The following is a 54,544-nucleotide window of genomic DNA, read 5'->3' on the forward strand; positions in this document are numbered from 1 at the left end:
ATGGCCCCCTTCGAGGCGGCATAGTCGAGATACTGGTTACCCGATCCGATCCGTGCCGCGACCGACGAGATGTTGACGATCCCGCCGCCCGCGCCGCGCCGCCGCATCAGCCCGACGGCCCCGCGTGCGGCGAGGATGGCCGAGATGACGTTGACGTTGAACATGCGGGTCAGCCGTTCGGGGGTCATGTCGGTGATCGTGCCCTTGCTGTCGACCACGCCCGCGTTGTTGACGAAGTCGAGCGGCAGGGCGGGATCGGTCATCGCCGCCGCCTCGGCGATCATCGGCGCCACCCGGTCGGGATAGGCGAGGTCGGTCTGCAGCAGATGCGCCGTGGCCCCCCGGTCGCGCGCCTCGGCGGCGACCGCTTCGGCCCCGCTCAGGTTGCCGCTGAAGTGGACGAGGACGGTGAGGCCGGGCCGGGCCGCCTGTCGGACGACGGCGGCCCCGATGCCCGAGCTTGCGCCGGTGACGAACAGCGTACGCGGGTCAGCCATTTAGGATCCTCGTGACCATCTCGGTGGTGTCGCGGCTCAGCCCGTCGGAGGCGAGGATGCGGCGCAGTTCCTCCGCCGCGAGGTCCTGCCGGTCGGCATCGTAGCGGCGCCATGTCTGGAAGGCGGTCGACATGCGCGCGGTCGTCTGCGGGTTCAGCCGGTCGAGCGCGATCAGCGCATCCGCCATCGCCCGGTAGCCCGCGCCGCTGGCATGGTTGAACCCGGCCTGGTTCATCGCAAGCGCGCCATAGACCGCGCGGAACCGGTTGGGGTTCTTCATGGTGAAATCGGGATGTGCCGCCAGTTTCGCCACGATCTCGGCGGTCTCCGCCGGTTCCGCATGGGCGACCTGCAGGGCGAACCACTTGTCCATGACCAGCCGGTCGCCGCGCCACTGGGTTTCGAACGCCTTCAGCGCCACGTCGCCCGCACCGGCGGTCAGCAGGGCCGAAAGCCCGGCCAGTTGCTGGGTCATGTTGTCCGCCGCCGCGAACTGCTGCTGCGCCAGCTTGCCGCCGTCCCGGCGCGAGATCAGCATCAGCGCCGTGTTGGCCAGCGACCGCGCCGCGGCATGGCCCGCGTCCGGCTGGAACGTGCCGGGGATCTGGTTGACCTCGTAGGCATGGCGCAGCGACTGTTCCAGCGCCGCGGCCATTGCGTCCAGCAACCGCTCGCGCGTGTCGTGGATGGCCTGTGGATCGGGCACCCGGCCCGCATCCACCTGTGCCTGCGCGATGTCGTCTTCGGACGGCAAGGCCAGCACCAGCGCCACGAAGGCCGGGTCGAGGCTCTCGTCCGCGAGCAGCGCTTCCAGCGCGCCGAGGTAGGCCGGGTCCGGCGCCGCGCCGTCGAGCATCCGTACCAGCACGTCCCGAGCCAGCGCGCGGCCCGCTTCCCACTTGCAGAACGGATCTGTGTCGTTCGCCAGCAGGAAGGCGCGCTCGGCATTGTCGGTTTCGCGGTCGAGGATCACGGGCGCGGAGAAGCCGCGCAGGATCGACGGCACGGGGCGCGCGGACAGGCCGGTGAAGGTGAAGGTCTGCTCCGCCTCTTTCAGTTCCAGAACCGTTGTGGCCTGCACCTCGTCCCCGTTGGGACCCAGCAGGCCGACCGCCACCGGGATCACCCGCGCGGGCTTGTCCGGCTGGCCGGGGGTGGGGGGCGTGGCCTGGCGGAGGGTCAGCGAATAGGTGCCGTCGTCCCACGCCTCGCTCACCTTGACGCGGGGGGTGCCCGCGTCGGTGTACCAGCGCTTGAACTGGGTCAGGTCGCGGCTGGTGGCGTCCTCGAACACCTTCAGCCAGTCCTCGATCGTGCAGGCCTGACCGTCGTGGCGTTCGAAGTAGAGGTCCAGCGCCCGCTCGTAGCCGCCTTCACCGACCAGCGTCCTGAGCATGCCGATCACCTCGGCGCCCTTTTCATACACCGTGGCGGTGTAGAAATTGTTGATCTCGACGAAGTGGTCGGGGCGCGGGGGATGGGCGAGGGGGCCGTTGTCCTCGCGGAACTGGCGTCCGCGCAGGTCGATCACGTCGGTGATCCGTTTGACGGCGGGCGACCGCATGTCGGCGGTGAACTGGGCGTCGCGGAAGACCGTCAGCCCTTCCTTGAGGCACAGCTGGAACCAGTCGCGGCAGGTGATCCGGTTGCCGGTCCAGTTGTGGAAATACTCGTGCGCGATGATCGCCTCGATCCGCTCGAAATTCGCGTCGGTCGAGGTCTCCGGGCTGGCCAACACGGCGGCGGAGTTGAAGATGTTCAGCCCCTTGTTCTCCATCGCGCCCATGTTGAAATCGTCGACAGCCACGATGTTGAAGATGTCGAGATCGTATTCACGACCGTACACATCTTCGTCCCATTTCATGGATTTCTTCAGGCTCTCCATCGCGAAGGCGCACTTGCCCTCGTCGCCGGGCCGCACCCATACGTTGAGTTCGACCTTGCGGCCCGAGCGTGTGGTGAAGCTGCCGGTATGGGCGATCAGGTCGCCCGCGACCAGCGCGAACAGGTAGGCGGGCTTGGGCCACGGGTCGTGCCATTCGGCAAAGCCCTTGCCGCTGGATTTGGGGTTGCCGTTCGACAGCAGGACCGGCAGGTCCGACTCGATCCGCACCCGGAACGGCGCCATCACGTCGGGGCGATCGGGGTAGTAGGTGATCTTGCGGAAGCCTTCGGCCTCGCACTGTGTGCAATACATGCCGTTCGACATGTAAAGCCCTTCCAGTGCTGTGTTTTCCGCCGGTGCGATTTCCACCTCGGACTCCCACAGGAAGGCGGTGTCGGGCACCGTGCAGGTCAGGCCCTCGGGCGTCACCTCGGGGGTGACCGGCGTGCCGTCGATGCTGGCCGAGATCAGTTTCAGCTCTTCCCCGTGCAGAAAGAAATGCCGGTCGGTCGTGTCGGGGTTGGGACGGAACCGGACCGAGGATCTGACCCGCGTGGCCGTCGGGGACAGCACGAACGTCAGGCTCACGCTCGTCACCAGCCAGGCCGGGGGGGTGTAATCGTCTAGGTAGATCGTCCTGTCCGGTGCGGCCGTCATATGGGTCCTCCTGCTGCGCTGGCGCATTGCTGGGGCAGGCAGGGCGGAAATGCAAGTGCTCCGGCCCGTGGAACCGGGCCGGACGGCAGACGTTGTCAGGTCATAAGAGACAAGGAGAAAAACATGTCCGCACCCGACACGAACATCGAGCGCCAGAAGAAACACCACGCCATTCCGATCTGGGGCATTGTCCTCGCCATCGTGTTCGGCGTGATCTTCGGGGGTCTGCTGACCACCGGCGCCGCGCTCTACAACGGATCCACCCCGGACGGGGCCGCCGTGCAGATCGACGGCCGGACCGGGACGGAGGAAGCTGCCGACTGATCGGACGCTCACACGACGATGCTTTGCGGACGCCACAGGCGTCCGCTTTCGTTTTCGGCGGGATCACAGGGTGCGCGCGGTTTCCGCCAGTTTCGACAGGGTCTCGTACCCTTTTTCCAGCGCACCGAACTTGCGGGCATCCGCTGTCTTCATGTCGACCATCGTCATGTGAAGCGTGACCCGCGTGCCGCCGTTTTCCGGCGCGAAGGTCACCACAACGTCTGCATGGTGACGCATGTCGTCGAACCCCGACAGCCTGTAGGTCAGCCGCTTTTCGGGGACCATCTCGCCGAATTCGTGCAGGTTCGGGAACCGCTGGCCGTCCCCGACCATGGTAAACCGCCAGCGCCCGCCGGGCCGCAGGTCGATTTCTTCGGTTTCGCAGTGATAACCTGCCGGCCCCCACCACGACTGCAGCAGCTCCGGGTCCGTCCAGGCTTGCCACACCTGTGCGGGGGTCGCGTCCATCTGCCGGGTGACGACCATCTCGTGTTCGGGCTTCGGGCCCTGCTGCGCCACGGCGAACGCGCCAAGCTGATCTGCCACGGTGCCCCAGCCGTCGAAGAAGCCCATGTCCTTGTGGCGCTCTGCGGCCTCCGCATTCCGGTGGCGGACGGTCACGGTGTATTCGGTCCCGTCCTCATGGTCGGCCAGGTCGATGATCGCGGTCATGAAGGGCTCTGGGTTGGGTTTCCAGCCTGGTTCATAGGTGTCGGTGAAGACGAACCGCCGGGCCGGCACCGCTTCCAGCACGACGCCGGGGTTCTTCATCACGTTGCCGTTCACTTCCATCTCGACGATGAAGGCACCGCCGGGTCGCAGGTCGATCTCGGCCGAAAGGGCGCGGTGCGGTTTCGGCATGAACCACTCGGTCACCAGTTTCGGATCGGTCCAGCAGGCCCAGACGAGGTCGCGGGGCGCGGGCAGGATGCGGGTGAAAGTCAGGTCGGTCGACATGGCGTGCCTTTCCGGGGATGCCTTGGTGGGTGTTTCAGTCTTTGTCCTTGGCGGCCAGCATCCGGACGAGGGCGTCCAGCCGGTCCAGCCGTCCGCTCCACATCGCGCGCTGTTCCTCCAGCCAGTCGAAGGCCGGGGTGAACGCCGCCGGATTCAGCGTGCAGGACCGCACGCGGCCGGTCTTTTCCGTTTCGATCAGACCTGCGGCCTCCAGCTTTCTCAGGTGACCCATGAACGAGGGCAGGGCCATGCCCGAGGGGGCCGCGAGGTCCGACACCGTCGCCGGGCCCGAAGCGAGGCGGGCGAGGATCGCGCGCCGGGTCGGGTCGCCAAGCGCCGAGAAGATGTGGTCGAGGGACGGATCATGCTTAGCCATATGCCTAAGTAATTCCGCCGGGGCGGGGCCGTCAATCGGAAACTTAGTTGATGGGCTAAGTTTTGCCCGCCTTGCCGTGCGGGCGGTGCAGGGCTACCGTCCTCCGGATATTTTTCACGGGAGTGTGACCATGACGGACCGAGTCGAACTTCACGGCCTGAAGGTGGCCGCCATCCTTCATGACTTCGTGAACGACAAGGTTCTGCCCGGCACCGGCGTGACGCCCGATGCCTTCTGGTCCGGCTTTGCCGCGATGCTGGCCGATCTGACCCCGCAGAACCGCGCGCTGCTCAAGACCCGCGACGTGATGCAGCAGAAGATCGACTCGTGGCACCTGTCGCGCAGGGGCGAGGCGCATGATCCCGCCGCCTATCGCGCCTATCTGGAGGAGATCGGCTATCTCGTGGCCGAGGGCGAGGATTTCCGGATCGACACCGGCGACATCGACCCCGAGATCGCGCGCATCGCCGGGCCGCAGCTGGTCGTGCCGGTGACCAACGCGCGCTACGCGCTGAACGCCGCGAACGCCCGCTGGGGGTCGCTCTACGATGCGCTCTACGGCACCGATGCGCTTGGCGACCTGCCGTCGGGCTCGGGCTACGACGCCGAACGCGGCGCGCGGGTCATCGCGCGGGCCAAGGCGCATCTGGATGCCGCCGTCCCGCTGAAGGGCGCAAGCTGGGCCGACGCCAAGGGGCTGACGGTGCAGGAGGACGGGACGTTTGTCGTCGCGACCGACGCGGGGCCGACGGGCCTGGCCGACAGCGCGCAATACGTGGGCGCACGGGCCGACGCGCAGTCGCCGCTGAGCGTGCTGCTCAGGAAGAACGGGCTGCTGATCGAGGTGGTCGTGGATCACGACACGGCGGTCGGCAAGACTGATCCGGCCGGCATTTCGGACGTGCGGATCGAAAGCGCGGTCTCGGCCATCATGGATTGCGAGGACAGCGTCGCGGCGGTGGATGCCGAGGAGAAGGTCGGCGCCTACAGGAACTGGCTGGGCCTGATGAAGGGCGATCTGACCGAGGTCATCGAGAAGGACGGCCGCAGCTTCACCCGCCGCCTGAACCGCGACACGGAATACACCCTGCCGGACGGAGAGCTGCTGCGCGTCAAGGGCCGGGCGCTGATGCTGGTCCGCAATGTCGGGCACCTGATGACCAACCCGGCCATCCTCGACGCCGAGGGCAAGGAGGTCTACGAGGGACTGATGGATGCCGCGATCACCGTGGCCTGCGCGATGCACGACATCGCCAAGTCCGGCGGCGACCGCAATTCCGAGGTCGGCGCGGTCTATGTCGTGAAGCCCAAGATGCACGGCCCGGACGAGGTGGCCTTCGCGGACGAGATCTTTACCCGCGTGGAGGAAATGCTCGGGCTGAAGCCGAACACCGTCAAGATCGGCATCATGGACGAGGAGCGGCGCACCAGCGTCAATCTCAAGGAATGCATCCGCGCCGCGAAGAACCGGGTGGCGTTCATCAACACCGGCTTCCTCGACCGGACGGGGGACGAGATCCACACGAGCATGGAGGCCGGGCCGTTCCTGCCCAAGGGCGAGATGAAGACCACGGCGTGGATCCAGTCCTACGAGGACCGCAATGTCGACATCGGGCTGGCCTGCGGGCTGAAGGGCCGTGCGCAGATCGGCAAGGGAATGTGGGCGATGCCGGACCGGATGGCCGACATGCTGGAGCAGAAGATCGGCCACCCGAAGGCCGGCGCGAACTGCGCATGGGTGCCGTCGCCGACGGCGGCCACGCTGCACGCGCTGCACTACCACCTTGTCGACGTCGCCGACCGGCAGGCCGAGATCGCCGCGGGCGGGCCGCGCGGGACGCTGGACGACCTGCTGACGATCCCGGTGCTGCATGGGCGGAACCTGAGCGCCGAAGAGGTTGTGCGCGAGGTCGAGAACAACGCGCAGGGGATCCTCGGCTATGTGGTCCGCTGGGTCGACCAGGGCGTCGGCTGTTCCAAGGTGCCGGACATCAACGACGTCGGCCTGATGGAGGACCGCGCGACCTGCCGGATCTCCTCGCAGGCGCTGGCGAACTGGCTGCATCACGGGGTGATCGACGACCAGCAGGTGATGGAGGCGATGCGCAAGATGGCCGCGGTGGTGGACCGCCAGAACGAAGGCGATCCGGACTATCAGCCGATGGCGCCGGGGTTCGACGGCTTCGCGTTCCAGGCCGCCTGCGATCTGGTGTTCAAGGGGCGGGTCACGCCGTCGGGTTACACCGAGCCGGTGCTGCACCGGCGGCGGCTGGAGATGAAGGCGGCGGGGTAGGCGCCTTGTGGTGAGGGAGGAGGGGGGCGCTGCCCCCCATCGGCCCCTTGGGCCGAGTCCCCCCGAGGTATTTGGAACCAGAAGAAGCAGGGGAGGATTGCTTTGGCCGAGATCACTTTGAGAAAGGCGCGCACGATCGTGCGCAAGGCGCTCGAGACGGGGCGCGAGCTGGAGCTGAAGCCGCTGGCGGTGGTGGTGCTGGACGCGGGCGGGCACGTGAAGGCCTTCGAGCGCGAGGACGGGGCCTCGCCGGGGCGGTTCGGGATCGCGCACGGCAAGGCCTATGGCGCCGTCATGCTGCACATGGGCGGCGAGGCGCTGGCGGCGCGGGTCGAGACCGGCGCGCTTGGCGCGGCTTTCGTCGGGGCGGCGAACGGCGTCTTCGGCGGTGCGATGGTGCCGGTGCCGGGCGGCGTGCTGGTGCGCGACGCCAAGGGCGTGGTGCTGGGCGCGGTCGGGGTCTCGGGCGACGCCTCGGACAACGACGCGAAGGCGGCGGTCGCGGGGATCGAGGCGGCGGGCTACACGCCCGAGCCGTGAGCGCTCACGCTGCACAATCCGCGGGCAGGGGGGCTGGTCGTGCATGGGTGCACATGTTTCGCGGTTCATTCCCGGCCCGGTGCAGGCTATTGTAACGGCAGGATGAACTGAGCAGGACTCATCATGACGCGCCCCCGTGTCGGCATCATCACCAACCTTCACGTCATCAACGACACCTACCGCACGCATGCCGGCGGGATCATGACGACCGAGGCCGTGGCCGAGGTTTCGGGCGGGCTGCCGCTGCTGATCCCCGCCGACCCGCGCTACGTGACGGTGAACGACCTGCTGGAGATGTTCGACGGCTTCGTCCTGACCGGCGGACGCCCGAACGTGCACCCCGAGGAATACGGCGAGGAAGCGACCGAGGCGCATGGCACCTTCGACCGGGCGCGCGACGCGATCGCCCTGCCGCTGGTGCGCGCCTGTGTCGAGCGCGGGCAGCCGTTCCTGGGCATTTGCCGGGGCTTCCAGGAGGTGGCGGTCGCCATGGGCTCGACCCTGCATCCCGAGATCCGGGATATTCCGGGCCGGATGAACCACCGGATGCCGCCTGACGGCACGCTGGAGGAAAAGTTTGCCCTGCGCCACAAGGTGTCCTTCACCGAGGGGGGGCCGTTCCACAAGCTCATGGGCGCGCCCGAGGTGATGACCAACACGCTGCACGGGCAGGGCGTGGTCAAGGCCGGGCGGCGCTTCGTCATCGACGGGACCGCGCCGGACGGCACGCCCGAAGCGGCCTATATCGAGGGCGCGGCGGGCTTTACCATGGCCGTCCAGTGGCACCCGGAATACAACGCGGCCGCCGATCCGGTGTCGCGGCCGCTGTTCGAGGGATTCGGCGAAGCGGCGCGGGCCTGGGCCGAGGGCAAGCGCCCGGAACGGGCCCTCAAGAGCGCCTGAGGTCAGGTCACCGCCGGGCGGCGGTGACAGGCGGATCCTCCCACAACCTGCAGGTCATGATCCCGGCCGGCCGGGCGACGGCAGCGCAGGATGTCCGGCGCGCCGAAGTCCGCTCAGACCGGTCCGCCGATGATCTCGACCTCGGTGCCATTCACCGACTGGCAGACCGGGTTGCAGATCCACAGCGCCGCCGCGCCGATCTCTTCCGGTGCGATCAGTCGCTTGTGGCGGTTCACGTCGACCATGACCTGCCGGGCGGCGTCGGAATCCATGCCGGTGCGCTGCGCGATGGCATCGGTGTTCCGGCTGACGATCGGCGTGTCGACATAGCCGGGGCAGATCGAGTTGAACGTGTAGGGCTGGCCGAGGAAATCCTCGGCAAAGCTGCGCATCATCCCGAGTACCCCGTGTTTGGACGCCGAGTAGGCCCCTGCGCCCGGCTGGCCCTTGAGGCCGGCAATGGACGAGATCGCGATGACCCGGCCCCAGTCGGTGGTCAGCATGGAATTCAGGCTCTCGCGCACGGTGTAGAAGCAGCCGTCGAGGTTGGTCGCCATGACCTTGCGCCAGAACTCCCCGCTGGTCTTGTGAAGCTTGCGGCCCTCCGCGATGCCGGCATTGGCCACGCAGATCTGGATGGGCCCGCGCGCCTCGACCGCGGCGGCGGTCACGTCGGCGACCATGCGTTCGTCGGTCACGTCCATGACCATCGGATGCATCCCCGGCTCGGCCACCTCTTTCAGCACGTCGATCCGGCGGCCGGTGATGGTGACCTCGGCGCCCTCGGACACCAGTGCCCGCGCGATGGCGAGGCCGATGCCCGTGCCGCCGCCGGTGACGATCGCGTGTTTGCCCTGCAGATACATCCGTTCTCTCCCTGTTGCCGGGGTCAGCTAACCCGGCGCCCGCACCGGGTGCAAGCCATTGACTGCCCGCCAAAACGGCAGGGGTGCGGCATCGGCGAAACCTGTCGCGCGGGCGATGGCGTCCCGGCGCGACGCAGGGTAACGTGGCGGTGATGAAGAGATGGATCGACATGCCGCCCGTCTGGCTTGCCGGATGCCTCGCCCTTGCCTGGGCGCAGGCGACATGGTTTCCCATGGGCCTGACCTTCGGCACGACCTGGGCGCGGTTCCTCGGCGGGCTGCTGGTCGGCGGCGGTCTGGTGCTGATCGCGCTCGCGGCCTACGAGATGCGGCGTCAGCGCACGACGATCATCCCGCACCGCGAGGCGGACCGGCTGGTGACCAGCGGAATATTCTCGCGCTCGCGCAACCCGATCTACGTCGGGGACGTGCTGATCCTGTCGGGGATGATCCTTTACTGGGGTGCGGTCTTGACGCTGCCCCTGATACCCATTTTCGTATGGGTGATCGAAAAACGCTTCGTGATACCGGAGGAGAACGGGCTGCGGCGCAAATTCAGAGTGGATTTCGCGCGCTACAGCCAGAAGGTGCGCAGATGGGTTTGACACTCTGCGCAAGAACGTGCAATTCCGGCGCTAAGGCTGCGCAACAATATTGCGCGCAATGGAATTCTGGGCTGTTCCGGGTGATCCGGCGCGGCCCTGACCTTTGTTCAGAAAGGGGACGAACCAAGTGAAGATCGGAACGCCAAAAGAGGTGCTCGAGGGCGAAAACCGGGTCGCGATGACTCCGGACAGCGCCCGGCAGCTTCAGAAGCTCGGGCACGAGTGCATGATCGAGACCGGGGCAGGCGTGAAGGCCGGATTCGCCGACGCGCTGTACGAAGAGGCGGGCGTGACCGTCGTGCCTTCGGCGGACGCGCTGTGGACCGGGGCGGACATCATCGCCAAGGTGCGGATCCCGACCGATGCCGAGCTTGACCGGCTGACCCCCGAAAAGACGCTGATCACCTTCTTCAACCCCGGCGGCAACGCCGAGGGGCTTGAAAAGGCGAAGGAAAAGGGCGCCACCGTCATTGCGATGGAAATGGTGCCCCGTATTTCCCGCGCCCAGAAGATGGACGCGCTGTCGTCGATGGCCAACATCGCGGGCTACCGCGCGGTGATCGAGGCGGGCAACAACTTCGGCCGCTTCTTCACCGGTCAGGTCACGGCGGCGGGCAAGGTGCCCCCGGCCAAGGTCCTGGTCGTCGGCGCGGGCGTCGCGGGTCTGGCCGCCATCGGCACCTCGACCTCGCTCGGCGCGATCACCTACGCCTTCGACGTGCGGCCCGAAGTGGCCGAGCAGGTCGAATCGATGGGTGCGGAATTCGTCTATCTCGACTTCGAGGAAGCGCAGCAGGACGGTGCCGCGACCGGCGGCTATGCCTCTGTTTCCTCGCCGGAATTCCGTGAAGCGCAGCTCAAGAAGTTCCGCGAGCTGGCGCCCGAGATGGACATCGTGATCACCACCGCGCTGATCCCGAACCGCGAGGCGCCGAAGCTGTGGCTCGAGGATATGATCAAGGCGATGAAGCCGGGGTCGGTCATCGTGGACCTCGCCGCCGAAAAGGGCGGCAACGCCGAGGGCACGGTGATGGACCAGAAGGTCGTCACCGACAACGGCGTGACGATCATCGGCTACACCGACTTCCCCAGCCGGATGGCCACCCAGTCGTCGACCCTCTACGCGACCAACATCCGCCACATGATGACGGACCTGACGCCCGAGAAGGACGGCGTCGTCAACCACAACATGGAAGACGACGTGATCCGTGGCGCCACGGTCACCCACAAGGGCGAGATCACCTGGCCGCCGCCGCCGCCCAAGGTCGCGGCCATCGCGGCGCAGAAGCCCAAGGAAAAGGCCAAGGAACTCACGGTCGAGGAGAAGCGCGCGGCCGAGGTCGCGGCGTTCAAGAAGCAGACCCGCAACCAGGTCACGCTGCTGGCTGTCGGCGGCGCGCTGCTGCTTGGCGTGGGCCTCGTGGCACCCGCCAGCTTCATGCAGCACTTCATCGTCTTCGTGCTGTCGGTCTTCGTCGGCTTCCAGGTCATCTGGAACGTGTCGCATTCGCTGCACACCCCGCTGATGGCCGTGACGAACGCGATCTCGTCGATCATCATCCTCGGCGCACTGATGCAGATCGGATCGGGGAGTTTCCTCGTGATCCTGCTGGCGGCGCTGTCGGTGTTTATGGCCGGGATCAACATCTTCGGCGGCTTCCTCGTCACCCGGCGCATGCTCGCCATGTTCCAGAAATCGTAAGGGGGAGGTCGAGACATGGATTTCGGATTCACCACCGCGGCCTACGTGGTCGCAGCCGTTCTCTTCATCCTCTCGCTGGGGGGGCTTTCCGGGCAGGAAAGCGCCAAGCGGGCTGTCTGGTACGGCATCGTCGGCATGGCGCTGGCGGTCTTTGCAACGCTGATCGGGCCGGGCTCCGGCCTGTGGATCCTGTCAGTCATCCTGATCGCGGGCGGCGGTATCCTCGGCTACATGGTGGCCACCAAGGTCCAGATGACCGAGATGCCGCAGCTTGTCGCCGCGATGCACTCGCTGGTCGGTCTGGCGGCGGTCTTCGTGGGCTACAATGCTCATTTCGAGGTCAGCCGCGTCCTCGGCATGGACCCGGCCACCCATGACACCCTGCGCGGCTTTGCCGCCGTCGTGGCGCACAAGGCGCCGGTGGAGATCAACATCCTCCGGGTCGAGCTGTTCCTCGGCGTGTTCATCGGTGCCGTGACCTTCACCGGCTCGGTCATCGCCTATGGCAAGCTGGCGGGCAAGGTCACCTCGGCGGCCACCAAGCTGCCCGGCGGGCACATCCTGAACGCGGCGGCGGCCGGGCTCTCGGTGCTCTGCCTGGTCTGGTACTTCAACACCGGTGGCTTCCTGCCGCTGTTCCTGATGACGATCTTCTCGCTCTTCATCGGGTATCACCTGATCATGGGCATCGGCGGCGCGGACATGCCCGTCGTGGTGTCGATGCTGAACAGCTATTCCGGCTGGGCGGCGGCGGCGATCGGCTTCTCGCTCGGGAACGACCTGCTGATCGTGGTCGGCGCGCTGGTCGGTTCCTCCGGTGCGATCCTGTCTTACATCATGTGCAAGGCAATGAACCGGTCCTTCGTCTCGGTCATCCTCGGCGGCTTCGGCGGCACGAGCGGCCCGGCGATGGAGGTCGAGGGCGAACAGGTCGCCATCGACGTCGACGGCGTGGCGAGCGCACTGGAAGAGGCCGACAGCGTGATCATCGTGCCGGGCTACGGCATGGCGGTGGCGCAGGCGCAGCAGAACGTGGCCGAACTGACCCGCAAGCTGCGCGGGCAGGGCAAGGAAGTGCGTTTCGCCATCCACCCCGTCGCGGGTCGTCTGCCGGGGCACATGAACGTGCTGCTGGCCGAGGCCAAGGTGCCCTACGACATCGTGCTGGAGATGGACGAGATCAACGAGGACTTCCCCGATACGGACGTCGTCATCGTCATCGGCTCGAACGACATCGTGAACCCGGCGGCGCAGGACGATCCGAACTCTCCGATCGCCGGCATGCCGGTGCTGGAAGTGTGGAAGGCGAAGCAGGTCTTCGTGTCCAAGCGCGGGCAGGGCACCGGCTATTCGGGCATCGAGAACCCGCTGTTCTACAAGGACAACACGCGGATGTACTACGGCGACGCCAAGGACTCGATCGGCGCGCTGCTGAACAAGCTGGGCTGAGGTCCGGGGTCTGAAGAAACGGAAAGGGCGGTCCTTGTGGCCGCCCTTCTGCTTTTGGGGGCTCTGCCCCCGCCGCGGCTTTGCCGCGCCTCCCCCGAAGTATTTGGAACCAGAAGAAGCAGGGGGCCGGCGCCTGCGGTTGGCGTCAGCCCTTGTGAATCCAGCCGCCGCCGAGGATGCGGGTGCTGTCGGGGTCGTAGAAGACGCAGGCCTGTCCGGGCGAGACGCCTTCCTCGGGCGTCAGCAGTTCGACCGTGGCCGTCGTGGCCGACAGCGGACGGATCACCGCCTCGCGCGGGGGGCGGGTGGAGCGGACCTTGACCGTGACGTGGCGCTCGGCCGTGCCGTCGAAACGACCGTCGCCGAGCCAGTTGATCTCGCGCACCGGGACGTGGCGGGTGGCGAGCATCTCTTTCGGGCCGACGATCACACGGCGGGTATCGACGTCGAGTTTCACCACGTAGAGCGGGTCGGCGAGGCCGCCGATCCCGAGGCCGCGGCGCTGGCCGATCGTGTAGTGGATCACCCCGTTGTGCGTGCCGAGGACGCGGCCCTCGGTATCCGTGATCTCGCCCGGTTCCGCCGCGCCGGGGCGCAGTTTCTCGATCACAGAGGCGTAGTTGCCGTTCGGCACGAAGCAGATGTCCTGGCTGTCGGGCTTGTCCGCCACCGCCAGCCCGTATTTCGCGGCGAGCGCGCGGGTCTCGGCCTTGGACGGCAGGTGCCCGAGCGGGAAGCGCAGGAAGTCGAGCTGTTCCGGGGTGGTCGAGAACAGGAAGTAGCTCTGATCGCGGTTCGGGTCGGCGGCGGAGTGCAGCTCAGGGCCGTGCGCGCCGGTCTTGCGCTGGATGTAATGGCCGGTCGCCATGCAGTCGGCGTCGAGGTCGCGGGCGGTTTCCAGCAGGTCCTTGAACTTGACCCGTTCGTTGCAGCGGATGCAGGGCACGGGGGTGGCCCCGGCCAGATAGCTGTCGGCGAATTCGTCGATCACCGCGTCGCGAAAGATGTTCTCGTAGTCCAGCACGTAGTGCGGGAATCCCATCTCCTCGGCCACCCGGCGCGCGTCGTGAATGTCGAGCCCGGCACAGCAGGCGCCCTTTTTCGCCAGCGCCGCGCCGTGGTCGTAAAGCTGCAGCGTGACGCCCACGACGTCATAACCTTCCTCGGCCAGCATCGCGGCCACGACCGAACTGTCGACGCCGCCGGACATGGCGACGACCACCCGCGTTTCCGAGGGCGGTTTGGCGAAACCGAGCGAATTCAGCGTGTTGGTTTTGTCGAGTGCCATGAGCCTAGCCTGTTGCCGGAACGGAGGTCCGTCAGAAGATGCGGGAAATATAGGAAAATGCGAGGCAGATACAGCCCCCCGTTTCATGCCGCATTAAATCCCCGCCGCAATTCTGTCCGGCAGGAGAACTGCGGGGATGGGCCGCCATGTATCTTAAGAAGGTTTCCGGGCCAAGGGCCGTGACGCTTGCAGACGGCAGCGTGATGACACGGTCAGACCTGCCGCCACCCGATACGGGTCGGTGGGTGGTGTCGCGCAAGCTGGCCGTGGTGCGGGGGGTGGTCTATGGCCTGCTGACCCGCGAGGAGGCGCTGGAACGCTACGGGCTGAGCCAAGAGGAGTTCATGGGGTGGGTCGCAGCGGTATCGGATCATGGCGAGGAGGCGCTGAAAGCCACCGCCGTGCAAAAATTCCGGTCCCAATCGTGAATGGTATACTGTATTTTATGAATAGCATTATGCGATCGGGGAATATGGTAACGGGAGATTAACCAATTCCGTTCACGATCCTGAATGAAAGCTTTGCGAGGAACGGAGATTTGGTATGCGCGTACTGCTGGTAGAAGACGATCCGACGACGGCGAAAAGCATCGAGCTGATGCTGACCCATGCCAATCTCAACGTCTATTCGACCGACCTCGGCGAAGAGGGGATCGACCTGGCCAAGCTCTACGACTACGACCTGATCCTGCTGGACCTGGGCCTGCCGGACATGAACGGGCACGAGGTGCTGCGCCAGCTGAGGCTGGCCAAGATCGAAACGCCGATCCTCATCCTGTCGGGTGCCGACGATACGGAAAACAAGATCAAGGGTTTCGGGTTCGGCGCCGACGATTACCTGACCAAGCCGTTCCACCGCGAGGAACTGGTCGCCCGGATCCACGCGATCATCCGCAGGTCCAAGGGGCATTCGCAATCCATCATCCGGACCGGCAAGGCTTCGGTGAACCTGGATGCCAAGACGGTCGAGGTTTCGGGCAAACCGGTGCATCTGACGGGCAAGGAATACCAGATGCTGGAACTGCTCAGCCTGCGCAAGGGCACGACCCTGACCAAGGAGATGTTCCTGAACCATCTCTACGGAGGCATGGACGAACCGGAACTCAAGATCATCGACGTGTTCATCTGCAAGCTGCGCAAGAAGCTGTCGACCGCGACCGGGGGTGACAACTACATCGAAACGGTGTGGGGGCGCGGCTATGTCCTGCGCGATCCGGCGCCGGAAGAGATGGACGACCAGCGCATCGCGCTCGGGGCCTGAGCGGGGCGCTGCACGGGGTGCGCCGCGCCTCTGGACCTGAGCGGCAGGGCTGCCTATCACTTGCTGCGGGCGGACCTGCGTCGGCCCGGTGCAGAAGGGGCGGACAGCGTGAGTGCAGCGGATACCGGCGGAATCGCGGCAGAGGACCTGACCGAGGCTCAGGCCGCGCGGGAACTCGAACGGCTTGCGGCTGTGCTCAATGCGGCGAACCGGGCCTATCACACTGACGATGCGCCGGAAATTTCCGACGCGGAATACGACGCGCTGAAAATTCGGAACGCGGCGATCGAGGCGCGGTTTCCGCACCTGAAGCGGGCCGACAGTCCCTCGGACCAGGTCGGCGCGGCACCGGACGACGGCTTTGCCAAGGTCCGCCATGCGGTGCGGATGCTGTCGCTGTCCAACGCCTTCGAAGCCGAAGAGGTGCGGGACTTCGATGCGCGGATACGGCGGTATCTGAACCTCGACGGGGGAGCGCCGCTTGCATTCACTGCGGAGCCCAAGATCGATGGGCTCAGCCTTTCGCTGCGGTACGAGGACGGTGTGCTGGTGCAGGCCGCCACGCGGGGGGATGGCGAAACGGGCGAGAACGTGACCGCAAACGCGCGGACGATCTCCGACATTCCGGCCCGGCTGGACGGTGCGCCTCAGGTGCTCGAAGTGCGGGGCGAGGTCTACATGAGCCACGCCGATTTCGCCGCGCTGAACGAACGGCAGGCTGCGTCAGGCGGCAAGACCTTTGCCAACCCGCGCAATGCGGCAGCCGGATCGTTGCGGCAGCTTGACTCCGCCATCACCGCGGCGCGCCCGTTAAGGTTCTTCGCCTATGCATGGGGCGAGGTGTCGGAGGCACTGGCCGAAACCCAGATGGGGGCGATCGACCGGCTGGCCGCGCTCGGGTTCCAGACCAATCCGCTGACCGCGCTTTGCGATGGCCCGGAGGAGATGCTGGCCCATTATGCCGCGATCGAGGCGCAGCGTGCGACGCTGGGCTACGACATCGACGGGGTGGTCTACAAGGTCGACGACCTCGCCCTGCAACAGCGCCTCGGCTTTCGCGCTACGACGCCCCGCTGGGCGATGGCGCACAAGTTCCCGGCGGAGCTCGCCTGGACCTGGCTCGAGGCCATCGACATCCAGGTCGGCCGCACCGGCGCGCTGTCACCGGTGGCACGGCTGACACCGGTGACGGTCGGCGGCGTGGTCGTGTCGAATGCGACGCTGCACAACGAGGATTACATCGCGGGCCGCGACTCCAAGGGCGGAGAGATCCGCGGTGGCAAGGACATCCGCGTGGGTGACTGGGTGCAGGTCTATCGCGCGGGCGACGTGATCCCCAAGGTTGCCGATGTCGACCTGTCGAAGCGGCCCGAAGGCGCTGAAGCCTACCGTTTTCCGACGGTCTGTCCCGAATGCGGGTCGGATGCGATCAGGGAAGAGGGCGATGCCGTCCGGCGTTGCACGGGTGGCTTGATCTGTCCGGCACAGGCCGTTGAAAAGCTGAAACATTTCGTGTCCCGCGCAGCCTTCGACATCGAGGGTCTCGGCGCGAAACAGGTCGAGCAGTTCTATCGTGACGACTGGATCAGGGAGCCGGCCGACATCTTCCGGCTGGAAGAGCGGTATGGCACGGGCCTGCAGCAGCTGAAGAACCGCGAGGGCTGGGGCGAGAAGAGCGCGCAGAACCTGTTCGACGCGATCCGCGAGCGGCGGCGCATCGCGCTGCGCCGCGTGATCTTCGCGCTCGGCATCCGGCATGTGGGCGAGGTCGTGGCCGCCGATCTGGCGAAACACTATCGCACATGGCCGGCCTTCGAGGCCGCCGTCACCGCCGCGGCCCCCGCCGCCGCGCGCCACGTTGCGGCGGACGAGGCCGAGGCGCGCGAACGTGCCGCCGCAGCCGAGGAGGACAGGCGCCCCCGGATCGCCCCGGCCCGGCAGGCCGCGTGGGAGGCGGAGCCTGTGGCGGAGGGTGCGAAGGCGGCGTGGGACGAACTGGTGGGCATCGACGGCATCGGCGCGATCGTGGCGGTGTCGCTCGTCTCCACCTTCGCGCAGCCCGCCGAACGGGCGTCCATCGACGCGCTGGCCGCGTTGCTGGAGGTGGAGGAGGAGGACCTTCCCGACACCGCCGGCAGCCCGGTCGCGGGCAAGACGGTGGTCTTCACCGGCACGCTCGAGAAAATGACCCGCGCCGAGGCCAAGGCGCGGGCCGAGGCGCTCGGTGCCAAGGTGGCCGGGTCCGTTTCGGCCAAGACCGACCTGCTGGTCGCCGGGCCGGGGGCCGGTTCCAAGGCCAAGAAGGCCGCGGATCTGGGGATTGAAACCATCGACGAAGACGGCTGGCTGGCCCTGATCGGCGAGGGATGAGCCGCCGTCCGGAAATCCTGTTCCCGCTCTTCGCGGAGATGGAGACGCTGCCCGGCGTCGGGCCCAAGACCGCCCAGCATCTGGCGCAGATCGGACTGGAGCGGCCGCGCGACCTGCTGCTCCACCTGCCGCATTCGGTGGTTGACCGCCGCCGTCGGGCGACGATCCGGGGGATGGAGCTGCCCGCCGTCGCGACGGTCGAGGTCACGGTCGGCACGCACCGTCCGTCGCGGACCAAGGCCGGGGCCTATCGGGTGCATGTGTCTGATGCCGAGACCGAATTCCAGCTGGTCTTCTTCCACGCTCGCGGCGACTACCTGAAGCGTCTGCTGCCCGAAGGGTCGCGCCGCCTTGTGTCCGGCCGGGTGGAGTTCTTTGACGGGATGGCACAGATGCCCCATCCCGACCACGTGCAGCTGCCCGGCGAGGCCGACGAGGTGCCGGAGTTCGAGCCCGTCTATCCGCTGACGCACGGTGTCACGCTCAAGGCGATGACCAAGGCCGTCGAGGCTGCGCTGGACCGCGCGCCCGATCTGGCGGAGTGGATCGACACCGCGCAGGTCCGGTCCAGGCACTGGCCGACGTGGCGCGAGGCTCTGGCTGCCGCTCATGCGCCGGAAGGCGCGATTTCCGAGGTCGACCCGGCGCGGGAGCGACTGGCCTATGACGAGCTCTTTGCGCACCAGCTGACGCTGGCGCTGGCGCGGCGGTCGGTCAAGCGCGGCAAGGGGCTGGAGACGCGGGGCGACGGGCGGCTCAGGCGGCGGGTGCTCGGGGCGTTGGACTATGCGCCGACCGGGGCGCAGAGCCGCGCGGTGATCGAGATCGAGCGGGACATGGCCGGGCCGGAACGGATGTCGCGGCTGCTGCAGGGCGATGTCGGCGCGGGCAAGACGCTGGTCGCCTTCATGGCGCTGCTGATCGCGGTCGAGGCGGGCGGGCAGGGGGTGCTGATGGCACCGACCGAGATTCTCGCCCGGCAGCATCTGGAAAGCCTCGGTCCGCTGGCCGAGGCCGCGGGCGTCCGCGTCGAATGTCTGACCGGCCGTGACAAGGGCGCGGAGCGGCGCGGGCGGCTGGAACGTCTGGCGCGGGGCGAGATCGACATCCTCGTCGGCACCCATGCGGTATTCCAGGCGAATGTAGAGTTCCACGACTTGCGGCTGGCGGTGATCGACGAACAGCACCGGTTCGGCGTGCGTCAGCGGATGGACCTGATGCGGAAGGGGCGCGCGCCGGATGTGCTGGTAATGACCGCGACGCCGATCCCCCGCTCGCTGGCGCTGGCGACGCATGGGGACATGGACGTCTCGGTGCTGGACGAGAAGCCGCCGGGGCGCAAGCCGGTGACGACCGCGCTGATCTCGCTCGGGCGGCTGGACGAGGTGGTCGATCACCTGCGCCGCGCCGTGGCCGAGGGGCGGCAGGCCTACTGGGTCTGCCCGCTGGTCGAGGAAAGCGAGATAAGTGACCTGACCGCCGCGGAAGACCGGTTCAAACGGCTGCGCGCGGCGTTAGGCGAGGGGGTCGTGGGGCTGGTGCACGGCCAGATGCCCGTGGCCGAGAAGGACGCCGCGATGGCGGAGTTCGTGGCCGGGCGGACCAAGGTGCTGGTGGCGACGACGGTGATCGAGGTGGGGGTCAACGTGCCGAATGCCTCGATCATGGTGATCGAGCGGGCGGAGATTTTCGGCCTCGCGCAACTGCACCAGCTGCGGGGGCGTGTCGGAAGGGGAGCTGCAGCCTCGACGTGTCTGCTGCTGTACAGGGCGCCGCTTGGCGAGGCGGCGGAGCGGCGGCTGTCGTTGCTGCGCGAGACGGAGGACGGGTTCCGCATCGCCGAGGTGGACCTGGAGATGCGCGGCGCGGGCGATCTGATCGGGACAGCGCAATCCGGGCTGCCGCGATTCCGTGTCGCAGACCTGGAACGGCACGCAAGTCTGATGGCCGTGGCGCAGAGCGACGCGCGGGCCCTTTTGACGCAGGACGAGACGCTTGAAGGGCCGCGCGGGCAGGCGGCGCGGGTGCTGCTTTGGCTGATGGGGCAGGACGAGGCGATCCGTTTGATTTCCGTGGGTTAGCGGCGTTTCAACCATTTTGTTCCGTTTTGTTCTCAAAAAGTTCTTGCACGACGCGCGCTGATATGAGAACAAATGAGCAACAGAGAGTTAAACGACACAGCGACGGAGCAGGAAGATGATTGACCAGATCAAGATGACCGCAAAACGCGCCCAAGGCACCCTGCTACAGGATGCGATCGGGGCCGCCGCGCTGATGACGATGTTGCTGGGCATGCTCTATCTGCCCGCCCTGACCTGAGAGTTTCTGCCTGCGGTTTTCGTGTTTCCGGACCCCGCGCCGTCCCCCCGTGTTCCCCAAGCGCGGTAGGTGCGCCCCCCTGGATCGCCTGTCCTGGATTGCCGGATTGCCTCATTCCCCGGCCGGGTCCGAAGTCCCCCACGGAAAACGCTTCTCCTGACCGCCGCCTTCCGATCGGAAGTGCGGCGGTTTTTTTATGGGGTTCGCGCTTTGGGTGATGTCGCGCCTGTGCGGCGGTCAGGGCCGACGAGGGGGCTTTGCCCCCTCGCGCTCCCCCAAAGTATTTGTGACCAGAAGAAGCAGGGGGGCTGTGCGCCTGATGGGGGTCAGGCGCAGTTGCTGCGGGCGGCGATGTCGTCCAGTGCTTCGACCGTCGCGTCGAGGGCCAGGAGGATCGAGGCGTGACGGTTGCGATAGTCGCGGGCGGGGCGCAGCACTTCGAGGTCGGCAAAGGGGGCGGGCGGCGTGGGGCCGTCTTCCTTGAGCATCCTGGCCAGCGCGTCGCGGGCGGCGCGAATCTCGTCCGGGGTGGCGCCGACGACATGGGCTCCGACGATGCTGGCCGAGGCCTGACCGAGGGCGCAGGCGCGGACCTCCTGCCCGTAATCGGCGACCCGGCCGTCTTCCAGCTTCACGTCGACCGTTACGGTGGAGCCGCAGAGCGGTGCGCGTTTCTTGACCGTGGCGTCGGCATCGCTGAGCCGGTCCTGCCGCGGAATGTCCGCCGCGAGCGCGAGGATGCGCGAGGAATACAGCTTGATCAGGTCGCTTTCACCGGACATCGGGATTTCCTTTCGGGTCTGGCTCTTAGATAATGTGCCTTCCACGGGATGCAAAAGGTTTCGCAGATGGCATTCGATCCGCGCACGCTGAAATACGACGCGAACGGGCTGATCCCCGCCATCGCCCAGGATGCGGGCAGTGGCGAGGTGCTGATGATGGCGTGGATGTCGGCCGAGTCGGTGGCCGAAACGCTGGCGACGGGGCAGGTGACCTACTGGTCGCGCTCCCGGCAGGAGCTGTGGCGCAAGGGCGAGACCAGCGGGCACCGGCAACGGCTGGTGGAACTGCGGGTCGACTGCGACCGGGACTGCCTGCTGATGCAGGTGGAACAGGAGGGGCCGGCCTGTCACACGAACCGGCGGTCGTGTTTCTATACAACGGTGGATGACGGCGGCGAGACGGTGGTGATGGAGCCGATGGTCTGAGGGACTAGAGGCCGACCATCCGGCGGATGTCGGCCGGGCGCGCGCCTTCGGCCCGGTATTTCGCGATGGCGCGGGCGTCGTCGCGTTTGGCAAGGCGTTTGCCGGTCTCGTCGCGGATCAGGCGGTGGTGGTGGTAGGCCGGGACCGGCAGGTCGAGCAGCCTGGCGATCAGGACATGCAGCGGGGTCGCCTCGTATAGGTCGTGGCCACGTGTGACCAGCGTGATGCCCTGCGCGGCGTCGTCCACGACCACGGCGAGGTGGTAGGCGGTGCCCCAGCCCCGGCGGGCGAGAACGGCGTCGCCTATGGTGGCGGTCAGGGTGTCGGGGGTCACGGTGATATCACCCGTTTCGCCGTCCGGTCCTGCACCGGTTTCAGTGAAACCTACCGGACCGGTGAGGGCGGCGGCGCGGGCCATGTCGAGCCGGAGTGCGACGTCGCGCGGACGCGGGCCCGAGGGGGCGGCATCGGGACGGCAGGTGCCGGGATAGACGATGCCGTCCGGTCCGGTCATCGGCGCGCCCTCCTGCGGGGCGGAGGCGGCGGCGAGGATGTCGCGGCGGTTGCAGGTGCAGGGGTAGAGCAGGCCCATGGCCCAGAGGCGGTCGAGCGCCGCGTCGTAGGCGGGCTGGCGGTCGGACTGGCGCATCACCGGTTCGGGCCAGCTCAGGCCGAGCCAGCGGAGGTCGTCGTAGATCTGCGCCTCCCACTCCGGTCGGGAGCGGTCGCGGTCGATGTCCTCGATCCTTAGCAGGAAGGTGCCGCCCGCCTCCCGCGCCATGTCGTGGGCGAGTATCGCCGAATAGGCATGGCCCAGGTGCAGCGGGCCGGTCGGCGAGGGCGCGAAGCGGGTTGCGAGCTCAGCTCCGCTTGGAGAGCCAGCGGGTCTGGCGCTCATGGATCACGAGCCATGCGAGCAGGATGAAGACCGGATGCCCCAGGCCCCCGGACAGCAGGATCGCGGGCAGCCAGACGAAGAAGATCACGATCCCCAGGATCGGGCGCCCGGCGAGGAGGATGGCGAGCGGGGGAAGCAGGAGGGCGAGCAGGTACAGCATGAGACGTGAACTCCGCAACATCGGGTCGGGTTCCCGATATGGGAAGCGGTCGCGTCTCAGGCAAGCGCCGCCTCGTCCGTCGCCGCGAGCCAGTCCTGCCAGGCCGCCTTGGCGCGGTCGGTGTAACCCTTGTAGCGGTCCTTGCGGCCCCGCCGTCCGCCGCGTACGTCCTCGAGCGGGCGGAACAGGCCGAAGTTCACGTTCATCGGCTGGAAGGTCTTGGCCTCGGCCCCGCCGGTGATGTGATGGATCAGCGCGCCCATGGCGGTGTCCTGCGGCACGGGCGGCAGCGGGCGGCCGAGGATTTCGGCGGCGGCAAAGCGTCCGGCGATCAGGCCCATGGCGGAGCTTTCCACATATCCTTCAACACCAGTCACTTGCCCGGCGAACCTCACGTTCGGGCGCGAGCGAAGGCGCATCTGGTCGTCGAGCAGGGTCGGCGAGTTGATGAAGGTGTTGCGATGGATCCCGCCGAGACGGGCGAAGCTGGCGTTCTCCAGCCCCGGAATCATCCGGAAAACATCGGTTTGCGCACCGTACTTCATCTTGGTCTGGAAGCCGACGATGTTGAACAGCGTGCCGAGTGCGTTGTCGCGGCGCAGCTGGACGACGGCGTAGGGCTTGTACTCGGGCCTGTGCGCGTTGGTCAGGCCGACGGGCTTCATCGGGCCGTGGCGCAGCGTCTCGCGGCCGCGTTCGGCCATCACCTCGATCGGCAGGCAGCCGTCGAAATAGCCCGCCGTCTCGCCCTCGTGGAACTCCGTCTTGTCGGCGGCGAGGAGGGCGTCGATGAAGGCCTCGTATTGCGGCTTGGTCATCGGGCAGTTGAGGTAGGCTTTCTGCTCCGCCTCCGTTTCGCCCTTGTCGTAGCGGCTCTGCGCCCAGACGACGTCCATGTCGATGCTCTCGGCATAGACGATCGGCGCGATGGCGTCGAAGAAGGCCAGCCGTTCGGCGCCGGTTTCCGCCTGGATCGCCTGCCCGAGCGCGGGCGAGGTCAGGGGACCGGTGGCGAAGATCCAGTGACCGTCGGTCGGCAGATCGGTGATCTCGCCTGCCTCGACGCGGACGTTGGGCAGGGCGGTCAGGCGTGCGGTGACGTCTTCGGAGAACGGGTCGCGGTCGACGGCCAGTGCGCCGCCCGCGGGCAGGCGATGGCGGTCGGCGGTCTGCATGATCAGCCCGCCCGCCGCGCGCATTTCCCAGTGCAGCAGGCCGACGGCGTTCTGTTCGTCGTCGTCCGAGCGGAACGAGTTGGAGCAGACCATCTCGGCCAGGTTGCCGGTCTTGTGGGCGAAGGTGGCGACCTGCGGGCGCATCTCGTGGATGACGACATCCACGCCCATGCGGGCGGCCTGCCATGCGGCCTCGGAACCGGCCATTCCGCCGCCGACGATATGAAGCGTTTTCGACATGCCCCGCGATCTAGGCGAAAGCGGGCGGTTTGGGAAGGGTCAGCGTTCGACCGGGAGGCCCGACGGCACGGTTTCCGGCACCCCGAGCCGCCCGTCGAGCGAGGCGGGATCGGTCAGCGCGCCGAGAAAGGCGATCAGGTCGGCGATCTGCGCGTCGGTCAGGCTGACCGGCGCGATCTCGATGGATTCGGCGATGCGCATAAGTTCGTCGAAATCGTCCATCGCGCGCCAGTCGTCCGCCGTGCCGGGGGCAGAGGCCAGCCGCACCTGCGCGCGGTCATAGGCCGACAGGGACGCCATCGGGTCGAGGTGATGGCGCACGATGCCCTCCAGCGTGGCATAGGCGCCGTTGTGGCCGTAGGGGGCGGTCTCGGCCACGTTGCGCAGGGACGGGGTGCGAAACCGGTAGCGATCCGTTTCCTCGCCCGAGACATAGGCGCGGCCGATGTCGGAATACCCGTCGGTGTCCTTGCCGGGCCCGAACTGCGGCAGGCCGAGCGCGTGAAAGCCGTGATCGGTCTGGAACGGGCCGGAATGGCAGCTGCTGCATGCGGCGTCGCCATAGAACAGGTCCATCCCGCGGCGCTGCGCCGGATCCAGCGCGTCCTTGTCCCCGGCAAGATAGGCGTCGAATGGACTGTCCGTGGCGCGGAACTCGTGGGTTTCGAACTCGGCCAGTGCGCGGGCGATGTCGCTGATATGCATGGCGCGTCCGTCGAGGAACGGGGCGAACCGCGCTGCATAGACGGGGTTGGCGGCGACACGGGCCGTGATCATCGCCCAGGCCCCGTCGGGGCCGCCGATCCGCCCCTCGGCCACGGCATCGGCGATCGCGTTTTCGCCCGGTTGGCCGGCCATTTCATCCGGCGACTGCACCGGCATCAACGCCTGCGCCGCGAGCACGGTCGGCATCGGCCGTTCCAGGTCCCGTCCGGCGGGCATGCGTATGCCGAAGGGCGCGGCGGCGTCGCGCGCGGCCCGTCCGTCGTGAAACAGCACCGTGAACTCGTAGGCGCCGAGGTTGAACAGCGCCGAGGCATTCCGCGGCACCCGCGCCTGCGGCCTGTTCCGCACGGTCACACGCCGGTCAGGGCCGAGCGCGGTGCCGCCTTCGCCGATCGACAGCGACATGGCATCGCCGGTGGCAAGGCTGGGATGGTGGCAGGTGGCGCAGGAGATGTTGAGATTGCCCGACAGCAGCGGATCGAAGAACAGGTCACGGCCCAGCAGGGCCAGTTCCAGGTCTGTCGGGGGGAAGTCCGAGTGGGTCACCGCATTCGGTAGCTGTTCGGCCTGAGAGAGAGTGGCCTGGAGGGTAAGAATGCCGGCGGTGACCCACGCTCGTGTCATTCAGCAATGTCCTGCATTACTAGCGCCTTTTTCCTAACAAAATCAAATGAGGCGAAAAAGGGTCAGAAGTGTAAAGAATTCGAACGAAAACGGAAACAATCGTGTAAGCAATTGAACTTGCTTTGGAACATTGCGACTATTTCGTGAAGGTTAATAGTCGAACCTGAAAAACGGACCTCAAAGCTAAGCGGATTATTGCCGCCAGTCGGGCTTTCTCTTGGCGAGGAAGGCCTCAATTCCCTCATTGGTGTCCGTATCGAGCATATTCCGCACCATCACCTCACCGGTGAAGGCATAGGCGTCGTCCACTGTCATCTCGGCCTGGGCGTAGAACGCCGATTTCCCGATTCGCACCGCGCTGCCCAGTTTGCCCGCAATCGTTTCGGCCAGTTTCAGCGTCTCGGCCTCCAGATCCTCCGGCGGCGCGGTCCGGTTGATGAGCCCGAGGTCATAGGCGCGGGCGGTGTCGATGAATTCGCCGGTGGTCAGCATCTCGAAGGCCCGTTTGCGCGGGATGTTGCGGGACAGGGCGACCATGGGGGTGGAGCAGAACAGCCCGATGTTGACGCCGTTGACCCCGAAGCGCGTGCCCTCGGCCGCGACCGCCATGTCACAGGTGGCAACCAGCTGGCAGCCGGCGGCGGTGGCGATGCCGTGCGGCCGTGCGATGACCGGCTGGGGCAGGGTGCGGATGGTGCGCATGACGCGCGCGCAGCGGGCGAAGAGATCGGCGAAGTAAGCCGCACCGCTATCCTCGGCCTGACGTCCGGCCTGCATCTCCTTCAGGTCGTGCCCTGCGCAGAACGCCTTGCCTGCGCCGGACAGGATCACCACGCGGATGTCCCGGTCCTGCGCCAGGTCGTCCAGCCCGGACTGCAGCGCCGCCAGCATCGCGTCGGACAATGCGTTCAGCCGTTCCGGCGCATTCATCGTCAGATGCGCGATTGCGCCGGTGTCGTGACGTTCCAGAATTGCCATCTTGTGCCTCCCTCCGCTTTCACGGAACTCTATGCCGGCTAACGAGGGAGGGAAAGCATGACGGTTCAGATGGATGCCGTGGCGCTCGAGGCGTTCATGGCGCGGGAGTTTCCGCAGGCTCAGCAGTATGTCGTGGACTCGGTGACCGAGCAGGGGATCGTCATGCGGCTGCCTGTGACCGACCGCCATCTGCGGCCCGGCGGCACCGTGTCGGGCCCGACGATGTTCGGTCTGGCGGATGTGGCCGTCTACCTGGCGATCCTTGCGCAGATCGGGCCCAAGGCGCTGGCGGTGACGACGAATTGCTCCATCGACTTCATGCGCAAGCCTGCGGCGGGTGTGGATCTGATCGCGGAATGCCGGCTGTTGAAGCTCGGGCGGGTTCTGGCGGTCGGTGACGTGCTGATCCGGTCCGAGGGAACGGAAACCCCGGTCGCACGTGCCACGCTGACCTATTCGATCCCGCCCGAGCGGTCCTGACGCCGCCGGAGGCGATCCGCCGCGCCACCCTCGACCGGGGCGCGGCGGCGTTACGTTCAGTGGATCAGAAGTCGATCCCGAGGGTGAAGGTGACCGTTTCCGGCCCGCCGTAGTCGTTGTCCTCGTAGAGGATCTTGCCATAGAAGCCGTTCGAGAAGGTGTAGACCGCCGAGGCTTCCCAGTAGACGCCGGTGCCGTCATCGCCGACCAGCGCGGCGAGTTCGAAGTTCTCGACCGGGGTCACGGCAAAACCGGCGGACACGTCGAACGTCTCGTAGTCGAAGTTGTAGGCCACCGCGCCACCGACGCTGAGCATCTCGTTGACGGCGAAGGCGAGGGCCAGTTCGGCATCCGTCGAATCGTAGGTGTCATCGTAGATGTAGGTGGTGACGGTCGCGGCGACGTCGACCTGGCCCATGGTCAGGCCGTAGCCTGCATAGAGGTCGAATTCGACGTCGAACGGCCCGCCGTCGTCCAGGGTCGATGCCCAGACACCGGCGAAGAAGCCGTTGTAGCTGCCTTCGACATAGGCTTCGATCGTGTATTCCTCGCCGCCGCTGTAGACGGCGATGTTCCCGGCTGCCCCGTAGGAAAACTCGACACTTTGCGCATTTGCAGGAGCGGCGAAGAGCGCCGCGCCCGCAACGGAAAGAGCGATCAGTTTGTTCATTGTGGTTGTCCCCTGTCACTTGAGTGCCAGTCGATATTGATCCGGCGGCGGAGAGAGGGAAGATCTTTCCTGACGGAAAGAGTGCGAAAGCCTGTTTTCTGGACATAATTTCGATGTATCGGCTGAATTATGATGCGGTTGCAGAAAGACGTGCTGCGCTGCGGAAAGGCCTTTGGGAGCGGCGCCCCCGCCAGTGTATGGCGGTTCGCATTGGGGTATTTTGATACCTATTTTTTAAGTCATTGAAAATGCATGACTAATCCGGGGTCAATGCCCTTGACGGCGCAACTGAAATGCTTAGAACACCGCAATCCGAATTCCACGTCTCAGGAAGCGTCATGAAAACCTTTACCGCTACCCCGGCAGACATCGACAAGAAATGGATCATCATCGACGCCGAAGGCGTGGTGCTGGGCCGTCTCGCCTCGATCGTCGCCATGCGGCTGCGCGGCAAGCACAAGCCGTCCTTCACCCCCCACATGGACATGGGTGACAACGTCATCGTCATCAACGCCGACAAGGTGCAGATGACGGGCAAGAAGCGCACCGACAAGAAATACTACTGGCACACCGGCCATCCGGGCGGCATCAAGCACCGCACGGCCGAGCAGATCCTCGAGGGTGCATACCCCGAGCGCGTCGTGACCGCAGCGGTCAAGCGCATGCTGCCGGGCAACCGCCTGAGCCGCAAGCAGATGACCAACCTGCGCGTCTATGCCGGCACCGAGCATCCGCACGAGGCGCAGAGCCCCGAAGTGCTGGATGTGAAATCCATGAACGCCAAGAACACGCGGAGCGCATGATGGCCGATCAGATCAATTCTCTGGAAGAGCTGAAGGGCGCCGTGTCCGAGAACATCGGTGGCGTCTCCGCACTGGCCGAGGCCGATGTCTCGCGCGAGCCGGTTCGCGACGAACTGGGCCGCTCCTATGCCACCGGCAAGCGGAAGGATGCGGTCGCCCGCGTCTGGATCAAGCCGGGCTCCGGCAAGGTCACCGTGAACGGCAAGGAGATGGACACCTACTTCGCGCGTCCCGTGCTGCAGATGATCCTGCGCCAGCCCTTCACCGTCGCCGGTGTCGAGGGTGAGTTCGACGTCTATGCGACCGTTGCGGGCGGTGGCCTGTCCGGTCAGGCCGGCGCGGTCAAGCACGGCATCTCCAAGGCGCTGCAGCTCTACGATCCGTCGCTGCGCGGCGCGCTCAAGGCAGCCGGGTTCCTGACCCGCGACAGCCGCGTCGTGGAACGCAAGAAGTACGGCAAGGCGAAGGCCCGCCGCAGCTTCCAGTTCTCCAAGCGCTGATACGGGGACCTGTTCCCGGAAATCGAAAGGGCCGCTCTTGCGGCCCTTTTTCATGTCCACGAGGCAGAGGTGCGGATCAGGCGGACCCAGGGCGACTGTGCGGACCAATGCGCGACTGGAACGCTGTGTCGATCCTCCTTGCGTTCTATACCGGGCGAATGCATCCGGGCCCCGGCAGCCGCAGTCCGGCACGAACCAACAAATGGAACAAAAGGTTCCTTTCGAACCCCACCCCGAGGATAGACGATGCAGGGCTCAGGCGCTTTTCGCGACTGGTGGCGCAACGGGGGCTTTCATGCCCCAATCCCTGTCCTCATCCGGGGCTATTCCGGTATCGAACATTTGGTCCGTACCCGGTGCGCCGGACATGCGGAACCGGCCGATCAAGGTCGTGAGGTGTCTGGCATTGTCGGTCAGCGCGGTGTTCGCGGCCATCGTTTCCTCGAACATCGCGGCATTCTGCTGTGTGACGTGATCGAGGTCCGAAATGCCGGAATTCACATCCGCCAGTTCACGCGACTGCCGCTGCGTGGCCTCGGCGATGGTTTGCATACCCTGCGCGATATCTTCGACCGCGCCCTTGATCTCGCCCAGTGCGATGCCGGTGCGTTTGACCAGTTGCACGCCTTCGGTGATCTGCTGGCCGCTGGCATTGATCAGCCCGTCGATTTCCCGTGCCGCATCGGAGGAGCGCGAGGCCAGTGCCCGGACCTCGGTCGCCACGACTGCAAAGCCACGACCCGCATCACCGGCGCGTGCCGCTTCGACACCCGCGTTCAGGGCCAGCAGGTTGGTCTGAAAGGCAATGTCCTCGATCACGCTGATGATCTTGCGCACCTCGGAGGATGACGCCTCGATCGCGTCCATCGCCTGTACGGCACGGGTCATCACGTCTCCGCCCTGATGCGCCTTGTCTCGTGCGGCCAGCGTCTGGGTTCGCGCCTCGTTCGCATCGCTGGCCACTTTGGTCACGAGGTCCGTCAGGCTGCTCAGGGTGGTCGACAGGGCGGAAAGGGTGGCCGCCTGCCGTTCCGTCCGCTGGGACAGATCGCCCGCGGCCTGCGTGATCTCGCCCGACTGAGCCTGGATCGACTGGGTTTCCTGTGTAACCTGTCGCATCGTATCCGAAATCCGGTCCAGCGCGGCGTTGAACGCTTCGGCCCCGGCATTGTAGGCATCGGGCAGCGCCTCGGTGAAGCGGACGGACAGGTTGCCGCGTGACATCTGTTCGAGGTTCGCGATCATGCTCGAGACCGCATGCGCTGCCTCGTCCATGTGGCGGGCGCGTTCCTCCGCCGCCGTTTCCTCGGCCATGCGCGCGGCATGTGCGTTGTCTTCGGCACGGCGGAGCGCCGCTTCGGCCTCGTCCCGCGCGCGGGCGGCGGCGGCGATTGCCGCCTCGGCTTCCGCCAGGGCGGATTCGGCGCGCGCCTTTTCCGTTTCCGCGGTCTCGAGCGCGGCGGCGGTTCGTTCGGCCGCCGCCTGCATGTCCCGGTGCTGGGTCTGCGCGCGCTGTTCCAGGGCCAGACGCATGTGGATCGTCAGGCCGAGTGCGATCGTTTCCATTACGACGACCAACGCATGGAGCCCGGTGCGGCCGATGTTGAGCATCAGGTCGGTCGAGGGATAGACCAGCGCGGGCAGGGCGAAGGTCAGTATCAGGTGATGCACCGCTATGGTGCCAGCCGCCACCAGCAGGGCACGGATTCCGGACATCAGCATCAGCATGGCCAGCACGGCGAAATAGACCATGTGGATGTCGATCTGCATCGGATGGCCCATCATCGCTGCATTCAGTGTGATGCACTGGCCGGTGATCGCCTGCGCCGCGACGATGCGGCCCGTACGCCCCCGCATCCGAAGCGCCATGGCCCCGACCGCCGCAAAGACCAGTGCGCCGGTCAGCGCGACCGCGGGTGCCGTGCCCACGTACCAGCCCGTTCCTGCGACGACGGGCGCGCTGAGGATCGTCAGCAGGCAGATGATCCGCATTCCGAGGGCGCGCGATGCCTCGAAATCCGTGGTTTCCGATCTATCCATTGGTCCGAACCCCGCATATCGCCGCGATCCGCCCGGCACCGATCACCGCCCAGACCCCGGTCAGGGCCTTGGCCGAACCGGGCGCCCCGGCTGCCAGAACCGCGAACGGCGCCTGCACCGGTCCGACCGGGCGCATTCCGGCGGCCGCAAGGATCGCTGCGGAGTCCCGCCAGGGTGGCACGACGACCAGAACGACCCCATCATCCGGCGCCGGGCCGGAGAGCAGGGTCAGCGGCCCGATGGCCAGCGCGATCATGGTTGCGGCAGTGATGAGTGCATGCGTCATCGCGGCTCCTTTCCGGGCCTCTATGACGCAGTCAGGTTTCGATTTGGTTTCCGGCCGTCACACCGTGTCGTCGGGCGGCAGCAGGCCAAGCCCGCGCAGGTAGACGCCGATCCCGGATTCCAGCAGCTCTTCGGCGGGGAAGGGCGACTGGCTGCCGGGCGAATTGCGGGCGAACAGTTCCACGACCCCGTGGCTGAGCGCCCAGATATGGGCCGAGAACATGGAGGCCGGCGGGCGCTTTTCCGGCGGTATGTGGCGCGACAGGTCCGCGGCCGCCCTTTCCAGCGCGTCCCAGGCCCGGCGCGACACGGCGGCGAGCTCGGGCGTGCGGTTGACCGAGATGCCGCTTTCGAACATCGCGATGTAATGGCCGGGATACTTGCGGGCAAAGGCGAGATAGGCGCGGCCCGTCGCCTCGAACGCCGCCAGCGCCGAGGGCTGGCCCTTGGCATAGGCGTATTCGATGACATCCGCGAAGATTTCATAGCCCTGCCGCGCGGCCTCGGCGATCAGGTCCTCGCGGCCTTCGAAATGACGGTAGACGGCGGCGGGGGTGACGCCCGCCAGCTTCGCCGCCTCGGAGAGGGTGAAGCCGGTCGGGCCCTTCTCCTCGATCAGGCTCAGCGCCGCCTCGACGAGGGCCTGCCGCAGGTTGCCGTGGTGATAGCCGCGTTTCTTATGCATCCCAGATGTCCGGCCCGCCGACGATCTTGGGATCGGGCTGACCGACGGCCTTCGTGTCCTTGCGGGCATAATCGACCGAGGCGAGCACATGCCGGATCGCCCCGATTCGCGCCCGACGCTTGTCGTCCGACCGGATGATCGTCCACGGCGCGACGTCGGTGTGGGTGCGGCGCAGGGTTTCCTGGATCGCCTCGGAATAGGCGTCCCATTTCTTCAGCCCCTCGACGTCGATCCACGACAGTTTCCACTGCTTCAGCGGATCGCGTTCGCGGTCGATGAACCGGCGGAGCTGTTCGGCGCGGTCGACGTTCAGCCAGAACTTGAAGAGCAGGATGCCTTCGTCCGCCAGCATCTTCTCGAACTCGGGGACCTGGTGAAAGAAGTGTTCGCGCTGGTTCGGCGTGCAGAAGCCGAAAACATGCTCGACCACGCCCCGGTTGTACCATGAGCGGTCGAAGAACACGATCTCGCCGCCCGAGGGCAGGTGGTCGACGTAGCGCTGAAAATACCATTGCGTCGCCTCGGTTTCCGAGGGCTTGGGAAGCGCCACGACCCGCGCGCCACGTGGATTAAGGTTCTCGCGGAAGCGTTTGATCGTACCGCCTTTTCCGGCGGCGTCGCGGCCTTCGAACACCATGGCGATCCGGGCGCCCGTTTCCTTGGCCCAGTACTGCAGCTTGACCAGTTCGATCTGCAGCGCCTCGAGCTCGCGGTCATAGGACTTGCCCTTCATCCGCTCGGAATAGGGATAGCCCGTGCCGATGATGTCGTCCTTCTCTGCGCGCTTGATGGCGTTGCGGATGTCCTTGGGCGCCTCGTCTTCGAAGAACGTGGTGATCGCGCCGTCAAAGGGCAGGTCCATAAGGATTTCCTCTTTTTCCACAATATGGAGGCGCGGAGGGGTCAGCGCAATCCGGCCCGTTCGGCGGCCCTGCGGATTGCGGCGAGGACCGCGTCCTGCGCGACATGGTGCGGCATGTGGCCGATGCCGGGCAGGCGGGTCAGGCGGGCGTCAGGCGCGTCGCGCTCCAGCGCCTCGGAGTGGATCTCCAGCCCGACGATGTCGTCGGCGGTGCCGTGCAGGATCTCGATCGGCATGTCGACGCCCGGATAGTCATGCGACAGGGCGCGGAGTTCGGGGCGCAGGTCGGTCCGCTGCTGCGCATTGGCGCGGAGCGTCTCGGGGCGGATGATCAGGCCGAGGCCGATGGCGTCGTCATAGCCCGCGGGGGCATCCTGCGGGGTGAAGACCCCGTCGACCTGTCCGCGGATGTAGGACATGGGCACCCACGCGGCGATCAGGTGGGTCAGGATCGGGCCGATCACCGGGCGGGAGAGGATGACGTAGAGCCGGTCCAGTTCCCCCGGCCAGGGATAGGTCGCGCCGGCCAGCAGGACCACCGAGGCCGCACGGTCCGGAAACCGGGTGGCCCATGCCATCGCGACCGCGCCGCCGAAGCTCTGGCCGACGACGACGGGGCGGTCGAGGTCGAGCGCCTGCGCCGCGCCCGACAGCAGGCGCGCCTGATCGGTGACGGTCACGCCCGAGGCGGCCATGCGCGGCGTATAGCCCATGCCGGGCCGGTCGAAGGCGGTGACGCGGAAGTCGCCCGCAAGCCGGTCGACCAGCGAAAACGTCATGTCCCGCGTGTTGCCGGACGCGCCGTGGATCAGCACCACGTCCGGGCCCTGACCCTTCTGCACGTAATGCACGCGCTGGCCGTCCACCTCGACAAAGCTGCCCTCGGGCGGATGCGCCGCCTCGGCCGCCGCGCGCCGGGACGACACGCGCCACAGCGTCAGCGCCGCGATGACGGCGACGATCAGGACCAGCGCGGTCACGATCCTAAGTGCCGATAGAAGCCAGATCATAGGGCGTCGTCTGGTAAATCTGGTTGATCCAGTTGCCGTAGAGCAGGTGCGCATGGCTGCGCCAGCGGTTCGTCGGCGGTTTGGCGGGGTCGTTTTCGGGGTAGTAGTTCACGGGAACCTCGATCGGTGTCCCTTCAGATACGTCCCGATCGTATTCCTGTTTCAGCGTGTCGCTGTCATATTCGAAATGATTGAAGATATAGAGCGCCCGGTGCCCCGGATCCTCGACCAGGCAGGGGCCGGTCAGCGGATCGGCCAGCAGGGTCTTGAGGTACGGCACCGCGTCCACCTCGCTCTGCCGGATCTCGGTCCAGCGCGACACGGGGATCGTGCAGGCATCCGAGAATCCCCGCAGGTAGGGCGAGGTCCGGTCGAGGTTCTGCAGCGGAAAGACACCGAACAGCTTGGCATCCAGCAGGTGCTTGGGTACGCCGTGGAAATGGTGGATCATCGCCATCCCGCCCCAGCAGACGCCAAAGGTCGAATGGACGTGGGTCTGGGTCCACTGGAAGACGCGGGTCAGTTCGTCCCAATAGGTGACGGCCTCGTATTCCAGATGCTCGATCGGGGCGCCGGTGATGATCAGGCCGTCGAACTTCTCGTCCGAGGCCTCGACCTCGGCGAAGGGGCGATAGAACTCCTCCATATGCTCCGAGGCGGTATTGCGCGTTTCGTGATCCGTCATGCGGATCAGCGTCAGCTCGATCTGCAGCGGGGTCGCCCCGATCAGGCGCGAGAACTGGATCTCGGTCTGGATCTTCTTGGGCATCAGATTGAGCAGCGCGATCTTTATCGGACGGATGTCCTGCCGGGCGGCCTGATCCTCGGACATGACCATCACGCCCTCGCGCGTCAGCACGTCATAGGCGGGAAGGTCGGAAGGGATCTTGATCGGCATGTGACTCAGCCTCGATTGATTGTCAGCGGCGAAGATAGGGAATGCTCAGCGCGCCTCAAGGGCGTCGGCGATCATGTCTTCGAACCCGGCCGCACTGCGGATGGCGGCCACGGCATCGGCGGTCACGGTCACCCCGCGGCGCGCGAGCGCCTCGTAGCGGGGCTGGCGGTGCGCCAGAGCCTTGGCATAGGTCCACCGCACGAAGGCGTCGGGGTCAACCTCTGCGGGTGCATTTCCCGTCTCGGACAGGTAGTCCGCCCAAGCCTTGTGCAGGAAGTCGGGCTGGTAATACATCGGCTTGGGTGCGCGGTCGAAACGGCGGATCAGTTCCTCGGTATGATCGTCAGAGCCCTTGATCCACACCAGCAGCGCCGTCTGCGCGATTTCGTCCAGCAGCGGATCGGCCGGATCGAAGGGATCGACGATCTCGCAGATGGACCCGGAGGTGTCGCAGACGAAATGCGGATAGCCATAGAGCCGGACGGCCCGGTCCGCGAAATGCGCGGTGTCGCGCATCGCGGCGATCTCGGCCTCGCGGTGCTGGGCCTGACGGATCATGTAATCCTCGAACGGCACGCCGCCCTTGTCGGGATCGCCGGGCTTGCCGAGGTAGGTCGAAAGCGGCGCGAGGTTGTGGAAGGTGATGTTGGATCCGATGTAGATCGAATCCGACATCAGCAGTTCGCGCAGGAACGGCACCTTCATCGCATGCGCCTTGGCGTTGTCGGTGATGTGCTCGCCCATGTAACGGGTGCCGATGCGGTAATCGACCGAGTAGTGGAACCAGTCGCCGCTGTTGCGCAGCAGGTTCGACACGTGGGTCTTGCCGAGCCCGGACATGCCGAACAGCATCACCCGTTTCTGCGTGGCCGCGCGCCAGTCGTCCGCCGTCTTGTAGATCATCGCGCCACCCTCGGGTTCCAGTCAGGCCAGCGTGTTAGGGCAGGGTGCGAGGACGGTCAAACGCTATTGCTCCGCGCCGGGATCAGCAGCCGCAGGATGCGGCCATCCAGCACCGCGAGGCCCAGCGTGATCAGTGCGAACCCGGCGTAGTGGCGCGGATGCAGTGCCTCGCCGAACACGACGGCGCCCAGCACGATCGCCACCGGCGCGACCAGCAGCGTCACCAGCATCAGGTTGCCCGATCCGGCCTTGGCGAGGATCGAGTAGTAGAGCAGGAACGCCGCCGCCGTCGCGATGATCGAGAAATAGCCGATCGCGGCCCATGTCACCGGTTGCAGCGACAGCGACACCGGGCCCTCGACGATCCAGACCAGCGGCAGCATGACCACCGTGGCCCCGGTCAGCATCCCGGCCGCGGCCATCTGCGGCTTCAGGTGCCCCAGCCGGGCCCGCGCCCATGACCCGGCCGAGCCATAACAGACCGCCGCCCCGATGCAGGCCAGCTGCGCGACCGAGCGCAGGTCGAACTGGCGCAGGTTCTCCAGCCCCATGGCCACCGCGACGCCGCAGAACCCGAAGGCGACGCCGAATGCCTTGCGCCGGGTCAGCTTTTCGTCGGCAAAGACGATGGCCGCGATCAGCACGCCGAAGACGGCGGTCGAGGCGTTGAAGATCGACACCAGCCCGGTTTCCAGATGCGCGGTGCCAAAGACCAGCAGGCTGAACGGCAGCACGTTGTTCAGCACGCCCATCACGAGGAACGCCCCCCATGTGCGGGCGTCGCGCGGCACCTCAAGCCCCGCGATCAGCACGTAGGCCCAGAGCGCCAGCATCGCCCACCCAGTCCGGTGCAGCACGACCGTGAAGACGCCGATTTCGTCCAGCGCGATCCGCATGGCCATGAAGGACGCGCCCCAGATCAGGGCAAGCAGGGCGATCTGGCCCCATGCGGCGGATGAGATGGTCTTTTGTTCCATGCCGCGATCAAGCGCCTTTCCATGGGCGGCCGCAATCCGAACCTTGTGCAATCACGCACGCGTCTCGGCGCGGATGTTCAGGTAGTTGCCCGCAAAGATCACCGCCGCCCCCAGCAGGACCCATGGATCGAGCGGTTCGGCATAGATCAGCGCCCCGATGACCGCCACCAGCGGCAGGCGGGCGAAGTCGACGGGCATGACCACGCTGGCGGGCGCCAGCCGCAACGCGTTGGTCAGGCAGAAATGCGCCAGCAGCCCCGCGCAGCCGATCAGCAGCAGCCACGGCGCGGTGACGGCAGAGGGCAGGCGGAGGTCGCCGTCGTAGCCCGCGCAGATCAGGCCGAACAGCGCCTGCAGCACGGTCAGCCAGAACAGGATGCATGCGACCGAGGCGGTGCGCGTCAGTTTGCGCGTCAGCACGTTGGTGGTCGCAAAGCCGATGGCGGCGACGGCGGCGCAGATGACGCCCGCATTGATCTCGCCGGTGCCGGGGCGGGTGACGATCAGGATGCCCGCAAAGCCGATCAGCGCCGACAGGCCGCGCACCTTCGTCATCCGTTCGCCGAGGATCAGCGGCGCCAGCAGCAGCACCCAGAGCGGAGAGGTGAATTCCAGCGCAAAGACCTGTGCCAGCGGGATCACGGTGATCGCGTAGAACCACAGGTTCTGGCCGGTGAAATGCGCGAGGTTGCGGATGCCGTGCAGCCGCATCTGGCGGGCGTTGACCTGTCCCCAGAGCCCGCGCGTCGTCAGCACGGCGCAGACGATGATGATCCCGGTGACCGAGCGCCACAGCATGATCTCGAAGGTGTCGAGGTCAAAGCTGACGGCCCGCGCGGCAACGGCCATCGAGATGAACGACACGATCGCCCCGGTCATCCACACGAGCGCCCTGAGCGTGTCCGCCCGTTTCTGTCCGCTGTCGTCCATACGGCTCCCCCGGTTGCGCGCGAGGCATGCACCCTCGGGTCCGGAAGGGCAAGGGGGCGGGACGCGGGCGCGGGTGCAACCCCGCCCTCGCGCGGGGGGCGGGCGGGTTTCGCCGCACCGCGCCTTCGGACAGAACGCGGGCCGCGTTGTCCGTCAGACCAGGTCCCGAATTTTCCGCACGGAGTTCAGGTTCCGAGCCGTCACGGCACAGCCGACCGCCTTCTCGATCCTGCCGTTCAGCTTCGACTTGCCCAGCCCCTCGGGCGTATGCGCGTAGAGGCAGTGCCGGCCCATCACCAGCACTTCGTCCTGTGTGCACTGCGGCTCCAGCACCGACAGCGCATCTTCGGCCGGCGTGGCGGTGAAGAACATCAGGTGCACATGCTTCGGCTCGGGCACGTCAGGCCAGGGCACACCGCTGAGCGCCGCGTCAATGTCCTCGGGCCGGAAAGCCATGACGCCGGGGCGGAAGCCGAACTGCGTTTCCACAAGACTCATGACGAACCCCTCGACCTCCCGCGGCTCTCCTTTTTCGATGTCCATCAGAATGTTGCCGGACTGAATGTAGGTCGCGACGTTCTCGGCCCCGCCCTGCGCAAGCGCGTCCCTCAGCGCCGTCATGGGCAGTTTCCCGGTGCCGCCGACATTCACGGCGCGCAGCAGGACCACCCACCTCATACCAGGTCCGGTTCCCGTCCGACCCGGTTCGCCAGTTTCGCGACCGTCAGCCCCTGCACGATGATCGAGAAGATCACGACGCAGTAGGTCGCGGTCAGGATCAGGGGTTTCCATTCGCTCTCGGGCAGGGCCAGCGCCAGCGCGACCGAGATTCCGCCCTTGAGCCCGCCCCATGTCATGATCGGGATGGTGCCCTGCGCGAACTCGCGGAACGGGCGCAGCATCAGCACCGGCACGGCCACCGCCGCCAGCCGTGCCACCAGCGCCAGCGCGATCGCCGCCGCGCCGGTCAGCAGCAGGTCGCCGCTGAAGGCGACGGCAAAGACCTCGACCCCGATCAGCAGGAACAGGACGGCGTTCAGGATCTCGTCGATCAGCTGCCAGAAGGTGTCCACGTATTTGCGGGTCGTCTCGCTCATCCCGTGCTTGGCGCCGACGTCGCCGATCAGCAGCCCCGCGCAGACGGCCATGATCGGGGCCGACACATGCAGGGCGACGGCGAGCTCGTAGCCGCCGAAGGCCAGCGCCAGCGTGATCAGCACCTCGAGCGAATGGTCGTCGATCAGCCGCATGACACGGAACGTCAGCCAGCCCAGCACAAGCCCGAGCAGCGCACCGCCAAAGGCTTCCTGCACAAACAGCAGGATCGCATCCATCGCGACCCCGCCGTCGTCATGCCCGGCGCCGTGCCCCGTGCCGTGTCCGGCCACTGCGGGAAAGGCGAGGCCGACGAGGACGAGGTAGACGACATAGCCGACGCCGTCGTTGAACAGGCTCTCGCCCGCGATCTTGGTTTCCAGCGACTTCTTCAGGTTCGCCGCCCGCAGGACGCCCAGAACCGCCACCGGATCGGTGGGCGAGATCAGCGCGCCGAACACCAGCGCCACGATCAGCGGCATACCGGTCAGCCATGAAAAACCGAAGCCAACCACCGCGGTGGACAAGGCAATCCCGATGGTGGCCATCAGGAAGACCGGCCCCCACTGGTCGCGCAGGTCCTGCACCTTGACGTGCAGCGCACCGGCGAAGAGCAGCAGGCCCAGCATCCCCTCCAGCAGGGCATCGGAAAAGTCGATCCCGAGCACAAGTGCGCGGACATCTTCGGCGATCCCGAGAGCCGGGATAAACTGGTCCAGCACCAGAACCCCGAGCGAGGCCAGCAGCGCCACCACGAGGATCCCGATGGCGGCAGGTAGGCGCAGGAACAGGTAGTTGATCGCGCCGAAGGCCGCGGCGAGCACGATGAGCAGGGATGTGATCTGTAGAATGGTCATTGAAATACGCCCCGTAACAGGCTTCCACCTTGATCAGAGGATAGGTGCGGGGGCAAGCCTCACGCCTTCGTGAGGTCGATCCAGACGGGCAGGTGGTCCGATGCGACGCGGGCGGGCTGGGTCTTGTGCACCTGCGGCCCGTCACTGGCCAGACCGGGGCCGAGCGCGAAACGGTCCAGCGCTGCGACCGGGCGCGGGGCGGGATAGGAGGGGCGCGACGGCAGGATGCGATAGGGATCGAGCTGCGACTGCATAGCCTGCGGCCCGCCCCATTCGTTGAAATCCCCGGCGATCACCGTCGGCCGGTCGTCGAGGTCGTCCAGCGCCCTGCGGATGGTCGCAAGCTGCATCAGCCGGTAGCGCCGGATCAGCCCGAGGTGGGTGCCCACGACCCGCAGCGGACCGAGCGGCGTCTCGAAATCCACGCGGATCGCGCCGCGCGGCTCCAGCCCCGGCAGTTCGATCAGGTCGGTCTCGGCCACTTCGACATCGTCGCGGTGCAGGACCGCGTTGCCGTGCCAGCCGATGGATCCGTCGTGGCTCTCCAGGTTGGCCACCCGCCAGCCGTGCGAATGCGCCAGCGCATGGGGCAGGGCGGCGGGCCGGGGCGGGATGCGCTTGTCGGCCTCCTGCAGCACGGCGATCTGCGCGCCGGTCGCGGCCAGCACGGCAAGCGACCGGTCGGGCCGGCGCCTGAGATCGAGGCCGACGCATTTCTGCAGGTTGTAGGTTGCTATACGGACCGAGCGCGCTTTCATAAGAGACTGGATAGGTCAATTTCGGAGCAAGTCACCATGTTTCAGGGTCAGGCCCTGCTGACGCGCGTCATCTGGACGCTGCTGGCCCTGTTTGCCGCCTATGCTTTGATCCGCTGGCGGCTGGAAGTGGGCATGGTGGCACTTGTGACGCTGGGCCTGTCGATGGCCCCGGTCTTTGTCGCCAAGTGGGCCGAGATCGAGGTCCCGCGCGGATTCATCGCCGCCACCACGATGTTCGTCGGCGGCACGCTGTTCCTGGGCGAGGTGTTCCAGTTCTACTACCGCTTCTGGTGGTGGGACATCGCGATGCACGGCGGCAGCGCCATCGGTTTCGGCCTGATCGGCTTCATCCTCGTCTTCATGATGTTCCAGGGCGACCGCTATGCCGCGCCGCCGATCGCGATGGCCTTCTTCGCCTTCTGCTTTGCCATGACGATCGGGTCGATCTGGGAAATCTTCGAATTCGGGATGGACCAGATATTCGGCACCAACATGCAGAAGTCCGGCCTGATGGACACGATGGGCGACCTGATCGTGGACGCGGGCGGGGCGTTGCTGGGATCGGCTCTCGGGTTCGCATGGCTCAAGGGGCAGAACCTCGGGGGGCTGACCGGGGCGATCCAGTATTTCGTCCAGAAGAACCCCAAGATGTTCTCGCGCTTCCGTCGTCCGAGGTCTTGACGCGACCTAACGGTCGGTCAGAGTGCGCGCCATGACCAAGACCCGTATCGACGCGCCCGGCGCGGCGTTCCTCATCCTCATTTCCCTGATCCTCGGCGGCAACCAGGTGGTGATGAAGCTCACCTCCGAAGGGCTGTCGCCGGTGTTTCAGGCGGGGTTGAGATCGGGCGTCGCCGCGTTGTTCATCGCGGCCTATATCCTGCTGCGCCGGATCCGGTTTCCGATGACGCGCGAGGTGGTGATCGCGGGCTGCGCGGTCGGCTTCCTGTTCGCGTTCGAATTCCTGTGCCTCTACGTGGCGGTCGACCGGACCAGCGTCAGCCACGTGTCGATCATGTTTTACACCATGCCCGTGCACCTGAGCATCATGGCCCACTTCCTGCTGCCCGGCGAACGGCTGACCGGGTCGCGCATCCTCGGGCTCGGCCTGTGTCTGGCCGCCGTGGCGGTGGTGATGGCCGACCAGGGCGGCGAGCGGACGGATCTGCTGGGCGATGTCGTGGCCTTTGTCGGGGCGATCGGCTGGGCGGCGGTCGGGATGCTGCTGCGCGCTTCGGCCATGTCACGGATCCCGGGCGAGGCGACGCTGTTGTGGCAGCTCGGCGTCTCGACGCCGTTCCTGCTGGGCGCGGCGGTGTTCTTCGGTCCGCTGGTGCGCGACTTCGAAAGCCAGCACATCTGGCTGATGGGCTACCAGGTCTTTGCCGTGGCCCTGTTCTGCTTCTGGGCCTGGCTGCTGCTGATCCGCATTTATCCCGCCCCCGCGGTGGCGAGCTACAGCTTCCTGACGCCGGTCTTTTCGGTGGTCCTGGCCTGGGCGATCCTGGGCGAGCCGCTGCACGCCTCGGTCGTCATCGGGATCACGCTGGTCGCGGCGGGGATCTGGCTGATCAACCGCCGGACTCAGGTGCCGCAGAAGGTGGCCTGAACCTCTTCACCGGGCAGCGGCGGACGGGTCAGATCCTCGGTCTCGGGCTGATCCTCGTAGGGACGGGCGAGCACCTGCATCAGCCGTTCGAACGGGGCCATGTCGCCCGCGACGGCGGCCTCGATCATCTGCTCGATCCGGTGGTTGCGCGGGATGAAGGCCGGATTCGCGCGGCTCATCCGACCTGAACGGTCGGCCTCGCCCTCCGACCGGGCCAGCCAGCGCTCCGCCCAGGCGTCGAAGGCGGCCCGGTCGGTGAACTGGTCGCGCGCGGCGGGGGTGCCGAGGGCGCGGAAGGTGTTGGTGAAATCCGCCCCGTCGTTGGCCATCAGCGCCAGCAGGTCGGTGATCAGGCGTTCGTCCTCCTCGCGCCTCGAGGCGAGGCCCAGCTTGGCGCGGTAGAGGTCGAGCCATTCCGCGCTGACCCGGTCGGGGACGGCATGGATCATCTCGGTGAACCGGGCGACGGCGGCGTCCTGATCCGGCATCAGCGGCACGAGGCAGGACGCGAACTGCGCGAGGTTCCAGGTGATGATGCCCGGCTGGTTCTGGAAGGCGTAGCGCCCCTGCCGGTCGATCGAGGAATAGACCGTGGCCGGGTGATACTGGTCCATGAAGGCGCAGGGGCCGTAGTCGATGGTCTCGCCCGAGACGGTGGTGTTGTCGGTGTTCATGACGCCGTGGATGAAGCCCACGGACATCCACTGCGCCACCAGCCGCGCCTGCCTGGCGATGACCGCCTCAAGTAGGTCCTCGGGCGTGTCAGTGTCAGGGTAGTGACGCGCGCGGACATGGTCGAAGAGGTCGCGCAGGGCACCGGCGTCGCGGCGCGCGAAGAAATACTGGAAGGTGCCGACCCGGATGTGGCTCGCCGCCACGCGGGTCAGGATGGCGCCGGGCAGCATCGCCTCGCGCGCGATCTCCTCGCCGGTGGCCACGGCGGCCAGTGCGCGGGTGGTGGGGATGCCGAGGCCGTGCATCGCCTCGGACACCACGTATTCGCGGAGCACGGGGCCAAGCCAGGCCCGGCCGTCGCCCATGCGGGAATAGGGGGTGGGGCCCGACCCCTTGAGCTGGATGTCGCGGCGCGTGCCATCGGGGGCCGTGACCTCGCCCAGCAGGATCGCGCGGCCATCGCCGAGCTGGGGCGAGAAGCCGCCGAACTGGTGGCCGGCGTAGACCTGGGCGAGGGGGGTGGCGCCTTCGGGCAGGGTGTTGCCCGAGAAGATCGCGGCGAGGGTCGCGGGGTCGGGGATGTCGGTGAGGCCGAGTTCCGTGGCGAGCGCGGTGTTGAAGGCGAGGAGCCGGGGCGCGCGCACCGGTGTGGGCGCGAGGCGCGTGTAGAAACCGGCGGGCATCCGGGCGTAGCTGTTGTCGAAGGGGATCGCGAGGGTCATGGGGGGAAGGTAGGTGCGGTGCGGGGCTTTTGCCAGCGGGCTGTGCCTGGTGGGGCGAGAGAGGGGGCTGTCTGCCCCCTCTTGCGGGCTGTGCCCGCAATTCACCCCCGAAAGTATTTGAGACCAGAAGAAGCAGGGGACCGGCGAGGGACGCCGTCGGGCGGGGCGAACGGGTGCCGGGTCAGAGGCGGAGGGTCATGACGACCGAATCGTCGTGATTGGCGAAACGGGCGCGGCGGAAGAAGATCTCGGTGGGGGTGGCGGGCGGCGCGGCGGCGCTGAGGGCGCAGAGCCCGGCCTGGGCCAGCGCCTTGGGCAGGGCGTAGAGCACCTCGGTCCCGATGCCGCGGCGGCGGACGCCGGGGCGGATCCAGATGTCCTGCACCTGTCCGGCCAGCCCGCCATAGGCCAGCGACCAGCCGAAGGAGATCACGGTGTAGCCGATCGGCGCGCGGACGGGCCCGATCATGTAGGCGACCCCGTGCGGTGAGCCGTCGAGCAGCGGCGCCAGCGCCGCCGCGCGGTCGGCGTCGGACTGCCGGATGCCCAGTTCGTCGTGGCAGGCGGCGACCATGGCCAGCAGGCGGTCGGCGTCCTCGGGGCGGGCGAGATGGATGTTGGTCACAGGCGGGCCAGCCTTTCCGTCAGCAGCGCGAAATAGCCATCGTCGTCGATCGTGCCCATGAACATGGCATTCGGCGCGCGTTTCGTCACCCGCCACCAGTCGGCGACGGTCATGCCGAGGGTCAGGGGCGAGGTGGTTTCCACCTCGACGTTGATGTGGCGGCCGGTGAAGAGCTCGGGGCGGATCAGGTAGGCGGTCACGCAGGGATCGTGCAGCGGCGCGCCTTCGGAGCCGTATTTCTCCTTGTCGAAGCGTTCGAAGAAGTCGGTCATCGCCGCCACCGCCTCGCCCACCCGGTTGCCGATGGCGCGGAAGGCGTCGTTGCGGGGGCGGGTGACAAGGGCCTTGTGGGTGACATCGAGCGACATGACCGTGACCGGCACGCCGGAGCGGAAGACGGCGTCGGCGGCATGGGGGTCGACGTAGATGTTGAACTCGGCCGAGGGGGTGATGTTGCCGACTTCGAAATAGGCGCCGCCCATCAGGACGATCTCCTGCACCCGTCCGACGATGTCGGGGGCACGGGCGAAGGCGGTGGCGATGTTGGTCAGCGGCCCGAGCGGGCAGAGCGTGACAGTGCCCGGCGGCTCCTGTCGCAGGGTCTCGATGATGAAGTCGACGCCATGCGCGTCCTGCAGGGGCATGGTCGGATCGGGCAGCGTCGGGCCGTTGAGCCCGGTCTTGCCGTGCACATGCTCGGCGGTGATCAGCGGACGCTCCAACGGGCGGTCGCAGCCGGCGAAGATGCGGATGTCGGTTCGACCGGCCAGTTCGCAGACGATGCGCGCGTTCTTCTGCGTCAGCGCCAGCGGCACGTTGCCCGCGACGGCGGTGATCCCCAGCACTTCGATCTCGTCGGGGCTGGCCAGTGCCAGAAGGATCGCGACGGCATCGTCCTGTCCGGGGTCGGTGTCGATGATGATCCTGCGGGACATGGGGGCTCCGTATTGCGAGGTGTCGCGCGAGAGTGACGCGGGCGGGCCGCGGAGTCCACGGGTGGATTGCGGCGACGCGGCGGATCGGAAAGGATGGCCGGAAACAGGGGCGGATCGGGCAGGGATCATGCGGGTATACCTACACGCCGGGGCGCACCGGACCGGCACCTCGTCCTTCCAGGCCTGCCTGTCGGCCAACCGCGGCGCGCTGGAGGCGGCGGGGTTCGACCTGGCCTATCCGGGGCGCGACGGGATCGCCGACGGCAGGCTGGCGCTGCGGCTGCCGCATCCGCGCCACGCCCGGTCGCCGGACGACGCGTGGATCGCGGGCGTGACCGGGGAAATCGCCCGCCATCGCAAAGACGGGTCGCGTGACCTGATCCTGTCCGAGGAGAACATCCCCGGACGGATGTATCACTTCTACAAGGGCGAGTTCTTTCCCGCCGCGCGCCGCCGCGCCAAGCTGCTGGCCGCCGCGCTGCCGGGGCCGGTGGCGCATCTGGTCTACGTGGTGCGGCGGTACGACCAGCTGTTCGTCTCGGCCTATCGCAAGCGGGCCGAGGACAACGCGGTGCCGACGTTTGCCGAGATTCGCGACCGGATGGCGGGGATGGAGCGCGGCTGGCCCGAGCTGATCACCATCCTGCGCAACCGGTTCCGGCCCGAGCGGTTCAGCGTGGTGGAGTATGGCGCGCGGGGGACGAGTGCCGCGTTGCTGCAGCGCCTGCTGCCCGAGGGCGCGATCGCGGCCCCGGTGGAGCCGGAGCGGAGCCTGAACCTGTCCGCCACCGACCGCGCGCTGAAGTTGCTGCAGGCGCGGTATCGCGCGGGCGAGGCGCTGGACCGTCCCGCGTGGCAGGCGGTCGTGGCGGAGCATGCGGGGGACCGGACCGATCTGGGCTTTGCCGCCTTCACGCCCGGACAGATCGCGGCGATGGAAAAAAGATATGCCGACGATCTCGGGGAAATCGGCGGCATGGATGGTGTCACGCTGGTGCGCTAGGCGCGGCTCAGCCGTCGAAATCGACCTCTTCGATCAGCTTGATCGCGTCGGGGCGCAGGGCGGCGATGTCCATCAGGTTGACGTCGTCCGGGGTGAACGTGCCCCAGCCCTGCACCAGCTCGGAGGGTTCGGAGCCCGGTGCGATCGGGTATTCGTGGTTCGCCTCGGCATAGATTTCCTGCGCTTCGGGCGAGACGAGGAATTCCATCAGCTTGATGGCGTTGTCCTTGTTCGGCGCCGACTTGGTCAGCGCGATGCCCGAGATGTTCACATGCGCGCCGCCGTTCTCGAAGGTCGGGAAGACGATGCGGACGGAGTTCGCCCATTCGGTCTGCTCGGGATCGGCCAGCATCTGGCCCATGTAATAGGTGTTGCCGATGGCGATGTCGCATTCACCGGCCCAAATCGCCTTGACCTGCGCGCGGTCATTGCCCTGCGGCTTGCGGGCGAGGTTGGATTTCAGTCCTTCCAGCCAGGTCTTCGTGGCCTCCTCGCCATGGTGATGCAGGTAGGCGGCGACCAGCGCAACGTTGTAGGCATGGGTGCCGGAACGGGTGCAGAGACGGCCTTCCCACTTCGGATCGGCGAGATCCTCGTAGGTGGTCACCTCGCCATCCGCCACGCGCTCTTTCGAGGCATAGACGATGCGGGCGCGGGTGGTCAGACCCCACCACTGGCCCTCGGGATCGTGGAAGGCGGCGGGGACGTTGGCGCTGAGGACCTCGGACTGCACCGGCTGCGTGACACCGGCCTCGACCACGGCGTTCAGGCGGGCGATGTCGACGGTCAGCACCAGATCGGCGGGCGAGCGGTCGCCCTCGGCCTGCAGGCGCTCGACCATGCCGGTGTCGAGGAAGGCGACGTTTACGGCGATCCCGGTCTCGGCGGTGAAGGCGTCGGTCAGCGGTTTCAGCAGTTCCGGCTGGCGGTAGGAGTAGAGGTTCACCTCGTCGGCCATCGCGGGCGTGGCGGCGACAGCGAGGGCGAGCGCGGTGCTCTTGGCGGCGTGGAACATGGGTCCTCCCTTTCGTGTGGAGCCTTTGCGTCGCCGCCGCTTAAATCCGAGTTATTTTGTCGGGTCAATGCCTGAATGTTTGTATCAGGTATTCGTGTCCGCCCTTCGCGCCACCGCCTTGCGTGCTTTTTCCTCCGCCTTGGCCTCATCCCAAAGCGCGTCCATTTCGGCCAGGTCGCTGTCGCGCGGGGTCTTTCCGATCGCTTCAAGTTTCTCTTCGATCCGATTGAATCGGCGCGTGAATTTCGCGTTGGCCGCCCTCAGTGCCCCCTCGGGATCGACCTTCAGATGCCGCGCGAGGTTGGCGACGACGAACAGCAGGTCGCCGAACTCCTCCTCGATCTCCTCGGGGCCCAGCCGGTCCCGCGCCTCGACCAGTTCGGCGGCCTCCTCGGTCAGCTTGTCCAGAACGTCGCCCGCGCCGGGCCAGTCGAACCCGACCCGTGCGGCGCGGTTCTGCAGCTTGATCGCGCGGGTCAGCGCGGGCAGGCCGAGCGCGACGCCGTCCAGCACGCCCCCCTGCGCCTTGGCCGCGCGTTCGGCGGCCTTGATCGTCTCCCAGTCCTTCGTCTGCTGCTCTGGCGACTTGTCGCGGCTTTCGTCGCCGAAGACATGCGGATGCCGGGCCACCATCTTGTCCGACATCGTGTCCGCGACCTCGTGAAAGTCGAACAACCCGCGTTCGACGGCCATCTGCGCGTGGAACACCGTCTGGAACAGCAGGTCGCCAAGTTCGCCCTTCAACTCGCCCCATGCCTCGCGCTGGATGGCGTCGGCGACCTCGTAGGCTTCCTCGATCGTGTAGGGGGCGATGGTGGCGAAATCCTGCTCGATGTCCCAGGGACAGCCGGTCTCGGGATCGCGCAGCCGGGCCATGATCGCCAGCAGGCGCGGCATCCCGCCCTTGGGGTCGTGGATCAGGTCATCCGCCATTGCAGGCCCTCCGGCTTTCAGGTTTGGTGACAGGCAAACCAGAGCATCCTGCAGGAGTCCACCCATGCCCGTCATCAACCGCATCGCCGGCTTTGCCGACGACATGAAGACGTGGCGGCGGCACCTGCATGCGCATCCGGAGCTGGGATTCGAGTGCCACGAAACGGCGGCCTACGTGGTCGACCGGCTGAAGGAATTCGGGATCGAGGAGATCCACACCGGCATCGCCACATCCGGCGTCGTCGCGATCATCGAGGGGCAGGGCAAGGGTCCGACCATCGGCCTGCGCGCCGACATGGACGCCCTGCCGATCATCGAGGCGACGGGAGCGGAACATGCCTCGACCGCGCCGGGGCGGATGCATGCCTGCGGGCACGACGGGCACACGACGATGCTGCTCGGCGCCGCGCGCTATCTGGCGGAAACGCGGAATTTCGCCGGCCGGGTCGCGCTGATCTTCCAGCCGGCCGAGGAACTGGGCGGCGGTGCAGGCGTGATGGTCAAGGAAGGCGTGCTGGACCGCTTCGGCGTGGAACAGGTCTATGCCGTCCACAACGCGCCGGGCATCGCGGCGGGCACCTTCATGACCGGGCCGGGGCCGGTGCTGGCCTCCGACGACACGTTCCACATCCACGTGAAGGGGCAGGGCGGCCACGCCGCCAACCCGCAGGAGACGCGCGATCCGATCATGGCCGCCGTCGGCATCGCGCAGGCGCTGCAGACGATCATCAGCCGCAACCACTACGCCCGTGACGAAATGGTGCTGTCGGTGACGCAGATCCACGCGGGCACCGCCGACAACGTGATCCCCGACACCGCCTATCTGAACGGCACCATCCGCAGCTTCGTCCCCGAGGTGCGCGACATGGCGAAGCGCCGGATGGAGGAGATCGTGAAGGGGCAGGCGGCGGCCTATGGCGTCGAGGCGGAGCTGGACTACCAGTATGGTTATCCGCCCACCGTGAACGACCCCGACAAGGCCGCCTTTGCCGCCGAGGCCGCCCGAGGTGTGGTGGCAAGTGATCAGGTGATCTTTCGCGAGAACCGGGAAATGGGGGCCGAGGATTTCGCCTACATGCTGCAGGCCCGCCCCGGCGCCTACATGGTGATCGGGCAGGGCGACACGGACGGGCTGCACCAGCCCGGCTACGACTTCAACGACGACATCGCGCCGCTCGGCGCCAGCTACTTCGTGCGGCTGGTCGAGACGGCGCAGCCTGCGAGGTAACGGATGGCACTGGAAGACGCCAAGACCGCAATCGACGACGCCTTCACGCGGAAAGACCTGAAAGGCCTGTCCTTCGAGAACGCCTTCGCCGGCGCGACCTCGTTCCTGCGGCGGAAATACACCAAGGACCTGACCGGCGTGGACCTTGCCGTCACCGGCGTGCCCTTCGACCAGGCGGTGACGCACCGCACCGGCACCCGCTTCGGCCCCCGCGCCATCCGCGAGGCGTCGAGCCTGCAGCCCTACGACCCGCCCTATGGCTGGGATTTCGACCCGCTGAGCGAATTCGCCGTCATCGACTACGGTGACGTCGCGTTCGATTACGCCAAGGTCTGGGAGACCCCCGCACTGATCGAGGCGCATATCCGCACCATCCTCGCGGGCGGCGCGGGGACCGTGACGCTGGGGGGCGACCACTTCGTCACCCTGCCGATCCTCAAGGCCCATGCCGAGAAGTTCGGCCCGCTCGCCCTGATCCAGTTCGACGCCCATTCCGACACATGGCAGGACGACGACATGGAACGGATCGACCACGGCACCTTCGTCTACAAGGCGATCAAGCTGGGGCTGATCGACCCGGCGCGATCGGTTCAGGTCGGGATTCGCACAACGAATCCGGATACCTGGGGCATGAACATCATCGACGCCCGCACGGTTCACGAGGCCGGGCCTCAGGCCATCGCGGCGCGGATCCGCGAGATCGTGGGCGATCAACCGGCCTACCTGACATTCGACATCGACGCGCTCGACCCGGCCTTCGCGCCGGGCACCGGGACGCCGGTCTGGGGCGGGCTGAGCTCGGGTCAGGCGGCGATCATGCTGCGCGATCTGGCCGGGGTGAACCTGACCGGCGGCGACGTGGTCGAGGTCTCGCCGCCCTATGACACGACGGGGGCGACGGCCATCGCGGGCGCGCACGTCGCGATGGAACTGATCTGTCTCTGGGCCTATACTCGGCGCCGCTGAGGTCTCGCACAGGGGGAGGCATGGTCTGGGCCCTGGCCATCTTGGTGGCCGCGATCGTCATCTTGCAGGCAGTGCTGCGTCTGGCGCCGATCCGGGCGGCGGACTGGCATGTGCCGCCGCAGGCCGAGCGGGACGAGGACCGGCCCGACGGCCTGCGCCGGCGCATCACGGCCTGGCCCGATGCGCTGGCGGAATTCGACCGCATCATCCGCGACACGCCCCGCACCGAGCTGCTGGCAGGCAGCCTGCGGTCGGGGATGATGACCTATGTCACCCGCTCCATGATCTGGGGCCTGCCGGACCTGACGACGGTCCGCAGCCGCGACAGCCGGCTCGAGATCCATGCCCGCGCGCGGTTCGGCCGGTCAGATCTCGGGCGCAACCGCCGGCGTGTCGAGCACTGGCTGAGACGTCTGGAGCGGGGCGGTTGACTGCGGCAGGGATGTCCGGGGCAGCGACAGGCGCGACACCTCGCAGCCTTCGCTGATCTCGCGCCACATCGGCACGTTCAGCGACATCTGGCACTGGGCCATGAACATGCGGCCATCCACGTGCAGGCAGATCGTCTCGCCAAGTTCGATGCGGCCGCCGGTGGTGTCGGTGCAATAGCAGTCGATCACCTTGCCGCCCGGACCCTTGACGTCGGCGGCGGCGGACCCGGCCAGAAGGCAAAGGATGATCGCGCTACGCATGGGCTGATGATACCACCGTCAGGGCCCTTGACCAAGCCCGAGTGATGGGGGACAGACCCGCATGATTTCCGAAGACCGCATCCACCGCATTCTCGACCGTTTCGGCTATGTCGAGGCCCGCATGTCGCAGGGCGGCGGCGACATCGCCGCGCTTGGCCGCGAATATGCTGAACTGCGCCCCGTGGTGGAGCAGATCCGCGACTGGCAGGCCCTGCGCGCCGACATGGACGAGGCGCAGGAGATGCTGGCCGACCCCGAGATGCGGGCGCTGGCCGAAGAGGAACTGCCGCGCCTCAAGGCCCGTCTGCCCGAGGCCGAGAAGGCGCTGCAACTGGCGCTCCTGCCCAAGGACGCCGCCGACGCGCGCCCCGCGATGATCGAGATCCGCCCCGGCACCGGCGGGGACGAGGCGGCGCTCTTCGCGGGCGATCTGCTGCGGATGTACCAGCGCTATGCCGAGGGGCGGGGCTGGCGGTTCGAGATCGTCGAGATGGCCGAGACGGAACTCGGCGGCATCAAGGAGGTCGTCGCAGCGGTCCGGGGCGAGGGCGTGTTTGCCCGGCTCAAGTTCGAATCCGGCGTCCACCGCGTCCAGCGGGTCCCCGAGACGGAATCGGGCGGGCGGATTCACACTTCGGCAGCCACCGTGGCGGTTCTGCCCGAGGCCGAGGAGGTGGACGTCCAGATCGACCCGAACGACCTGCGGATCGACACCATGCGGTCGTCCGGCGCGGGCGGCCAGCACGTGAACACCACCGATTCCGCCGTGCGCATCACCCATATCCCGACCGGTATCGTGGTGACCTCGTCGGAAAAGTCCCAGCACCAGAACCGCGCCATCGCGATGCAGGTGCTGCGGAACAAGCTGTTCGACATGGCCCGCCAGTCCGCCGCCGACGCCCGCGCGGCCGACCGCAGGGCGCAGGTCGGATCGGGCGACCGCAGCGAGCGGATCCGCACCTACAACTTTCCGCAGGGCCGGATGACCGATCACCGGATCAACCTGACGCTCTACAAGCTCGATGCCGTGATGCAGGGCGATCTGGACGACATCATCGACGCCCTGATCGCGGACCATCAGGCCGCGCTCTTGGCCGAGGACGAGGCGTGACCACCGGTCACGCGGTGATGACCGAGGCCGGTCGCCGCCTGACCGCCGCGGGGATCGAGAACGGGCAGGGCGACGCGCTGGCGCTCATGGCCCATGCCTATGGCGGCTCGACCCCGCGCTATGCGCTCATGGGGGCCCTGCGCGATCCGCTGCCCGACGCTGTCGCGGCGCGGTTCGAGGCTGCCGTCGCGGCACGTCTGAAACGCCAGCCGGTCAGCCAGATCACCGGGTATCGTCAATTCTGGAAGCACCGCTTCGCCGTCACCCGCGACACGCTGGACCCGCGCCCGGATACCGAAACGCTCGTCGCCGCCGCGCTCGAGGTGCCGTTCGACACGGTCCTTGACCTCGGCACCGGCACGGGCTGCATATTGCTGAGCGTTCTCGGCGACCGGCCCGGCGCGACCGGGACCGGCACCGACCTCTCTGACGCCGCGCTGGCGGTTGCGCAGCGCAATGCCGGGGCGCTTGGCCTGACGGAACGCGCGACCCTGATCCGGTCCGACTGGTTCGCGCAGGTCAGGGGCCGTTTCGACCTGATCCTGTCGAACCCGCCCTACATCACCGAGGCCGAGATGGCCGACCTCGCCCCTGAGGTGCGGGACTGGGAGCCGCATCTCGCGCTCACACCCGGCGGGGACGGGCTGGAGGCCTATCGCACTATTGCGGAGGGAGCGTCGGCACATCTGACCGGGGGTGGACATCTGATGGTCGAGATCGGCCTGACACAGGGCGCGGCCGTCGCCGAGGTCTTCGCGGCAGCCGGTCTGACGGACATCCGCATCCTTCCAGATCTGGACGGAAGGGACCGCGTGGTTGCGGCAAAAGCGCCGTAGACCCATCACAACAGGGCGAAAATGCGCGTAAAGCTGTGGATTTTTCCCATTTCCCCCTTGTCAGGACCCCTCCGAGATGTTTACTCGGATACCAAGTCAGCGCGGAGGATGACCTTTCGCCATCCCGCTTGACTCCAAGCCGAACAGAACCGCCGACCCGAGACAAGGACGCGCAAGAGGCGCATCGCGGGGCGCACGGAACGGATAAACGCAGGCTGGACTACAGGACATATGAGATCTTCGAAATCACGTTCGCGGAACAAGTCGAACCGCAACAACCGGTCCGTCGGGAACATCGTCAACCGCGTTTTCGACAGCTCGGGGCCCGAGGGCAAGGTCCGCGGCACCCCGCAGCAGATCATCGAGAAATACAATCAGCTGGCGCGTGACGCACAGCTTGGCAACGACCGCGTGGCGGCTGAGAACTTTCAGCAGCACGCCGAACACTACCTGCGGATGCTGGGCGAGGCCCAGAAGGAGCAGGACCAGCGGCGCGAGCAGCAGGAACAGGAAAACCGCCAGCGTCAGGCCGATCGCGATCGCGAACGCGCGCAGCGGCAGGAACGGGAATCGGGCGGTCAGTCCGACGACCAGCCCCAGCATTCCGAGGCCGAGGCGGCACGCGACGACAGCGGGCGGCAGGAGCAGCCCCGTCAGGACGCACCCCGTCAGGACGCCCCGCAGAAGGCCGATGCGCTGGACGTGGTCGAAACCTCCGAGCCCTCGGGCGACGAGGAAAGCGGCCTTGTCGAAACGCCCGAGAACAAGCCCCAGGCCAAGCCCAAGCGGACCTACAACCGCAAGCCGCGCAAGCCCAAGGGTGACGGGAATTCGACCCCGGACGAAGGCGCACCCGCCGCGGCGGAGTGATCGTCAGGCGGGCTTGGTCAGCATCAGCCAGACGATGGCCAGCACCGCCGCGAAGGCCGGAAAGCCGAAGGCGAACCACAGACGGTAAAGACGATGATAGGCGGGCGGCAATGCCCGCCTTTCGTCCCTCGCGGCCCGCGCCATGTCGCGCAGCCGGATCTGGAAGCCTACGACCGGCAGCCAGAACGCGCCCACCACGACATAGAGCAGCAGCGACCACGCGACCCAGCCCTCGGTCAGCGGCCATCCCGCGCTCAGCGCCAGCAGCGCGCCGGTGACGGGCTGGGCGATTGCGGCGGTGGCGGTAAAGACGAAATCCGCGATCACCACGATCTCCGCCACATGCGCGATCAGCGACGGATCGCGGCTGCGCTGCGCCATCACCATGAAGAACGCGATTCCCGCCCCGGTGCCGAGCAGCACGGTCGCGCCGATGACGTGCAGGAACAGCAGGATGTCGTGGGTCATCGCGTCTCAAGCCCCAGCCAGACCACGATGGCCAGCGCCATGCCGGGGATCACCTTGACCATCGCACCCAGCGGATCGGCCCAGAGGTCCGGCGCCAGAAGCGCGGCCCCGGCCATGTAGGCGAGCGACACGGCCACCATCCCCGCCGCCGCCAGCCGCGTGGCCCTGCGCCACAGGATCGCCGCGCCGAGGGCGATGTCGGTGACGGCGCCGCCGAGGACCAGCACCATGGCGAGAGCTCCATTCGTGCCCCGCGATGTCAGAACCTCTGCCGCAGCGCCGGGATCGGCCAGGGCCACAAGCCCCGAGACCAGCCAGAACAGCGCCAGCACGCCGATGGCCAGCGGCAGGGCGAGGAACATCCGCGCGTAGGTCACGTCCTGCCGCGTGGCGGGCATGGCGGCCAGCGTCGCCTCCAGCCCCCGGCAGGGGTGCGCGCCCGCTGCGTTCCATACCGCAGGGTCGCCCCGGATACCCTCCGCCAGCGCCTTCAGCGCCGTGGTGCGCAACGGGGACCGCCAGCCGAGATGGCCGAGCGCGTCCGCCATGGCGCCGCCAATGCGCAGCAACGGATAGGGGACGGAGGGTGTCCATGGCGCGGGGGGCAGGCCCAGCCACCGGCGGATCCGTGTGGAGAGGTCGGGAAAGGTCCAGACCTCCGGCCCGGTGAGATCCGCGACCAGTCCCGAGGTCACGTCGCCCCGGACCGCCGCAACCACCGCTGCAGCCAGATCGTCGATGAACACCGTCTGCACCGGCGCGTCCGGCAGGATGCGCGGCATCACTCCCGGCATAGCGCAGGC

Annotated in this window: 58 protein-coding genes (2 of these 58 cut by a window edge); 25 read left to right on the plus strand and 33 right to left on the minus strand. The window is 67.1% G+C overall.

Translation table 11 applies throughout. From position 1 onward, the window contains the following. Positions 1 to 497, minus strand: the 5' portion of a protein-coding gene (locus ATO6_RS10930; protein ID WP_088624032.1) for an SDR family oxidoreductase. Its footprint begins 256 nt before the window's first position; 497 of the gene's 753 nt are visible here — the first part of the coding sequence; the start codon lies at positions 495 to 497; its stop codon lies beyond the left edge, outside the window. After that, complete coding sequence (gene pepN / locus ATO6_RS10935) at positions 490 to 3,039, minus strand: aminopeptidase N (RefSeq protein ID WP_088624033.1); 2,550 nt, start codon at positions 3,037 to 3,039, stop codon at positions 490 to 492. Before pepN ends, ATO6_RS10930 begins: the two co-directional genes overlap by 8 nt. Positions 3,040 to 3,162: 123 nt before the next feature. Between pepN and ATO6_RS10940 the strand changes: the two genes are divergently transcribed. Then, positions 3,163 to 3,363: a hypothetical protein gene (locus tag ATO6_RS10940; RefSeq protein WP_088624034.1), complete on the plus strand. Its 201-nt coding sequence runs from the start codon at positions 3,163 to 3,165 to the stop codon at positions 3,361 to 3,363. A gap of 63 nt (positions 3,364 to 3,426) precedes the next feature. Here ATO6_RS10940 and ATO6_RS25590 read toward each other — a convergent pair whose 3' ends face one another. Both ATO6_RS25590 and ATO6_RS10950 read right to left on the minus strand, forming a co-directional pair. Continuing rightward, entirely contained in the window at positions 3,427 to 4,320 is an 894-nt protein-coding gene (locus tag ATO6_RS25590; RefSeq protein ID WP_088624035.1) for an SRPBCC domain-containing protein, read from the minus strand. A gap of 34 nt (positions 4,321 to 4,354) precedes the next feature. Next, entirely contained in the window at positions 4,355 to 4,696 is a 342-nt protein-coding gene (locus tag ATO6_RS10950; RefSeq protein ID WP_088624036.1) for a helix-turn-helix transcriptional regulator, read from the minus strand. A 130-nt stretch (positions 4,697 to 4,826) separates the two neighbouring features. On the opposite strand from ATO6_RS10950, the gene ATO6_RS10955 reads away from it, so the two are divergent. From ATO6_RS10955 to ATO6_RS10965, 3 genes are all read left to right on the plus strand, one after another. Next, entirely contained in the window at positions 4,827 to 6,989 is a 2,163-nt protein-coding gene (locus ATO6_RS10955; RefSeq protein ID WP_088624037.1) for a malate synthase G, read from the plus strand. Between the two features lie 102 nt (positions 6,990 to 7,091). Then, the gene (locus ATO6_RS10960; protein ID WP_088624038.1) at positions 7,092 to 7,529 is read left to right on the plus strand and encodes a heme-binding protein; all 438 of its coding nucleotides are present in this window, start codon (positions 7,092 to 7,094) and stop codon (positions 7,527 to 7,529) included. Between the two features lie 123 nt (positions 7,530 to 7,652). Continuing rightward, positions 7,653 to 8,432 carry a gamma-glutamyl-gamma-aminobutyrate hydrolase family protein gene (locus tag ATO6_RS10965; protein ID WP_088624039.1) on the plus strand — a complete coding sequence of 260 codons (780 nt, stop codon included), beginning with the start codon at positions 7,653 to 7,655 and terminating at the stop codon, positions 8,430 to 8,432. 113 nt (positions 8,433 to 8,545) lie between these two features. Here ATO6_RS10965 and ATO6_RS10970 read toward each other — a convergent pair whose 3' ends face one another. Then, entirely contained in the window at positions 8,546 to 9,298 is a 753-nt protein-coding gene (locus ATO6_RS10970; RefSeq protein ID WP_088624040.1) for an SDR family NAD(P)-dependent oxidoreductase, read from the minus strand. Positions 9,299 to 9,450: 152 nt separating this feature from the next. Here ATO6_RS10970 and ATO6_RS10975 point away from each other — a divergent pair, with 152 nt between their 5' ends. From ATO6_RS10975 to ATO6_RS10985, 3 genes are all read left to right on the plus strand, one after another. After that, on the plus strand, positions 9,451 to 9,903 hold the full coding sequence (locus ATO6_RS10975) for an isoprenylcysteine carboxylmethyltransferase family protein (RefSeq protein WP_088624041.1): 453 nt from the start codon (positions 9,451 to 9,453) through the stop codon (positions 9,901 to 9,903). Positions 9,904 to 10,030: 127 nt separating this feature from the next. Then, a complete protein-coding gene (locus tag ATO6_RS10980; protein WP_088624042.1) occupies positions 10,031 to 11,605 on the plus strand; it encodes a Re/Si-specific NAD(P)(+) transhydrogenase subunit alpha in 1,575 nt (524 codons plus the stop codon). A gap of 15 nt (positions 11,606 to 11,620) precedes the next feature. Beyond that, entirely contained in the window at positions 11,621 to 13,054 is a 1,434-nt protein-coding gene (locus ATO6_RS10985) for an NAD(P)(+) transhydrogenase (Re/Si-specific) subunit beta (RefSeq protein WP_088624043.1), read from the plus strand. 145 nt (positions 13,055 to 13,199) lie between these two features. Here the strand turns inward: ATO6_RS10985 and mnmA are convergent, their stop codons facing one another. Next, positions 13,200 to 14,342, minus strand: coding sequence for a tRNA 2-thiouridine(34) synthase MnmA (gene mnmA / locus ATO6_RS10990; RefSeq protein ID WP_088624044.1), 1,143 nt, complete (start codon positions 14,340 to 14,342; stop codon positions 13,200 to 13,202). 146 nt (positions 14,343 to 14,488) lie between these two features. On the opposite strand from mnmA, the gene ATO6_RS10995 reads away from it, so the two are divergent. The 5 genes from ATO6_RS10995 to ATO6_RS25435 all read left to right on the plus strand — a co-directional run bounded on the left by ATO6_RS10995 (position 14,489) and on the right by ATO6_RS25435 (position 20,291). Beyond that, positions 14,489 to 14,770, plus strand: coding sequence for a DUF1153 domain-containing protein (locus tag ATO6_RS10995; protein WP_088624045.1), 282 nt, complete (start codon positions 14,489 to 14,491; stop codon positions 14,768 to 14,770). Between the two features lie 115 nt (positions 14,771 to 14,885). Continuing rightward, positions 14,886 to 15,602, plus strand: a complete 717-nt coding sequence (ctrA, locus tag ATO6_RS11000; protein ID WP_088624046.1) for a response regulator transcription factor CtrA — start codon at positions 14,886 to 14,888, stop codon at positions 15,600 to 15,602. A 108-nt stretch (positions 15,603 to 15,710) separates the two neighbouring features. Beyond that, the gene (ligA, locus tag ATO6_RS11005) at positions 15,711 to 17,972 is read left to right on the plus strand and encodes an NAD-dependent DNA ligase LigA (protein ID WP_088624207.1); all 2,262 of its coding nucleotides are present in this window, start codon (positions 15,711 to 15,713) and stop codon (positions 17,970 to 17,972) included. Beyond that, on the plus strand, positions 17,969 to 20,053 hold the full coding sequence (recG, locus tag ATO6_RS11010) for an ATP-dependent DNA helicase RecG (RefSeq protein ID WP_088624047.1): 2,085 nt from the start codon (positions 17,969 to 17,971) through the stop codon (positions 20,051 to 20,053). Before ligA ends, recG begins: the two co-directional genes overlap by 4 nt. A gap of 115 nt (positions 20,054 to 20,168) precedes the next feature. Beyond that, positions 20,169 to 20,291, plus strand: a complete 123-nt coding sequence (locus ATO6_RS25435; RefSeq protein ID WP_254919122.1) for a hypothetical protein — start codon at positions 20,169 to 20,171, stop codon at positions 20,289 to 20,291. 326 nt (positions 20,292 to 20,617) lie between these two features. Here the strand turns inward: ATO6_RS25435 and ATO6_RS11015 are convergent, their stop codons facing one another. Continuing rightward, the gene (locus ATO6_RS11015; RefSeq protein ID WP_088624048.1) at positions 20,618 to 21,073 is read right to left on the minus strand and encodes an iron-sulfur cluster assembly scaffold protein; all 456 of its coding nucleotides are present in this window, start codon (positions 21,071 to 21,073) and stop codon (positions 20,618 to 20,620) included. Between the two features lie 66 nt (positions 21,074 to 21,139). Here ATO6_RS11015 and hisI point away from each other — a divergent pair, with 66 nt between their 5' ends. Beyond that, positions 21,140 to 21,499 carry a phosphoribosyl-AMP cyclohydrolase gene (gene hisI / locus ATO6_RS11020; protein WP_088624049.1) on the plus strand — a complete coding sequence of 120 codons (360 nt, stop codon included), beginning with the start codon at positions 21,140 to 21,142 and terminating at the stop codon, positions 21,497 to 21,499. Between the two features lie 4 nt (positions 21,500 to 21,503). On the opposite strand, the gene gluQRS is transcribed toward hisI, so the two are convergent. The 5 genes from gluQRS to ATO6_RS11045 all read right to left on the minus strand — a co-directional run bounded on the left by gluQRS (position 21,504) and on the right by ATO6_RS11045 (position 26,300). Further along, positions 21,504 to 22,397, minus strand: a complete 894-nt coding sequence (gene gluQRS, locus ATO6_RS11025) for a tRNA glutamyl-Q(34) synthetase GluQRS (protein WP_088624050.1) — start codon at positions 22,395 to 22,397, stop codon at positions 21,504 to 21,506. Continuing rightward, the gene (locus tag ATO6_RS11030) at positions 22,360 to 22,557 is read right to left on the minus strand and encodes a hypothetical protein (RefSeq protein WP_088624051.1); all 198 of its coding nucleotides are present in this window, start codon (positions 22,555 to 22,557) and stop codon (positions 22,360 to 22,362) included. The genes gluQRS and ATO6_RS11030 overlap by 38 nt, the downstream gene beginning before the upstream one ends. Before the next feature lie 56 nt (positions 22,558 to 22,613). Further along, complete coding sequence (gene trmFO / locus ATO6_RS11035) at positions 22,614 to 23,972, minus strand: methylenetetrahydrofolate--tRNA-(uracil(54)-C(5))-methyltransferase (FADH(2)-oxidizing) TrmFO (RefSeq protein ID WP_088624052.1); 1,359 nt, start codon at positions 23,970 to 23,972, stop codon at positions 22,614 to 22,616. Positions 23,973 to 24,011: 39 nt separating this feature from the next. Continuing rightward, positions 24,012 to 25,322, minus strand: coding sequence for a cytochrome-c peroxidase (locus ATO6_RS11040; RefSeq protein ID WP_088624053.1), 1,311 nt, complete (start codon positions 25,320 to 25,322; stop codon positions 24,012 to 24,014). 192 nt (positions 25,323 to 25,514) lie between these two features. Further along, positions 25,515 to 26,300, minus strand: a complete 786-nt coding sequence (locus ATO6_RS11045; RefSeq protein WP_088624054.1) for an enoyl-CoA hydratase — start codon at positions 26,298 to 26,300, stop codon at positions 25,515 to 25,517. 57 nt (positions 26,301 to 26,357) lie between these two features. Between ATO6_RS11045 and ATO6_RS11050 the strand changes: the two genes are divergently transcribed. Then, on the plus strand, positions 26,358 to 26,780 hold the full coding sequence (locus tag ATO6_RS11050) for a PaaI family thioesterase (protein WP_088624055.1): 423 nt from the start codon (positions 26,358 to 26,360) through the stop codon (positions 26,778 to 26,780). Between the two features lie 64 nt (positions 26,781 to 26,844). Here ATO6_RS11050 and ATO6_RS11055 read toward each other — a convergent pair whose 3' ends face one another. Further along, positions 26,845 to 27,450 (minus strand): hypothetical protein, encoded by a 606-nt coding sequence (locus tag ATO6_RS11055; protein WP_088624056.1) that lies wholly within the window; start codon positions 27,448 to 27,450, stop codon positions 26,845 to 26,847. A gap of 338 nt (positions 27,451 to 27,788) precedes the next feature. On the opposite strand from ATO6_RS11055, the gene rplM reads away from it, so the two are divergent. Together rplM and rpsI are read left to right on the plus strand one after the other, a co-directional pair. Continuing rightward, positions 27,789 to 28,253 carry a 50S ribosomal protein L13 gene (gene rplM / locus ATO6_RS11060; RefSeq protein ID WP_088624057.1) on the plus strand — a complete coding sequence of 155 codons (465 nt, stop codon included), beginning with the start codon at positions 27,789 to 27,791 and terminating at the stop codon, positions 28,251 to 28,253. Then, positions 28,253 to 28,753, plus strand: a complete 501-nt coding sequence (gene rpsI / locus ATO6_RS11065; protein WP_088624058.1) for a 30S ribosomal protein S9 — start codon at positions 28,253 to 28,255, stop codon at positions 28,751 to 28,753. The genes rplM and rpsI overlap by 1 nt, the downstream gene beginning before the upstream one ends. Positions 28,754 to 29,008: 255 nt before the next feature. Here rpsI and ATO6_RS11070 read toward each other — a convergent pair whose 3' ends face one another. The 12 genes from ATO6_RS11070 to ATO6_RS11125 all read right to left on the minus strand — a co-directional run bounded on the left by ATO6_RS11070 (position 29,009) and on the right by ATO6_RS11125 (position 40,053). After that, entirely contained in the window at positions 29,009 to 30,793 is a 1,785-nt protein-coding gene (locus ATO6_RS11070; protein ID WP_088624059.1) for a methyl-accepting chemotaxis protein, read from the minus strand. After that, positions 30,786 to 31,079 (minus strand): hypothetical protein, encoded by a 294-nt coding sequence (locus tag ATO6_RS11075; protein WP_088624060.1) that lies wholly within the window; start codon positions 31,077 to 31,079, stop codon positions 30,786 to 30,788. Before ATO6_RS11075 ends, ATO6_RS11070 begins: the two co-directional genes overlap by 8 nt. Positions 31,080 to 31,136: 57 nt before the next feature. Beyond that, positions 31,137 to 31,763 (minus strand): TetR/AcrR family transcriptional regulator, encoded by a 627-nt coding sequence (locus tag ATO6_RS11080; protein WP_088624061.1) that lies wholly within the window; start codon positions 31,761 to 31,763, stop codon positions 31,137 to 31,139. Further along, positions 31,756 to 32,625 (minus strand): polyphosphate kinase 2, encoded by an 870-nt coding sequence (gene ppk2, locus ATO6_RS11085; protein ID WP_088624062.1) that lies wholly within the window; start codon positions 32,623 to 32,625, stop codon positions 31,756 to 31,758. The genes ATO6_RS11080 and ppk2 overlap by 8 nt, the downstream gene beginning before the upstream one ends. Before the next feature lie 41 nt (positions 32,626 to 32,666). After that, positions 32,667 to 33,635, minus strand: a complete 969-nt coding sequence (locus ATO6_RS11090; RefSeq protein ID WP_088624063.1) for an alpha/beta fold hydrolase — start codon at positions 33,633 to 33,635, stop codon at positions 32,667 to 32,669. Beyond that, positions 33,610 to 34,533 (minus strand): homoserine O-succinyltransferase, encoded by a 924-nt coding sequence (gene metA, locus ATO6_RS11095; protein WP_088624064.1) that lies wholly within the window; start codon positions 34,531 to 34,533, stop codon positions 33,610 to 33,612. The genes ATO6_RS11090 and metA overlap by 26 nt, the downstream gene beginning before the upstream one ends. 45 nt (positions 34,534 to 34,578) lie before the next feature. After that, positions 34,579 to 35,436 carry an ATPase gene (locus tag ATO6_RS11100; RefSeq protein WP_088624065.1) on the minus strand — a complete coding sequence of 286 codons (858 nt, stop codon included), beginning with the start codon at positions 35,434 to 35,436 and terminating at the stop codon, positions 34,579 to 34,581. Positions 35,437 to 35,492: 56 nt separating this feature from the next. After that, the gene (locus ATO6_RS11105) at positions 35,493 to 36,413 is read right to left on the minus strand and encodes a DMT family transporter (RefSeq protein ID WP_088624066.1); all 921 of its coding nucleotides are present in this window, start codon (positions 36,411 to 36,413) and stop codon (positions 35,493 to 35,495) included. 51 nt (positions 36,414 to 36,464) lie between these two features. Beyond that, complete coding sequence (locus ATO6_RS11110) at positions 36,465 to 37,343, minus strand: DMT family transporter (RefSeq protein WP_088624067.1); 879 nt, start codon at positions 37,341 to 37,343, stop codon at positions 36,465 to 36,467. 153 nt (positions 37,344 to 37,496) lie between these two features. Continuing rightward, on the minus strand, positions 37,497 to 38,021 hold the full coding sequence (locus tag ATO6_RS11115; protein WP_088624068.1) for a DUF1697 domain-containing protein: 525 nt from the start codon (positions 38,019 to 38,021) through the stop codon (positions 37,497 to 37,499). Beyond that, the gene (locus ATO6_RS11120) at positions 38,018 to 39,295 is read right to left on the minus strand and encodes a sodium:proton antiporter (RefSeq protein WP_088624069.1); all 1,278 of its coding nucleotides are present in this window, start codon (positions 39,293 to 39,295) and stop codon (positions 38,018 to 38,020) included. Before ATO6_RS11120 ends, ATO6_RS11115 begins: the two co-directional genes overlap by 4 nt. Positions 39,296 to 39,354: 59 nt before the next feature. Then, positions 39,355 to 40,053 (minus strand): endonuclease/exonuclease/phosphatase family protein, encoded by a 699-nt coding sequence (locus tag ATO6_RS11125; protein ID WP_088624070.1) that lies wholly within the window; start codon positions 40,051 to 40,053, stop codon positions 39,355 to 39,357. Between the two features lie 36 nt (positions 40,054 to 40,089). On the opposite strand from ATO6_RS11125, the gene ATO6_RS11130 reads away from it, so the two are divergent. Next, positions 40,090 to 40,734 carry a hypothetical protein gene (locus ATO6_RS11130; protein WP_088624071.1) on the plus strand — a complete coding sequence of 215 codons (645 nt, stop codon included), beginning with the start codon at positions 40,090 to 40,092 and terminating at the stop codon, positions 40,732 to 40,734. 31 nt (positions 40,735 to 40,765) lie between these two features. After that, positions 40,766 to 41,662 (plus strand): DMT family transporter, encoded by an 897-nt coding sequence (locus ATO6_RS11135; RefSeq protein ID WP_254919123.1) that lies wholly within the window; start codon positions 40,766 to 40,768, stop codon positions 41,660 to 41,662. Here ATO6_RS11135 and ATO6_RS11140 read toward each other — a convergent pair. The 3 genes from ATO6_RS11140 to ATO6_RS11150 all read right to left on the minus strand — a co-directional run bounded on the left by ATO6_RS11140 (position 41,638) and on the right by ATO6_RS11150 (position 44,619). Then, entirely contained in the window at positions 41,638 to 43,059 is a 1,422-nt protein-coding gene (locus ATO6_RS11140) for a YdiU family protein (protein ID WP_088624073.1), read from the minus strand. The genes ATO6_RS11135 and ATO6_RS11140 overlap by 25 nt on opposite strands. Positions 43,060 to 43,240: 181 nt before the next feature. After that, positions 43,241 to 43,684 carry a GNAT family N-acetyltransferase gene (locus ATO6_RS11145; protein WP_254919124.1) on the minus strand — a complete coding sequence of 148 codons (444 nt, stop codon included), beginning with the start codon at positions 43,682 to 43,684 and terminating at the stop codon, positions 43,241 to 43,243. Beyond that, the gene (locus ATO6_RS11150) at positions 43,681 to 44,619 is read right to left on the minus strand and encodes a nucleoside hydrolase (RefSeq protein ID WP_088624074.1); all 939 of its coding nucleotides are present in this window, start codon (positions 44,617 to 44,619) and stop codon (positions 43,681 to 43,683) included. The genes ATO6_RS11145 and ATO6_RS11150 overlap by 4 nt, the downstream gene beginning before the upstream one ends. Before the next feature lie 127 nt (positions 44,620 to 44,746). Between ATO6_RS11150 and ATO6_RS11155 the strand changes: the two genes are divergently transcribed. Continuing rightward, positions 44,747 to 45,622, plus strand: coding sequence for a hypothetical protein (locus tag ATO6_RS11155; protein WP_088624075.1), 876 nt, complete (start codon positions 44,747 to 44,749; stop codon positions 45,620 to 45,622). Positions 45,623 to 45,629: 7 nt separating this feature from the next. Here ATO6_RS11155 and ATO6_RS11160 read toward each other — a convergent pair whose 3' ends face one another. Next, positions 45,630 to 46,637 (minus strand): Fe(3+) ABC transporter substrate-binding protein, encoded by a 1,008-nt coding sequence (locus ATO6_RS11160; RefSeq protein ID WP_088624076.1) that lies wholly within the window; start codon positions 46,635 to 46,637, stop codon positions 45,630 to 45,632. 84 nt (positions 46,638 to 46,721) lie between these two features. Beyond that, positions 46,722 to 47,570, minus strand: coding sequence for a nucleoside triphosphate pyrophosphohydrolase (mazG, locus tag ATO6_RS11165; RefSeq protein WP_088624077.1), 849 nt, complete (start codon positions 47,568 to 47,570; stop codon positions 46,722 to 46,724). A 64-nt stretch (positions 47,571 to 47,634) separates the two neighbouring features. Between mazG and ATO6_RS11170 the strand changes: the two genes are divergently transcribed. The 3 genes from ATO6_RS11170 to ATO6_RS11180 are packed head-to-tail and all read left to right on the plus strand — an operon-like array spanning position 47,635 to position 50,195. After that, a complete protein-coding gene (locus tag ATO6_RS11170; RefSeq protein WP_088624078.1) occupies positions 47,635 to 48,798 on the plus strand; it encodes a M20 aminoacylase family protein in 1,164 nt (387 codons plus the stop codon). A gap of 3 nt (positions 48,799 to 48,801) precedes the next feature. Beyond that, the gene (gene speB, locus ATO6_RS11175) at positions 48,802 to 49,764 is read left to right on the plus strand and encodes an agmatinase (RefSeq protein ID WP_088624079.1); all 963 of its coding nucleotides are present in this window, start codon (positions 48,802 to 48,804) and stop codon (positions 49,762 to 49,764) included. 20 nt (positions 49,765 to 49,784) lie between these two features. Further along, positions 49,785 to 50,195, plus strand: coding sequence for a DUF1499 domain-containing protein (locus ATO6_RS11180; protein WP_088624080.1), 411 nt, complete (start codon positions 49,785 to 49,787; stop codon positions 50,193 to 50,195). On the opposite strand, the gene ATO6_RS11185 is transcribed toward ATO6_RS11180, so the two are convergent. Next, the gene (locus ATO6_RS11185; RefSeq protein ID WP_088624081.1) at positions 50,130 to 50,456 is read right to left on the minus strand and encodes a hypothetical protein; all 327 of its coding nucleotides are present in this window, start codon (positions 50,454 to 50,456) and stop codon (positions 50,130 to 50,132) included. The two genes, ATO6_RS11180 and ATO6_RS11185, sit on opposite strands and share 66 nt — an antisense overlap. Positions 50,457 to 50,517: 61 nt before the next feature. Here ATO6_RS11185 and prfA point away from each other — a divergent pair, with 61 nt between their 5' ends. From prfA to ATO6_RS11200, 3 genes are all read left to right on the plus strand, one after another. Further along, the gene (gene prfA, locus ATO6_RS11190; protein ID WP_088624082.1) at positions 50,518 to 51,567 is read left to right on the plus strand and encodes a peptide chain release factor 1; all 1,050 of its coding nucleotides are present in this window, start codon (positions 50,518 to 50,520) and stop codon (positions 51,565 to 51,567) included. A 17-nt stretch (positions 51,568 to 51,584) separates the two neighbouring features. After that, entirely contained in the window at positions 51,585 to 52,403 is an 819-nt protein-coding gene (gene prmC, locus ATO6_RS11195) for a peptide chain release factor N(5)-glutamine methyltransferase (protein WP_088624209.1), read from the plus strand. Positions 52,404 to 52,634: 231 nt separating this feature from the next. Continuing rightward, the gene (locus ATO6_RS11200; protein WP_088624083.1) at positions 52,635 to 53,273 is read left to right on the plus strand and encodes a DUF4167 domain-containing protein; all 639 of its coding nucleotides are present in this window, start codon (positions 52,635 to 52,637) and stop codon (positions 53,271 to 53,273) included. Positions 53,274 to 53,276: 3 nt separating this feature from the next. Here ATO6_RS11200 and ATO6_RS11205 read toward each other — a convergent pair whose 3' ends face one another. Together ATO6_RS11205 and ATO6_RS11210 are read right to left on the minus strand one after the other, a co-directional pair. Beyond that, positions 53,277 to 53,741: a DUF2269 domain-containing protein gene (locus tag ATO6_RS11205; protein ID WP_088624084.1), complete on the minus strand. Its 465-nt coding sequence runs from the start codon at positions 53,739 to 53,741 to the stop codon at positions 53,277 to 53,279. After that, positions 53,738 to 54,544: the 3' portion of an SDR family oxidoreductase gene (locus ATO6_RS11210; protein ID WP_088624085.1), read on the minus strand. It continues 495 nt past the right edge of the window; 807 of the gene's 1,302 nt are visible here — the last part of the coding sequence; its start codon lies beyond the right edge, outside the window; its stop codon occupies positions 53,738 to 53,740. The genes ATO6_RS11205 and ATO6_RS11210 overlap by 4 nt, the downstream gene beginning before the upstream one ends.

The organism is Oceanicola sp. 22II-s10i, from assembly GCF_002210105.1.
Lineage (GTDB): Bacteria > Pseudomonadota > Alphaproteobacteria > Rhodobacterales > Rhodobacteraceae > Pseudooceanicola.

Coding starts and splice junctions, on each gene's coding strand:
- pepN (WP_088624033.1), bottom strand. CDS start 3,039: ATGACGGCCGCACCGGACAGGACGATCTACCTAGACGATTACACCCCC.
- ATO6_RS10940 (WP_088624034.1), top strand. CDS start 3,163: ATGTCCGCACCCGACACGAACATCGAGCGCCAGAAGAAACACCACGCC.
- ATO6_RS25590 (WP_088624035.1), bottom strand. CDS start 4,320: ATGTCGACCGACCTGACTTTCACCCGCATCCTGCCCGCGCCCCGCGAC.
- ATO6_RS10950 (WP_088624036.1), bottom strand. CDS start 4,696: ATGGCTAAGCATGATCCGTCCCTCGACCACATCTTCTCGGCGCTTGGC.
- ATO6_RS10955 (WP_088624037.1), top strand. CDS start 4,827: ATGACGGACCGAGTCGAACTTCACGGCCTGAAGGTGGCCGCCATCCTT.
- ATO6_RS10965 (WP_088624039.1), top strand. CDS start 7,653: ATGACGCGCCCCCGTGTCGGCATCATCACCAACCTTCACGTCATCAAC.
- ATO6_RS10970 (WP_088624040.1), bottom strand. CDS start 9,298: ATGTATCTGCAGGGCAAACACGCGATCGTCACCGGCGGCGGCACGGGC.
- ATO6_RS10975 (WP_088624041.1), top strand. CDS start 9,451: ATGAAGAGATGGATCGACATGCCGCCCGTCTGGCTTGCCGGATGCCTC.
- ATO6_RS10985 (WP_088624043.1), top strand. CDS start 11,621: ATGGATTTCGGATTCACCACCGCGGCCTACGTGGTCGCAGCCGTTCTC.
- mnmA (WP_088624044.1), bottom strand. CDS start 14,342: ATGGCACTCGACAAAACCAACACGCTGAATTCGCTCGGTTTCGCCAAA.
- ATO6_RS10995 (WP_088624045.1), top strand. CDS start 14,489: ATGTATCTTAAGAAGGTTTCCGGGCCAAGGGCCGTGACGCTTGCAGAC.
- ctrA (WP_088624046.1), top strand. CDS start 14,886: ATGCGCGTACTGCTGGTAGAAGACGATCCGACGACGGCGAAAAGCATC.
- recG (WP_088624047.1), top strand. CDS start 17,969: ATGAGCCGCCGTCCGGAAATCCTGTTCCCGCTCTTCGCGGAGATGGAG.
- ATO6_RS25435 (WP_254919122.1), top strand. CDS start 20,169: ATGATTGACCAGATCAAGATGACCGCAAAACGCGCCCAAGGCACCCTG.
- ATO6_RS11015 (WP_088624048.1), bottom strand. CDS start 21,073: ATGTCCGGTGAAAGCGACCTGATCAAGCTGTATTCCTCGCGCATCCTC.
- hisI (WP_088624049.1), top strand. CDS start 21,140: ATGGCATTCGATCCGCGCACGCTGAAATACGACGCGAACGGGCTGATC.
- gluQRS (WP_088624050.1), bottom strand. CDS start 22,397: ATGAGCGCCAGACCCGCTGGCTCTCCAAGCGGAGCTGAGCTCGCAACC.
- ATO6_RS11030 (WP_088624051.1), bottom strand. CDS start 22,557: ATGCTGTACCTGCTCGCCCTCCTGCTTCCCCCGCTCGCCATCCTCCTC.
- trmFO (WP_088624052.1), bottom strand. CDS start 23,972: ATGTCGAAAACGCTTCATATCGTCGGCGGCGGAATGGCCGGTTCCGAG.
- ATO6_RS11040 (WP_088624053.1), bottom strand. CDS start 25,322: ATGACACGAGCGTGGGTCACCGCCGGCATTCTTACCCTCCAGGCCACT.
- ATO6_RS11045 (WP_088624054.1), bottom strand. CDS start 26,300: ATGGCAATTCTGGAACGTCACGACACCGGCGCAATCGCGCATCTGACG.
- ATO6_RS11050 (WP_088624055.1), top strand. CDS start 26,358: ATGACGGTTCAGATGGATGCCGTGGCGCTCGAGGCGTTCATGGCGCGG.
- ATO6_RS11055 (WP_088624056.1), bottom strand. CDS start 27,450: ATGAACAAACTGATCGCTCTTTCCGTTGCGGGCGCGGCGCTCTTCGCC.
- rplM (WP_088624057.1), top strand. CDS start 27,789: ATGAAAACCTTTACCGCTACCCCGGCAGACATCGACAAGAAATGGATC.
- rpsI (WP_088624058.1), top strand. CDS start 28,253: ATGGCCGATCAGATCAATTCTCTGGAAGAGCTGAAGGGCGCCGTGTCC.
- ATO6_RS11070 (WP_088624059.1), bottom strand. CDS start 30,793: ATGGATAGATCGGAAACCACGGATTTCGAGGCATCGCGCGCCCTCGGA.
- ATO6_RS11075 (WP_088624060.1), bottom strand. CDS start 31,079: ATGACGCATGCACTCATCACTGCCGCAACCATGATCGCGCTGGCCATC.
- ATO6_RS11080 (WP_088624061.1), bottom strand. CDS start 31,763: ATGCATAAGAAACGCGGCTATCACCACGGCAACCTGCGGCAGGCCCTC.
- ppk2 (WP_088624062.1), bottom strand. CDS start 32,625: ATGGACCTGCCCTTTGACGGCGCGATCACCACGTTCTTCGAAGACGAG.
- ATO6_RS11090 (WP_088624063.1), bottom strand. CDS start 33,635: ATGATCTGGCTTCTATCGGCACTTAGGATCGTGACCGCGCTGGTCCTG.
- metA (WP_088624064.1), bottom strand. CDS start 34,533: ATGCCGATCAAGATCCCTTCCGACCTTCCCGCCTATGACGTGCTGACG.
- ATO6_RS11100 (WP_088624065.1), bottom strand. CDS start 35,436: ATGATCTACAAGACGGCGGACGACTGGCGCGCGGCCACGCAGAAACGG.
- ATO6_RS11105 (WP_088624066.1), bottom strand. CDS start 36,413: ATGGAACAAAAGACCATCTCATCCGCCGCATGGGGCCAGATCGCCCTG.
- ATO6_RS11110 (WP_088624067.1), bottom strand. CDS start 37,343: ATGGACGACAGCGGACAGAAACGGGCGGACACGCTCAGGGCGCTCGTG.
- ATO6_RS11115 (WP_088624068.1), bottom strand. CDS start 38,021: ATGAGGTGGGTGGTCCTGCTGCGCGCCGTGAATGTCGGCGGCACCGGG.
- ATO6_RS11120 (WP_088624069.1), bottom strand. CDS start 39,295: ATGACCATTCTACAGATCACATCCCTGCTCATCGTGCTCGCCGCGGCC.
- ATO6_RS11125 (WP_088624070.1), bottom strand. CDS start 40,053: ATGAAAGCGCGCTCGGTCCGTATAGCAACCTACAACCTGCAGAAATGC.
- ATO6_RS11130 (WP_088624071.1), top strand. CDS start 40,090: ATGTTTCAGGGTCAGGCCCTGCTGACGCGCGTCATCTGGACGCTGCTG.
- ATO6_RS11135 (WP_254919123.1), top strand. CDS start 40,766: ATGACCAAGACCCGTATCGACGCGCCCGGCGCGGCGTTCCTCATCCTC.
- ATO6_RS11140 (WP_088624073.1), bottom strand. CDS start 43,059: ATGACCCTCGCGATCCCCTTCGACAACAGCTACGCCCGGATGCCCGCC.
- ATO6_RS11150 (WP_088624074.1), bottom strand. CDS start 44,619: ATGTCCCGCAGGATCATCATCGACACCGACCCCGGACAGGACGATGCC.
- ATO6_RS11155 (WP_088624075.1), top strand. CDS start 44,747: ATGCGGGTATACCTACACGCCGGGGCGCACCGGACCGGCACCTCGTCC.
- ATO6_RS11160 (WP_088624076.1), bottom strand. CDS start 46,637: ATGTTCCACGCCGCCAAGAGCACCGCGCTCGCCCTCGCTGTCGCCGCC.
- mazG (WP_088624077.1), bottom strand. CDS start 47,570: ATGGCGGATGACCTGATCCACGACCCCAAGGGCGGGATGCCGCGCCTG.
- ATO6_RS11170 (WP_088624078.1), top strand. CDS start 47,635: ATGCCCGTCATCAACCGCATCGCCGGCTTTGCCGACGACATGAAGACG.
- speB (WP_088624079.1), top strand. CDS start 48,802: ATGGCACTGGAAGACGCCAAGACCGCAATCGACGACGCCTTCACGCGG.
- ATO6_RS11180 (WP_088624080.1), top strand. CDS start 49,785: ATGGTCTGGGCCCTGGCCATCTTGGTGGCCGCGATCGTCATCTTGCAG.
- ATO6_RS11185 (WP_088624081.1), bottom strand. CDS start 50,456: ATGCGTAGCGCGATCATCCTTTGCCTTCTGGCCGGGTCCGCCGCCGCC.
- prfA (WP_088624082.1), top strand. CDS start 50,518: ATGATTTCCGAAGACCGCATCCACCGCATTCTCGACCGTTTCGGCTAT.
- prmC (WP_088624209.1), top strand. CDS start 51,585: ATGACCGAGGCCGGTCGCCGCCTGACCGCCGCGGGGATCGAGAACGGG.
- ATO6_RS11200 (WP_088624083.1), top strand. CDS start 52,635: ATGAGATCTTCGAAATCACGTTCGCGGAACAAGTCGAACCGCAACAAC.
- ATO6_RS11205 (WP_088624084.1), bottom strand. CDS start 53,741: ATGACCCACGACATCCTGCTGTTCCTGCACGTCATCGGCGCGACCGTG.